At 34.6% G+C, this 57671-nt stretch carries 48 protein-coding genes and 1 pseudogene (2 of these 49 cut by a window edge); 9 read left to right on the forward strand and 40 right to left on the reverse strand.

Going from position 1 to position 57671, the window contains the following annotated elements:
• The 5 genes from bamA to murI all read left to right on the forward strand — a co-directional run.
• Positions 1 to 2371 carry the 3' portion of an outer membrane protein assembly factor BamA gene (bamA, locus tag H6X70_RS06780; protein WP_194766918.1) on the forward strand. 269 nt of this gene lie to the left of the window's left edge, so the window shows 2371 of its 2640 coding nt (coding positions 270-2640); its start codon lies beyond the left edge, outside the window; it ends in the stop codon at positions 2369 to 2371.
• 173 nt (positions 2372 to 2544) lie between these two features.
• The gene (locus H6X70_RS06785) at positions 2545 to 3627 is read left to right on the forward strand and encodes an OmpH family outer membrane protein (protein ID WP_228530291.1); all 1083 of its coding nucleotides are present in this window, start codon (positions 2545 to 2547) and stop codon (positions 3625 to 3627) included.
• A gap of 31 nt (positions 3628 to 3658) precedes the next feature.
• Positions 3659 to 4159, forward strand: a complete 501-nt coding sequence (locus H6X70_RS06790) for an OmpH family outer membrane protein (RefSeq protein WP_194766919.1) — start codon at positions 3659 to 3661, stop codon at positions 4157 to 4159.
• Between the two features lie 166 nt (positions 4160 to 4325).
• Positions 4326 to 4667, forward strand: a complete 342-nt coding sequence (locus tag H6X70_RS06795) for a hypothetical protein (protein ID WP_194766920.1) — start codon at positions 4326 to 4328, stop codon at positions 4665 to 4667.
• Between the two features lie 80 nt (positions 4668 to 4747).
• Positions 4748 to 5527, forward strand: a complete 780-nt coding sequence (gene murI / locus H6X70_RS06800; RefSeq protein WP_194767024.1) for a glutamate racemase — start codon at positions 4748 to 4750, stop codon at positions 5525 to 5527.
• Positions 5528 to 5724: 197 nt separating this feature from the next.
• Here murI and H6X70_RS06805 read toward each other — a convergent pair whose 3' ends face one another.
• The gene (locus tag H6X70_RS06805) at positions 5725 to 6240 is read right to left on the reverse strand and encodes a gamma carbonic anhydrase family protein (RefSeq protein ID WP_194766921.1); all 516 of its coding nucleotides are present in this window, start codon (positions 6238 to 6240) and stop codon (positions 5725 to 5727) included.
• A gap of 55 nt (positions 6241 to 6295) precedes the next feature.
• Positions 6296 to 7306, reverse strand: coding sequence for a type IX secretion system membrane protein PorP/SprF (locus tag H6X70_RS06810; protein ID WP_194766922.1), 1011 nt, complete (start codon positions 7304 to 7306; stop codon positions 6296 to 6298).
• A 178-nt stretch (positions 7307 to 7484) separates the two neighbouring features.
• On the opposite strand from H6X70_RS06810, the gene H6X70_RS06815 reads away from it, so the two are divergent.
• From H6X70_RS06815 to H6X70_RS06825, 3 genes are all read left to right on the forward strand, one after another.
• The gene (locus tag H6X70_RS06815; protein ID WP_194766923.1) at positions 7485 to 8387 is read left to right on the forward strand and encodes a NifU family protein; all 903 of its coding nucleotides are present in this window, start codon (positions 7485 to 7487) and stop codon (positions 8385 to 8387) included.
• Positions 8388 to 8436: 49 nt separating this feature from the next.
• On the forward strand, positions 8437 to 8637 hold the full coding sequence (locus H6X70_RS06820; RefSeq protein WP_194766924.1) for a dodecin family protein: 201 nt from the start codon (positions 8437 to 8439) through the stop codon (positions 8635 to 8637).
• Positions 8638 to 8834: 197 nt separating this feature from the next.
• Positions 8835 to 9650 (forward strand): mechanosensitive ion channel family protein, encoded by an 816-nt coding sequence (locus tag H6X70_RS06825; protein ID WP_194766925.1) that lies wholly within the window; start codon positions 8835 to 8837, stop codon positions 9648 to 9650.
• Here the strand turns inward: H6X70_RS06825 and tsaB are convergent.
• The 35 genes and pseudogenes from tsaB to H6X70_RS06995 form a co-directional block, all read right to left on the reverse strand.
• The gene (gene tsaB, locus H6X70_RS06830) at positions 9647 to 10324 is read right to left on the reverse strand and encodes a tRNA (adenosine(37)-N6)-threonylcarbamoyltransferase complex dimerization subunit type 1 TsaB (RefSeq protein WP_317171457.1); all 678 of its coding nucleotides are present in this window, start codon (positions 10322 to 10324) and stop codon (positions 9647 to 9649) included. The genes H6X70_RS06825 and tsaB overlap by 4 nt on opposite strands.
• Position 10325: 1 nt before the next feature.
• The gene (locus tag H6X70_RS06835) at positions 10326 to 11702 is read right to left on the reverse strand and encodes a TolC family protein (RefSeq protein ID WP_194766926.1); all 1377 of its coding nucleotides are present in this window, start codon (positions 11700 to 11702) and stop codon (positions 10326 to 10328) included.
• 5 nt (positions 11703 to 11707) lie between these two features.
• Positions 11708 to 12838, reverse strand: coding sequence for an efflux RND transporter periplasmic adaptor subunit (locus H6X70_RS06840; protein WP_194766927.1), 1131 nt, complete (start codon positions 12836 to 12838; stop codon positions 11708 to 11710).
• Between the two features lie 12 nt (positions 12839 to 12850).
• The gene (locus tag H6X70_RS06845; RefSeq protein ID WP_194766928.1) at positions 12851 to 14095 is read right to left on the reverse strand and encodes an ABC transporter permease; all 1245 of its coding nucleotides are present in this window, start codon (positions 14093 to 14095) and stop codon (positions 12851 to 12853) included.
• Between the two features lie 2 nt (positions 14096 to 14097).
• Positions 14098 to 15327 (reverse strand): ABC transporter permease, encoded by a 1230-nt coding sequence (locus tag H6X70_RS06850; protein WP_194766929.1) that lies wholly within the window; start codon positions 15325 to 15327, stop codon positions 14098 to 14100.
• Positions 15320 to 16021, reverse strand: a complete 702-nt coding sequence (locus H6X70_RS06855; protein ID WP_194766930.1) for an ABC transporter ATP-binding protein — start codon at positions 16019 to 16021, stop codon at positions 15320 to 15322. Before H6X70_RS06855 ends, H6X70_RS06850 begins: the two co-directional genes overlap by 8 nt.
• An 86-nt stretch (positions 16022 to 16107) precedes the next feature.
• A complete protein-coding gene (locus H6X70_RS06860) occupies positions 16108 to 16326 on the reverse strand; it encodes a hypothetical protein (RefSeq protein ID WP_194766931.1) in 219 nt (72 codons plus the stop codon).
• A gap of 10 nt (positions 16327 to 16336) precedes the next feature.
• A complete protein-coding gene (locus H6X70_RS06865) occupies positions 16337 to 16873 on the reverse strand; it encodes a DUF420 domain-containing protein (protein WP_194766932.1) in 537 nt (178 codons plus the stop codon).
• A 45-nt stretch (positions 16874 to 16918) separates the two neighbouring features.
• Positions 16919 to 17662: an SCO family protein gene (locus tag H6X70_RS06870; protein WP_194766933.1), complete on the reverse strand. Its 744-nt coding sequence runs from the start codon at positions 17660 to 17662 to the stop codon at positions 16919 to 16921.
• Complete coding sequence (locus H6X70_RS06875) at positions 17649 to 18371, reverse strand: hypothetical protein (RefSeq protein ID WP_194766934.1); 723 nt, start codon at positions 18369 to 18371, stop codon at positions 17649 to 17651. Before H6X70_RS06875 ends, H6X70_RS06870 begins: the two co-directional genes overlap by 14 nt.
• 98 nt (positions 18372 to 18469) lie before the next feature.
• The gene (locus H6X70_RS06880; RefSeq protein WP_194766935.1) at positions 18470 to 18850 is read right to left on the reverse strand and encodes a cytochrome C oxidase subunit IV family protein; all 381 of its coding nucleotides are present in this window, start codon (positions 18848 to 18850) and stop codon (positions 18470 to 18472) included.
• A 96-nt stretch (positions 18851 to 18946) separates the two neighbouring features.
• Entirely contained in the window at positions 18947 to 19930 is a 984-nt protein-coding gene (locus tag H6X70_RS06885; RefSeq protein WP_194766936.1) for a cytochrome c oxidase subunit 3, read from the reverse strand.
• A gap of 149 nt (positions 19931 to 20079) precedes the next feature.
• Positions 20080 to 20661, reverse strand: coding sequence for a heme-copper oxidase subunit III (locus tag H6X70_RS06890; RefSeq protein WP_194766937.1), 582 nt, complete (start codon positions 20659 to 20661; stop codon positions 20080 to 20082).
• Between the two features lie 2 nt (positions 20662 to 20663).
• Positions 20664 to 21557, reverse strand: a complete 894-nt coding sequence (cyoE, locus tag H6X70_RS06895; protein WP_194766938.1) for a heme o synthase — start codon at positions 21555 to 21557, stop codon at positions 20664 to 20666.
• 109 nt (positions 21558 to 21666) lie between these two features.
• Positions 21667 to 23766: a gliding motility protein RemB gene (locus H6X70_RS06900; protein WP_194766939.1), complete on the reverse strand. Its 2100-nt coding sequence runs from the start codon at positions 23764 to 23766 to the stop codon at positions 21667 to 21669.
• Positions 23767 to 23904: 138 nt separating this feature from the next.
• Positions 23905 to 24693, reverse strand: a complete 789-nt coding sequence (locus H6X70_RS06905) for an energy transducer TonB (RefSeq protein WP_194766940.1) — start codon at positions 24691 to 24693, stop codon at positions 23905 to 23907.
• 139 nt (positions 24694 to 24832) lie between these two features.
• Positions 24833 to 25552, reverse strand: coding sequence for an energy transducer TonB (locus tag H6X70_RS06910; protein ID WP_194766941.1), 720 nt, complete (start codon positions 25550 to 25552; stop codon positions 24833 to 24835).
• Between the two features lie 61 nt (positions 25553 to 25613).
• Positions 25614 to 25991, reverse strand: a complete 378-nt coding sequence (locus tag H6X70_RS06915) for a VanZ family protein (RefSeq protein WP_194766942.1) — start codon at positions 25989 to 25991, stop codon at positions 25614 to 25616.
• Positions 25984 to 26364, reverse strand: a complete 381-nt coding sequence (gene gcvH / locus H6X70_RS06920) for a glycine cleavage system protein GcvH (protein WP_194766943.1) — start codon at positions 26362 to 26364, stop codon at positions 25984 to 25986. The genes H6X70_RS06915 and gcvH overlap by 8 nt, the downstream gene beginning before the upstream one ends.
• Positions 26365 to 26434: 70 nt before the next feature.
• Complete coding sequence (sprA, locus tag H6X70_RS06925; protein WP_194766944.1) at positions 26435 to 33679, reverse strand: cell surface protein SprA; 7245 nt, start codon at positions 33677 to 33679, stop codon at positions 26435 to 26437.
• 6 nt (positions 33680 to 33685) lie between these two features.
• The gene (gene ruvA, locus H6X70_RS06930) at positions 33686 to 34267 is read right to left on the reverse strand and encodes a Holliday junction branch migration protein RuvA (RefSeq protein WP_194766945.1); all 582 of its coding nucleotides are present in this window, start codon (positions 34265 to 34267) and stop codon (positions 33686 to 33688) included.
• A gap of 53 nt (positions 34268 to 34320) precedes the next feature.
• Positions 34321 to 36618: an NADP-dependent malic enzyme gene (locus tag H6X70_RS06935; RefSeq protein WP_194766946.1), complete on the reverse strand. Its 2298-nt coding sequence runs from the start codon at positions 36616 to 36618 to the stop codon at positions 34321 to 34323.
• A gap of 54 nt (positions 36619 to 36672) precedes the next feature.
• Entirely contained in the window at positions 36673 to 37599 is a 927-nt protein-coding gene (queG, locus tag H6X70_RS06940) for a tRNA epoxyqueuosine(34) reductase QueG (protein ID WP_194766947.1), read from the reverse strand.
• A 301-nt stretch (positions 37600 to 37900) separates the two neighbouring features.
• A complete protein-coding gene (locus tag H6X70_RS06945; protein WP_194766948.1) occupies positions 37901 to 38236 on the reverse strand; it encodes a hypothetical protein in 336 nt (111 codons plus the stop codon).
• Between the two features lie 203 nt (positions 38237 to 38439).
• Positions 38440 to 38661: a hypothetical protein gene (locus H6X70_RS16870; RefSeq protein WP_228530292.1), complete on the reverse strand. Its 222-nt coding sequence runs from the start codon at positions 38659 to 38661 to the stop codon at positions 38440 to 38442.
• 261 nt (positions 38662 to 38922) lie between these two features.
• A complete protein-coding gene (locus H6X70_RS06950; RefSeq protein ID WP_194766949.1) occupies positions 38923 to 39459 on the reverse strand; it encodes a hypothetical protein in 537 nt (178 codons plus the stop codon).
• Positions 39460 to 39497: 38 nt separating this feature from the next.
• Positions 39498 to 40520, reverse strand: a complete 1023-nt coding sequence (ruvB, locus tag H6X70_RS06955; protein ID WP_194766950.1) for a Holliday junction branch migration DNA helicase RuvB — start codon at positions 40518 to 40520, stop codon at positions 39498 to 39500.
• Positions 40521 to 40743: 223 nt separating this feature from the next.
• Positions 40744 to 42537, reverse strand: a complete 1794-nt coding sequence (locus tag H6X70_RS06960; protein ID WP_194766951.1) for a cbb3-type cytochrome c oxidase subunit I — start codon at positions 42535 to 42537, stop codon at positions 40744 to 40746.
• Between the two features lie 31 nt (positions 42538 to 42568).
• Positions 42569 to 43636 (reverse strand): cytochrome c oxidase subunit II, encoded by a 1068-nt coding sequence (locus tag H6X70_RS06965; RefSeq protein WP_194766952.1) that lies wholly within the window; start codon positions 43634 to 43636, stop codon positions 42569 to 42571.
• Positions 43637 to 43669: 33 nt separating this feature from the next.
• Positions 43670 to 45031 carry a quinol:cytochrome C oxidoreductase gene (locus H6X70_RS06970; protein ID WP_194766953.1) on the reverse strand — a complete coding sequence of 454 codons (1362 nt, stop codon included), beginning with the start codon at positions 45029 to 45031 and terminating at the stop codon, positions 43670 to 43672.
• 22 nt (positions 45032 to 45053) lie between these two features.
• On the reverse strand, positions 45054 to 45605 hold the full coding sequence (locus tag H6X70_RS06975; protein ID WP_194766954.1) for a c-type cytochrome: 552 nt from the start codon (positions 45603 to 45605) through the stop codon (positions 45054 to 45056).
• Positions 45606 to 45613: 8 nt separating this feature from the next.
• Entirely contained in the window at positions 45614 to 46144 is a 531-nt protein-coding gene (locus H6X70_RS06980) for a DUF3341 domain-containing protein (RefSeq protein ID WP_194766955.1), read from the reverse strand.
• A 39-nt stretch (positions 46145 to 46183) separates the two neighbouring features.
• Positions 46184 to 47605: pseudogene (gene nrfD, locus H6X70_RS06985) on the reverse strand (NrfD/PsrC family molybdoenzyme membrane anchor subunit); the annotation flags it as partial.
• Between the two features lie 101 nt (positions 47606 to 47706).
• Entirely contained in the window at positions 47707 to 50802 is a 3096-nt protein-coding gene (locus H6X70_RS06990; protein WP_194766957.1) for a TAT-variant-translocated molybdopterin oxidoreductase, read from the reverse strand.
• Positions 50803 to 50873: 71 nt separating this feature from the next.
• Positions 50874 to 52166 carry a c-type cytochrome gene (locus tag H6X70_RS06995; RefSeq protein WP_194766958.1) on the reverse strand — a complete coding sequence of 431 codons (1293 nt, stop codon included), beginning with the start codon at positions 52164 to 52166 and terminating at the stop codon, positions 50874 to 50876.
• Between the two features lie 217 nt (positions 52167 to 52383).
• Between H6X70_RS06995 and H6X70_RS07000 the strand changes: the two genes are divergently transcribed.
• Positions 52384 to 52767: an SPOR domain-containing protein gene (locus H6X70_RS07000; RefSeq protein ID WP_102994939.1), complete on the forward strand. Its 384-nt coding sequence runs from the start codon at positions 52384 to 52386 to the stop codon at positions 52765 to 52767.
• A 362-nt stretch (positions 52768 to 53129) separates the two neighbouring features.
• Here the strand turns inward: H6X70_RS07000 and infB are convergent, their stop codons facing one another.
• The 3 genes from infB to rimP all read right to left on the reverse strand — a co-directional run.
• Positions 53130 to 55976, reverse strand: coding sequence for a translation initiation factor IF-2 (infB, locus tag H6X70_RS07005; protein ID WP_194766959.1), 2847 nt, complete (start codon positions 55974 to 55976; stop codon positions 53130 to 53132).
• 82 nt (positions 55977 to 56058) lie between these two features.
• Complete coding sequence (gene nusA, locus H6X70_RS07010; RefSeq protein WP_194766960.1) at positions 56059 to 57291, reverse strand: transcription termination factor NusA; 1233 nt, start codon at positions 57289 to 57291, stop codon at positions 56059 to 56061.
• A gap of 12 nt (positions 57292 to 57303) precedes the next feature.
• Positions 57304 to 57671: the 3' portion of a ribosome assembly cofactor RimP gene (gene rimP / locus H6X70_RS07015; protein WP_194766961.1), read on the reverse strand. Its footprint extends 94 nt past the window's final position; only the last 368 of its 462 coding nucleotides appear in the window; the start codon falls outside the window, past its right edge; the stop codon is at positions 57304 to 57306.

Here is a 57671-nt window from a genome sequence, read left to right on the forward strand (position 1 = left end):
AGCTATTAGTAACGCGATTAAAAAACTATGGAATTCTAAATTATTCGATAATATCGAAGTTTATGTCACCAATATTGAAGGTGATGTAGCAAGTCTTGAAATTAGATTATCCGATTTACCTCAAATAAACGACCTGAAAATTAATGGCGTTAAAAAGAGTAAACAAGACGAGATTATTAAAGATAACAACCTGAATAAAGGCGTAAAAGTTACCGAAAACCTTATTACTACAACAAAAAACTTTCTAACTAAAAAGTACAAGAAAGACGGTTATTACAACACCAAAGTGCATATAAATACCATTCCTGTTAAAGACTCTATAGAAACCTCTAGAGTTAATATGGTATTAAATATTGATAAAGGCGAAAAAGTTAAAGTTAAAGATATTACGTTTAGAGGCAATGATGTTTTGGACAGTAAAAAACTCCGAAGCAGCATGAAAAACACAAAAAAAATTAATCGCCTGCGTATTTGGAAACGTTCAAAATTTATAGATTCTGCATATCAAGCCGATTTAGGCCATGTTATTGATACTTATAAGAAAAACGGGTATAGAGATGCTCGAGTTGTTGCAGACTCTTTAATTGTAAATAATGATAAAACCATTTCGCTTATAATAGATGTAACGGAAGGTGAACAATATAAATTTGGTGATATTACATTTATAGGAAACTCGGCCTATTCTGATGAATACTTATCAAGGTTACTACGTATTAACAAAGGAGACACCTACAATAGCATTTTATTACAAGAACGTATTGCAGACCAGTCTAAACCAGATGCTTTCGATATTACCAACCAATATCAAAATAACGGGTATTTATTTTCAACCATCAACTCGGTTGAAGTTAATGTAGAAGACCACGTTATTGATACTGAAATTAGAATTTCGGAAGGAAAACCAGCTTATTTCAACAGTGTATCTGTTGTTGGAAACGACAAAACTAACGACCACGTTATTTACAGAGAAATTCGTACACGTCCTGGTCAATTATACAGTAAAGCAAATATTGTACGTACCGTTAGAGAACTTGGTCAACTTGGCTTTTTTGATGCTCAAGAAATCGTACCAAACTTTAACAACCCAAATCCCGTTGCAGGAACAATAGACATGGAATATTCGGTAAAAGAAACCGGATCAAGTCAAATAGAACTACAAGGTGGCTACGGTGGTGGTGGCTTTATTGGAACACTAGGGTTATCGTTCAATAACTTTTCGATAAAAAATATTTTCAATAAAAAAGCTTATAAACCGATCCCTATGGGAGATGGTCAAAAACTAGCTTTACGTTTACAAGCCAGTCAGTTTTACCAAACCTACAGTTTTTCATTCTCTGAACCTTGGATGGGTGGTAAACGTCCTATTCAGTTTTCGGCATCTTTATCGCATACCAAGCAGTTTTTATACGATTACCGAACTGGCAAAGCAGACCGCGATCAAAGTTTTAATATTACAGGAATTACTTTTGGCTTAGCTAAACGCCTTAAAGAACCAGACGATTATTTTATACTATCGCAAGCCGCTAGTTACCAACGTTACGATTTAAATAACTACAATACTGGGTTATTTACTTTTGGCGATGGTTTTTCAAACAACTTATCTTATACTATTGGTTTAAGTAGAAACAACACAAGTGTAGACCCTATTTATCCAACAGGTGGGTCTAGCTTCTCTGTTAGCGCGAAATTCTCGCCACCATGGTCTTTATTTAATAATACAGACTATAAAGCCCTAAAAGAAGAGCGTGAAGAAAACGTAGCAAAACAATTAAACGTTAACAGCTCGCCAGAAGAAAGAGCAGAAGCAGGCGCGAGAGTTTCAGAAATAGATCAAGAACGTTATAACTGGTTGGAGTTTTACAAGCTGAAGTTTAAAGGGGAATGGTATTTCCAACTTTTTAAAGATTTAGTAGTAAGACCTAGCACAGAATTCGGGTTCTTAGGTGCTTATAATAATGATAGAGGAGTTATTCCATTTGAGCGTTTCTTTCTTGGAGGCGATGGCTTAGGAAGTTACAGTCTAGATGGTAGAGAAGCGATTCAGTTACGTGGTTACCCAAATCAATCTTTATCAAGTCAAGATGGAGGAACGATATACAATAAATTTTCATTAGAGGTACGTTACCCAATAACATTAAAAGCGTCGGCTAAAATATTTGCGCTAACTTTTGCAGAAGCAGGAGCTTCTTACGACAACTTTAGAGCTTATAACCCTTTCGATTTGAAAAGATCGGCAGGTTTAGGACTTAGAATTTTTATGCCAGCATTTGGTTTATTAGGTATAGATTTCGGTTATGGTTTCGACCCATTACCTGGACAGACTGTAAGAAATGGGTGGGAAACACACTTTATTATCGGACAGCAATTTTAAACCACAATTAATTTTGGCATGATATTTTCTAATAACACTTTAATGTTTTTAATGGGAAATAAAATTTTTAAGATTATATTTCGTTAATTTTGAAGATTAAGTTTTAAAAATACGGCTTATTTAGTAGCAGAAATTAGAACTTATAAAACCATAAATTATAAAACATTAAACCAATGAAACGAGTATTGTTAAAAAAGTTAAACCTTGAAAAAAACAATAAATGCACGTTACATGTTACCAAGAATAGAAATATGTTGAAATACATTAAAACCAACGTTCTTTTTTTACTGATATTAGTATTTATCTCTTGCTTTTCATCGCATGCACAACGTGGTGTTAGAATAGGTTATATAGACACCGAATACATTTTAGAAAATGTTCCAGAATATCAAGAAGCTTCCATACAATTAAATCAGAAAGCTGAAAAATGGAAAAATGAAATTCACGAAAAATTAGCGGCTATTAACCAAAAGCGAAAAGATTTAAGCACCGAAAAAGTGCTTTTAACTGAAGAGCTTATTCATGAACGCGAAGAAGATATAGATTTTGAAGAAAGTGAAATTTTAGACTATCAACAAAAACGATTTGGACCAAATGGCGATTTGTTTATTCAAAAAAAACAGTTGATGCAGCCTATTCAAGATCAAATTTTTGCAGCAGTACAAGATATTGCTGAAGGAAAAAAATATGATTTTATTTTTGACAAATCATCAGATGCAACCATGTTGTTCTCGGCAAAACGTTATGATTTAAGCGAGCAAATATTAAGAAGTATTACAAGATCGTCTAAAAGAAATCAAGCACAAACAAAAGCAGAACGACGCGCTGCCGAACAAGAGGAATTAATTCCTGAAGTTAATGAAGAGCTTGATGCTAGAGAACAAGCTTTAGAAGAAAAGAAAGCGGCACGTGAAACTGCCGTTGAAAAACGAAGACAAGAAGCTTTAGCGGCTAGAGAAGCTAAGAAAAGAGAAGCTGCTGAAAGACGTGAACAAACATTAGCAGAAAGAGAAAAAGCAAAACAAGCTAAAATTGATGCTAGAAACGGTGTAACACCACAAGAGGAATCGAATAAAACAGAAACCGTAAAGGAAGGTGAAGCTGCTGAAACAAAAACTAGAGAGCAACTTATCGAAGAAAATAAACAAAAGAAGTTGGCTGAGCGTGAAGCCAGAAAAAAAGAATTAGAAGAGAGAAAACAAAGAATATTAGAAGAACGCCAGAAGGCAAAAGAAAGTGAAAACCAAAACAAATAATCAATTTATAACACAATTAATACTATTTAAAATGAAACAATTAAAAACACTCTTATTAGCAACTGCATTATGTATTGTATCTGTAAGTTTTACACAAGCACAAAGCAAAGTTGCCCATATAAATACTCAGGAGTTAATCGCAGCAATGCCTGAAGCTATTGCAGCTCAAAAAGAAATTGAAACTTTAGGTAAAACCTACCAAACAGATATTCAAGCATCTATTACAGAATATCAAAACACTGTAAAACAATACGAAAGTGAAGCAGCTACTAAAACTGATGAAGAAAATCAAAAAAGAGGTTTAGAGCTACAAGAAAAACAACAACGTATTCAACAATTTAGATCAGATGCACAACAAGACATCGCTAAAAAAGAAGCAGAATTGTTTAAACCAATTCAAGAAAAAGCGATGAAAGCAATTCAAGAGGTTGCAAAAGCAAAAGGTTTTCAATATGTTTTAGACAGAGCATCTTTAATTGTTGCCGATGGAACAGACATCTTAGCAGACGTAAAGAAAAAGTTAGGTATCTAATACAAACGCCCAACGATATAAAAAAAGCTACCTCTAAGAGGTGGCTTTTTTTATTTTAGTACTAATGAATCAAATAAATTTTAACATTATTTTAACACGTATAAACTTCGTTTCTAAAAGCATAAACTTACATTTAAAGCTTATTTAAATCCAAAACATGAAGTTTATGAAAAATTTTATTACCCTTCTCCTGTTAACTGTTTTATTATCTTGTAGTACTGATTCTGATGTATCACCCGATACAAACTACGAAAATTCAACTTATATTATAGATGGCAAAGCATACCAAATGAAAGTTGACGTTACAAATAATGAGAAGCCTGTTGTTATAAAAACAGAAGAATCAGAATATATCCAAACGCTTTTAGAAAAAAATACAACTATATTGTTTGAAGATTCAGAAACTGGATATATCTATCTATTTGAGGACACAAAATCATACGAATTATTTATAAGTGACAATAATTTATATGCTAAAAAGAGAGCTGTAAAAAGAACTGATGATTAAATAAGATCAACCTAGTAAAACATAATAATTCCCAAAAAAAGCTGTCGATTTAAAGACAGCTTTTTTTATTTTTGATAATGATGAACAAGCAACCTATTGGTATTTTCGATTCTGGTATTGGAGGCACTTCCATTTGGAAAGAAATACACGCCATTTTACCATACGAAAACATGATTTATTTGGCTGATAGTAAAAATGCACCTTACGGTCCGAAGGGAAAGGAGGCTATTATAGAGTTAAGCATTAAAAACACCGACTATTTAATAAAACAAAACTGTAAACTTATTGTTGTAGCCTGTAACACCGCTACTACAAATGCTATAGATTATCTTAGAGCAAACTATAAAATACCTTTTATTGGCATAGAACCAGCTATAAAACCAGCCGTTTTACATAGTAAAACCCATACCGTTGGTATTCTGGCAACCAAAGGCACTTTAAGTAGTGAATTGTTCCATAAAACTTCAAACCTGTTTGCAAGTCAAGCTGAAATTATTGAACAAAACGGCAATGGCATTGTAGAGCTTATTGAAGGAGGAAAACTTTATTCGGAAGAAATGAATGCCCTTTTAAAGCTGTATTTAAACCCGATGGTAGATGCCAATATAGATTATCTGGTTTTAGGCTGCACCCACTACCCTTACCTTTTACCTCAGCTTTTAAAAATTCTTCCAAAACATGTAAAAATTATTGATTCTGGTGAAGCCGTAGCACGACAAACCAAAGCCATTTTAGAAAAGCATGATTTATTAAATTCACAAACGAAATTAGCTGAAACGAAATTTTACACCAATGGAAATCCTGAAATTATGGCGTCTCTTTTAGCAGAGAACAACAAAGTGTCGTATCTAGATTTTTAATAGAAGCCGTGTATTGCGTTAGCGATTGAAACGGCATCCTTTTTTAAGAATAAGCACAAAGCACTTATATGAAGCAGAATTAAAAAAAAGGTAAAAAATAATGGCTAAAAAAAAACTTAAAAAAGATATAGTGGAAAGCGCGACCCTTGTGGTAACGCCAAAATTTAACACCGTATTTAAATTATCGAGAGTAAAATCTACTCTTTAAACCAACTGGAGTATTTTATATAATTATCGGCAATACGATTAATTTCTCCCGAGATTAATTCTTCACTAATGTCTTTCACTTTTTTAGCAGGAACACCAGCATAAATACTACCAGTTTCAACCCGTGTGTTTTTAGTTACTACGGCTCCTGCAGCAATAATACTATTGCTTTCAACAACACAGCCATCCATAACAATACTACCCATACCAATTAAAACATTATCGTTTATTGTACAACCGTGTACCAAGGCATTATGCCCGATAGACACATTATTACCAATGTTTGTGGGCGCAGTTAAATAAGTAGCGTGAATTACGGCACCATCTTGAATATTAACTTTATTGCCCATTTTAATGTAATTTACATCGCCACGAATTACGGCACTAAACCAAACACTACATTGTTTCCCCATGATAACATCGCCAACAATAGTAGCGTTTTCGGCTATAAAACAATCTTCTGGAATTTGTGGAGATTTTCCGTTTACAGGTTTGATTACAGGCATGATGGGTGTTTGGTTATTAGTTATTGGTTGTTGGTTATTGGCGCTTGACTCTTAATTAATTAACTGCTGGACAATAACATTCATAACGTTCGCGTGTGCAGTTAAAATTATAGCCTAGTGTTAACTGATGAAAACCTGAGTTGGTATAAACAACAGAATTTGTTTGATACGTATAATTATAAGCAAACAAGAAGTTTTTATAATTAACCCCAACAATTGGTGTAATTTGGTTTAATTTCTGACTATCAATGGCACCTGAATTTGTTAAATATTCAGCACCATCTAAACTGTGTCTGTAAGATAGTCCGCCCCAAATGGTACCAAAGGCCATATCTTTATAAACTTTTGCATTCACATCGATAATGCTTTCTTTGGTCGCTTCTTTGTACTGAAATAAAACAGATGGCTCATAAGACAATGAGCTGCCAAACTTATTGAACACGTAACCGGCAGAAAACAAATAACGTCTTAAGTTACTAGTAATTTGAAGGTCGTTATTAACGCCCGAATTTTCTAGGAGATTTTTAACTGTACCGTGCATATAAAAATCTAGGTAATGGTACGAAAATCCAAAATCCATATTAAAATTTATTTCACTTTGCACGATTCCTCCAATAATAGGATCGCGAACAGGAGTATCATTTAAAAAATCACTTTCATCTAATTGGTATTGAACAAATCCAGCACTTAGTCCAAAAGACAGCATATTTAAATCTGTTACACTTCTAGAAAACATTAAATGATGTGCATAGGTAACATAGGCTCCTTTTTGAGAGTGATAACCGTTTTTATCGGCATAAACAATACCACCAATTGCAGATTGAGACTCCCCTAACCTACTATTTACACTCATGGTTAAAAGTTTTGGAGCATCATCTTGCCCAAACCATTGCTGTCTTGCTGTTAGTCTAATTTTAGCACAATTAGCAGCACCAGCCATGGAAGGGTGTATTAAATAATAATTATCGACCAGATAATCGGAATAAACAGGCATACCTTCTTGTGCCCTAATAAATTGAGTGCAGAGCAGAGCAACCAGTAGTGTTAGTAAGAATTTAAAATTCATGTTTAGAGTAGGTTTAGTTTTAGTAGCTGTTGTATAAAAATAAAGGTAATCATCTAGTTCTCATACTAAAAACACCTCCTAAAAAAATAAGAGATGTCACTTTTAAAATCAACAACATAACTCAAATATATGGATATCTGTAGTTTTCTTTTAGTATTTTTGTCAAAAATTAGTTGAAATGAATACTTTCAAGGTTTCTGTGCAAGAAACATCCAATAATGCTATCGTAAAATTTGAAACCAATCATTTTATTACGCAGCACCAAAGTTTTGAATTTAATAATATTGATGAAGCCAAAGCATCGCCTTTAGCCCAACAATTATTCTATTTACCATTTGTTAAAAAGGTTTATATCTCGGGGAATTTTATCGCTGTGGAACGCTACGCCATTGTAGAATGGAATGACGTACAAGATGAAGTTGCCGAACAAATTGAAGCCTATCTAAACGATGGCGGTATTGCTGTTGAAGATACAGCGGCACCTAAAAAAGTTCCTGTAACGGTTTATGCCGAAAGCACACCAAATCCTTCGGTTATGAAGTTTGTGGCTAACAAAAAAATTGTTCGCGCCTTATTTGAATTCACGTCTATAGATGAAGCCAAATTATCACCTTTAGCAACCGAATTATTTCATTTTCCATTTGTGAAAAGTGTTTTTTTAGATGAAAACTATGTTTCGATAACAAAATATGACATTGCTGAATGGCAAGACATTACCGTTGAACTTCGTGAATTTATAAGAACCTATATTGAAAACGGAAAAGAAATTGTAGCACCAGAGGCTGCTGAAACGTTACAAAAATCGGAGACGCAATTAGATTCTAAATATGATGCTTTAGACGACACGTCGAAAGAAATCATCAATATTCTTGAGGAATACGTAAAACCTGCAGTGGCTAGTGATGGTGGAAACATACAATTCATCGCTTACGATGCCGACACAAAGAACGTAAGTGTACTATTACAGGGCGCTTGTAGCGGTTGCCCTTCGTCTACATACACATTAAAAAGTGGCATAGAAAACATGTTAAAAGAAATGATGCCTGGAAAAGTTGCTATGGTTGAGGCAATTAACGGATAATTGAATAATTTTTACTAACTTTAAGTTCACACTTAAATTAATAAAAATTATGGCAGTATTAAAAGTTATTGAAGTCTTAGCTAATTCGAGTAAAAGTTGGGAAGATGCAACAAAACAAGCAGTAAAACACGCCTCTAAAACGGTAAAAAACATTCGTTCTGTTTACGTTCAAGATCATAGTGCCAACGTAAAAGATGGTGAAATTACAGATTATAGAGTGAATGTAAAAATTACTTTTGAAGTCGATTAGATCACTTCAAAAGAAAAAAATCTTAAGATTAAAAAAAGCGTTCAATTATTGAGCGCTTTTTTATGCCTTTTATCCCCGTTTATTTGAAGTTTATCGATGCGCTTTAACAAATAGAAATAAGTTTCTTTTTTAAACCGTATTAATTCGATAAATCTTAAAATAATTTTAATTTTACAGGACAAATTAACTTATACATTATGGATTTCGAAAAAATTGAATTACAAAAGTGGCTAGATTTAGGCTTAGAATATGGCCTTAAACTTATTGGAGCAATTATTATATGGATTATTGGTTCTTGGGTGATTTCAAAACTATTAAAAGGCACCAAAAAAGTTATGGCTAAAGGTAATTATGAAGAAAGTCTTCAAAAATTTAGCATTAACCTTACTAGCTGGGCATTAAAAATTGTTTTAATTATTGTTGTTCTGGGTACCTTAGGCGTAGAAACAACATCGTTTGCTGCTATCTTAGCTGCTGCTGGTTTAGCTGTTGGTTTAGCATTACAAGGCTCGCTTTCTAATTTTGCTGGTGGTGTTTTAATTATGATTTTTAAACCTTTTAAAATTGGTGATTTAATTGAAGCTCAAGGTGAAATAGGTGTTGTAAAAGAAATTGAAATTTTTACAACAAAACTTACGGGGCTTTCTAACAAGGAAATTATTATTCCTAACGGTACACTATCAAACGGGAACATTGTTAACTATACCGTTGCTGGAACGCGTCGTGTAGATTTAACTTTTGGTGTAGATTATGCTTCAGATATTAAGAAAACTAAAGAAGTTTTAATGGCCGTTTTAACATCTCACCCTAAAGTATTAAAAGATCCTGCGCCTTCTGTAAATGTATCAGAATTAGCCGATAGCTCGATTAACTTCGCAGTGAGACCTTGGAGTACGGCTGCCGATTATTGGGACGTATATTTCGGTATTACCGAAGATGTAAAAGAAGCACTTGATAAGGCTGGAATTGAAATTCCTTACCCACACCAAGTTGAAATACATAAAGAAGTTTAAGCGTTTTTTGGCTTTAAGGCTACAAAATCTTTTAAATAATAAGGTTCAAAATAAGCGACATCTTCGGTGTCGCTTTTTTTATACTTGTAATCTGCTATGGCCCCCATCTCGTTTGCTGAAGGCAATTTACCTTCAATAAAAATAGCATTAGGATGGTTTATAAGTATTTTCGTTTTTTCAACACCATTACCTATAAAGTAAACTTTACCTTGTTCTAAATATTCACTAAAAGAGGTTTCGTCTAAAATTTGTGCTTGAGTGGCTCTTAGTTCTGTGCCATCAGGATTATAAATAGCAGAATACACTTCCATACGTCGCGCGTCTAACATCGCTACAATAATGCCATCATTTTCATTAACTTGTTGTGCTAGGGCTGCTAAAGTGGCTACAGAAATTAAAGGCTTTCCCAAAGCATAACACAAACCTTTTGCTGCCGAAACACCAATACGCAACCCTGTATAAGACCCTGGGCCTTTGCTTACAGAAATAGCATCCAAATCTTTAGCCTCAATTTGGCCTTGTTTTAAAACCTCATCGATATATACATGCAAACGTTCGGCATGCGAATAACTTTTGTCGTTATCTTCTTTTAAAACAATAGTTTCTCCATTTTTAGACAAGGCTACCGAGCAATTTGTGGTTGCTGTTTCTATATTAAGTATGTATGTGTTCACGTTAATCTGTTAAAGGTTTTCCCATGTAAAAATCTAAAACTTTTGTCTTAAAAACAAAATTGTATTTGGCATTTATAATGCTAGATTTAGAATTTACCAATCGGTTTCGAACCTGTTCAAAATCAAAAGAGTTCATAACGCCTAATTTATAACTTTCCTCGGCATTTTTAAAAGACTCTGTTTGAGCATCCAACGAGGCTTTTGAGGCTTGATATTGATTAAAAGCAGCCTTAGCATCGGCATAAGCTTGTTCTATATTTGTTCTTAAATCTTGCTTCTCTTGTTCTAATGAGTATTCTAATTTTTTAATGTTGATTTCAGCTTTATTAACATTGACTTTGGTTTGAAATCTATTGAAAATAGGAATATTCAAACTTAACCCGAAGTTATAACCTAAATTATCTTCTAATTGTTGTCCGAAACCATTATCTACAAATACAATATTATTTGGGTCTGAAGGATCTATAATGGGTCTTAAATCTTCTTGACCTTGAAAATGCTGATAAGACGTTCCTAATCCAGCGCCAAAACTTAAAGTTGGATAAAATCTACTTTTAGCAATATTAGCACCAAGTTCTGCATCTTCTATATTTAGTTCTGCAATCTTAATTTCTGGTCTGCTAGACAGTGCAAAATCATAAATATCAGCAGCACTCTTATGCTCTAAAACAACATAAGGCAAATCTATTTCCATGGTACTTACCTCAAAACCTTCACTTGAGATTTGTAACAACTGAGCTAATGCCAAATTGGCTAAATCTAAACTGTTTTCAGCATTAATTAATCGCTCTTGGTCGCTTGCCAATTGTGCAGTTACTTCATATAAATCGGCTTTAGGACGAACACCAGAATTTACAAGTTCTTGTATTTGATTAACTTGTTTCGTGGTAATATCCACTTGCTCATGAGCCACTTTTAAATTCTCGCGATTAAGCATAATATTTAAATACTGATTTACAACATTAAGCGAAATGTTATCTTTCAAAATAGACAACTGTAACTGGCTGGATTGAATACCAAGTTTTGCCTGTTTATAAATATTTGTATTTTGAAAACCGTTAAATATAGTAGTCCCTGAACTTAAACCAAAGCTATTCCCACGAGAATCTCTTGATACACGATTTCCATCTTGACCAATAAAAGACCCGAAATTATAATTTTGCGATGCAGACCCGCTTAAGTTTGGCAGAAAATTACCCTTTGCACTCACTAAATCTTGATCGGCAACTTTAGTGTCCAATTCTGCTTGCTTGACAGAAATATTATTTTCAAGGGCATAATCTACACATTCCTGTAGTGTCCATTTTTTTTCTTGTGCAAAAGAAATCGTAGCAACAAAAAGAAAACCTATTATAATTTTATTTTTAAATCCTTTCATAATTATTACTTTCTTCCACCTTTTTTAGCTTCGTCTTCATTGTCTAGAGAGGCTTTATTCCACACTTTAATTTTATCACCTTCTTTAACACCGTCTAAAATCTCAACGTTAATGCCATCTGAAAGTCCTAACTCTACATCTTTCTTTTCATATTTGTTTTCGCCAGTTAAAACTTCAACAAAAGGCTTTTCGGTAATGCGGTTATACTGAAGTAATGCTTCGCGAATAACTAGCACATCTTCTTTGTTATCAAGATCTATTTGTGCGTTAGCGCTATATCCTGCTCTAACATTTGTAGTAGAATCGATAGTTACATCGGCTTTTATGGTGAATTGTACCGCGCCATTTTCTTCAATGCCTTTAGGTGCGACAAAGGTTAATTTGGCTGGGAATTCTTTGTCTTTTATAGCGCCTAAAACCACCCTTATTTCTTTGCCTTCAACAATTTTTCCAACTTCGGCTTCATCAACTTTACCTTCAAAAATCATTTTGCTCATATCGGCAATGGTAGCAATTGTAGTTCCTTCATTAAAGTTATTACTTTGAATAACTTGATCACCTTCTCTAACAGGAATTTCTAAAACCGTTCCTTGAATTTGTGCAATAATATTCGTGTTTGCTGAACTTCCGCCAGAAACCGAACCTTGTTTTATTATTTGATAATCGTTTTGTGCTTGCGCCAATGCCTCTTTAGCCTGACGGAAAGACAACTCACTGTTTTCAAAATCTTGTTGTGAAATCACGCCTTTATCAAACAAAGTTTTATTCCTATCGTATAGTATTTTAGAGTTGTCGTATGATAATTTTGATGTATTTATTCTACTTTTTGCGCTTACCAAATTTTGCTCGTTTGGTACCACGCGAATCGTTGCAATTAAATCGCCTTTCTTTACAACATCGCCTTCTTCAACCGAAATTTTATCTACAATTCCTGTTATTTGAGGTTTCAGTTCAATTTCTTCTTCTGGATTTAACTTTCCTGTGGCAACAGCCTTTAAATTTATTGCCGTATAAAAAGGTTCTTCAACTTTAAAGTCTTCAATCGCTTTAGAGTTCGCATCTTTAAAATACTTTAATACGAATGCTAATAGTACAATGACTACTAATACTAAAATAATTTTTACAGTTTTATTCATGTTGTTGCTTATTTATTCTTCTCTTAATGCTTCTATTGGTTTTATGCTTGTGGCCTTAAATGCAGGAATAAGACCTATTAATGTGCCTAATATCACGAGGATGATTAAGGATATAAAAACAACCGCTATAGATACGGATGCGTTTACTAATGCAGCATCGTCGCCCTGACCAAATGCCGAATCTAAACCTATTAAAATCCAGCCGCCTGTTATAATACCAAATACGCCAGCTACTAGGGTTAAAAAAACTGCTTCGACCACAATTTGACGCTTAATTTCGTATGGTGTGGCGCCTAAAGCACGTCTTACGCCTATTTCTTTTGTTCGTTCTTTTACAGTAATTAGCAATATATTGCCAATGGCAAATACGCCTGCAATTAGGGTTGCAATACCTACAAACCAGGTTAAAAATTGCATGCCTATTAAAAAACCTGTGAGTTTGGCAAACTCTTTTCCTAAATTAAAACTTCCAAAAGCCCGTTGGTCTTCGGGATGAATATCGTTTAGGTTTTTTAGCAAGAGTTTAGTGTCCTCTTCAATTTGTTTGATATTAAATTCTGGTTTCCCTGTAATCATCATCCAACCAATACGATCTCCTTTATTGTAAATCTGTTGAAATGTGGTAAATGGAATATGAAGCGCTGAAGATGGCCCCATGTTCACATTGCCATTTTCAAAAACGCCTACTACTTTAAAATTAATAGCATTAATTTCGATATAGGTTCCTATGGCTTCTTCGTCTTTTTCATAAAGTTGCTTATAGGTGTCTTCAGAAATTACAGCTATTTTTTTGCGGTCGTCAATATCGTTTTGATTAATAAAGCGTCCGTGAATCAACTTTTTCTTTTGCAATTGATCTAATAGCGGATAATCGCCAGCCATTTGAAAGCTTCCCGATAAAAACCCATGATTAATGGTAACTGATTGCTGACTTCGAGGTAGTACAAACTCGATGCCTTCTACATTTTCTTCAATCTTTTTAGCATCAGTTAAAGTAAGATTTACACCGCGACCTTCTTGAAATCCTTTAAAAGGTTTGCTGGTGCTTTGTCCCCAAATAAAAACACTATTGGTGGCAAAACTGCCAAACATTCTATTAAAAGAATTCTCTAAACCCCGTGCCGAACCTAATAAAGCAATAAGCAATAAAATACCCCACCAAACACCTACCATAGTAAGAATAGAACGTAATTTATTCTTATTAAAGGAATCGAAAACCTCCTGCCACGTATCTCTATCTAATAAAAATCTTAGCATAATTAGTCGTTTCTTAGGGCTATAATAGGTTTAATTTGAGATGCTTTTTTTGCAGGTAAATACCCAGCTATGGCTCCAGCAATAATTAGAGTAAGTGTCGCGCCAAACACCAAACTATTATCTACGCCTGGGTTTGTAATAAAATAATCCTCTAAACTTGGCCCTGCTATTTCTATAACAACAACGCCAATTAATAAACCTACATAACCTGCTATGGCTGTAATAATCATAGATTCTATTAAAATAATAGAGACAATCGATCTTGGTGAGGCACCTAAAGCTTTTCGAATACCAATTTCTTTGGTACGTTCTTTCACAATAAAAATCATGATATTACTAATACCAACTATACCTGCAATTAATGTTCCTAGACCAATCACCAATATAATAACCGTTAAACTAGAGGTCATCACATCTATTTGTTTAGTACCTTCAGCAGTATTCCAAACACGAATAGCCCTTTGGTCGCTAACCGAAACCCCAAAACGATTTTTTAATTTGGTTGTTATGGAATTTCCTAATGCAATAGCTTGGTCGAAATTTAAGTCTTGGTTATAGGTTAAATTTATTTCATCGATATAATCGTTATTACCATAAAGGTATTGTGCAGTTGTAATAGGTATGTAGAGTCTACGTTCTTCATCATCGCCTCCATCATCGGCAAAAACACCTATTACTTTATAAGGGATACCACTAAGATTTATATATTTACCAATGGCTGTTGTTTTTGAAAACAAATCGGCTTCAACCAAACGACCAATTACAACCACTTTAGAATGATTTTGTAAATCGTTAAAATTAATGTACCGCCCTTCCTGAATGATTGTTTTTTCTAAATATTGATGATCGGGATGTACCGCTCTTAAATCGTAAGTATTTTGCTCACCCTGATAACTTGCATTAACATTTCTATATAATCGTGCCGTAATGTATTCTATGTCATTTTCAAATTCGTCTTTAACATAATTGAAATCTTCATTCTTAAACTGAATACGCCTTCCTGCTTGAAGTCCTTTACTCGCCTTAGTAGTTCGGCCTGTTCTAATAAAAATAGCATTATCGGCATCGTCTACAAAAGCTTGTTTAAAGGTGTTTTTTAAACCGTTTGCTATACCAAAGAGGATGGTAAACAAAAGAATTGCAAATGCTACAGTAAAACCAGACAAGAGGCTTCTTGTTCGGTTTTTATTGATACTCTGAAAAATTTCGCGCCAAAGGTCTAAATCAAACATATTGCTCTGCTCTCTCCTGAATTACTTTTTTATCTTCCATAATAACACCATCGCGAAGACGTACAATACGTTTACACATATTGGCGATATCTTCCTCGTGAGTAACCATTAAAATGGTTTTACCTTCATCATTTAAATGCTGAATAAACGCCATAATTTCGTGAGACGTTTTGGTATCTAAGGCGCCTGTAGGTTCATCGGCAAGTAGTAATTTGGGGTTTGCTGCTAAAGCTCGTGCTATAGCTACACGCTGTTTTTGACCTCCTGAAAGTTCTTTTGGTAAATGGTGTGCCCAATCTGAAAGACCTACTTTTTCTAAGTGAAACAAGGCTAACTCTTGACGTTCTTTACGCTTCATGCCTTGATAATACAGTGGAAGTGCCACATTTTCCAAAGCATTTTTATAATTGATTAAGTTGAAGGATTGAAAAATAAATCCTAAAAACTTATTTCTATAAACAGCTGCTTTTTTTTCGGTAAGATTCTTAATGGGTAAACCATCTAAAATATATTCGCCGGAATCGGCTTCATCTAGCATCCCAATAATATTAAGCAGTGTTGATTTTCCAGAGCCCGACGACCCCATAATGGCAACCATTTCACCTTCTTCTACCGCAAGGTCGATACCTTTTAATACATGTAAACTGGAATCGCCTATTTTATAGGACTTATGAAGCTGACTTATTTTCAACATACTTAATAGTTTTTTTTCGCGATGCACTTTCTAGTAAGACTAACTGAACAAAGAAATGTTACAATATGCTGAAAAAAAACTATTTATTATTTTTTTAACATATTGTATTTGCGATAAATAAAATAGCCTAACCCTGCAACTAATATATAAGGCACAGCCATAAGATAAACAATACCATCGTTTATACCTTGGGCCGTAGTTTGACCGTCTTCATTTTCTAAAACCGCGCGACACATAGCACATTGGGCATGGGTTTGCATAAAACTGCAAAATGAAAAAATCAGTAAAATGATGCGTGTTTTCATATTTATAAATTTACACATAATAAGGGGAAATCATGATATAAACTAAGACACCCGTTACGGCCACATACAACCACAATGGAAATGTAATTTTGGCAATTTTTTTATGCTTTACAATATTATTTGTTATTCCTCGAACATAGGTTATAAGTACAAAAGGAATCACAACAATGGACAAAACGATATGGGTTAATAAAATGAAATAGTAAAAATATTTAACCATGCCATCGCCGCCATATTTTGTAGAATCGCTAGTCATATGATACGCTACATACATGACTAAAAACAAAGCAGAAAGGATGATAGCGGTAGTCATTAATCGTTTATGTAATTTTATATTTCGCTTACGAATGGCTAAAAACGCTAAAACCAAAACCAATGCCGTAGTGGCATTAATAGAAGCATAAATAGGAGGCAAAAACGATAAAGGTTCAACATTAGGAATTTTAACGCCAAATAATATGGCCACCACAATAGGAACCAAAACAGATAAAACTATAATTAATTTATTGTACTTTTTTTCGTTTAAAACCGTGTTTTGTTCACTCATAATTATAACACTTTACTATTTCTAAAAATTAGATTGCTGAAAAACTTATTCGTTTAGCAACTTTTTTATATCTGTTTTTAAGGCACTTATTTCTTCGGTAACGCCATCTTCATCTACTTTCTCTTCTTCTGAAACTATGCCTCTATAATAGATAATTGGATTCCCAAATTCGTCTTTTCTAGAACGGATAAAACCGTTTTTATCAATTAAGGCAAAATTCCCTGAATGTTCAAAACCACCAATAGCATCAGGATCTTCAGCACTGTATAAATTAAATCCTGTGTTAGACAGGTTATAAATCGCATCTTTATCGCCCGTCATTAAATGCCAATTAGGGTTTGAAACACCATACTTATCAGCGTAAGCTTTAAGCACTTCTTGGGTATCGTAATCTGGATTTATAGTGAAAGACGCCACGCCAAAATCGTTAAAACCTTCAAAAGTATTTTGGATTTGAATAAGGTTGGCATTCATACGCGGACAAATAGTAGGGCAAGTTGTAAAAAAGAACTCTACCACATATACTTTGCCTCCATAATCTTTGTTGGTAATGGTTTTTCCATTTTGATCGGTAAATGAAAAATCGGGCACTTTTTTAGCCTCGCCATTAATTTCAATAAAAGCTAAATCGGAAACCTTGGCCTTTTTTTCTTTAGTAAAATCGCTTCGGCTTTCATTTCTAATAATGTCTTTATTTGTAATTCTATCTACAATTTTTGGAATAAAAATAATTCCAAAAACAAGAATAATAAAAGCAATACCTATGTATGAATAATTATTTTTCTTCATCTTGATTATTTAAATCGTTAGCGCGTCTGGTATCCGAATTAAATTCCCCTTTTCGTTTTTGTCTATACTCGGTAAACACAATACGCAAATCGTCGCTCATTTTATTTTTAATTTCGGCTACTTCAATACAGTTGTATGAATTCAAGCCGTGAACTGGCATATTCTTTTCTAGTTCTCTGTCGGTTCTATCATCTAATCTTCCACGTTGATTTAAATCTTTATCGATTAAGAAAATATATTCTGAAGACAAATCAGCTTCTAGGTTTTCAGTATTTTTCAAACTAAAAAAAACGCGTTTAATGTCGCTAGTCGTTCCAAACACAAAATGCCAAAACCTTAAATCTTCATACGAACTAATTTCTGTTTTAAGTGCTTTAACGGCTTCTTCTGTTCCGTAAGGCATTAGAATAACAATTTGAAAGCGTTTAAACCCCTTAAACTTATCGTAAACCAACTCTTTTAAGTTTGAGGCTGCAATATTTTTAGACATCGGATTTGTGCCTAAAAAACCAAGTACCGTAATGTGGTCGGTTAATAAAATGTCTTCATTGGAATCTGAAGTGAAGTTTTGTAAATCTAAAACAGATTCATTTACAATATCTAAGGGCTGATAATTGTGTGTTGCTGGATATAAAAACAATAAAAATGTAACCGGAAGAAAGAATAAAATCCCTAAAACTACATACCTACCAACCTTCTTATAATCCATTGAATAATAGTGTTTTTTGTTGCTAAAACTAGCGCTGCAAAAATAAAAAAAGGTGGTTAAAAAACCACCTTTATATCTCTATTTAACTTATTATGTTGTTAAAAGTCTGTTTTTATATACCCTTGGTCGTACACTCTAAAAACGTATCCACCTTCTTGTAATAAAATAAATACTAAATAAAGGATTAAGAAAATACCCGTCCAAACTACAGCACGTCTTAAACCTTTAGTTTCGTCGCGCATGTGCATGAAATCCCATGTAATATAGTATGCTTTTACAATGGTTAAAATAATGAAGATCCAGTTTAGAGCTTTCATCCCTAAAACATATCCCATTAAAAATTCTGGCTTAATAATACCTAATACAACTTCTATAATTGTAACGATGGTTAAGAAAATTAAAACACCCCAAATTTTTTGAGTATTCGATTTGAATTTTAAAAGCCCTCTAAATATTTCTAATTTATGTTCGTGTGCCATTTTATGTGTTTTAGATTCCCTTTTTCCTAGGGAATGACAATACTAATTTTTTAAAGATTTCCTCTTTCAAGGAAATGAAAACTAACCGTTTTTAGATTAAACTAAGTAGAAGAATGTAAATACAAACACCCAAACTAAATCTACAAAGTGCCAATACAATCCTACTTTTTCAACCATTTCATAACTTCTACGTCTTTCGTAAGTTCCTACCACAACGTTGAAGAAAATAATGATATTTAAGATTACTCCTGAAAATACGTGGAATCCGTGGAATCCAGTAATAAAAAAGAAGAAATCGGCAAATAATGGCGAACCGTATTCGTTTTCTTGAAGATTTGCGCCTTCAACAACTTTAAGTCCGTTTAATTTTATTTGATTAATTGATGCTTCTCTAGATAATACCGTTTTAGCACCTTCTTCAGTTAATGTTTGCGTTCTAACTAAAACATTATCATGAGCTTCTAAACCGTGTAAAACTTCTTCAATTGTATAGCTTGGTAAAGTTCCTTCAGAAACAAACCATAAACCGTTTTTTCTTTCTTGTTGCACACGTTCTGAATCCGGATTGGCAACTACAAAATCTTTAAGTGCTACACGATGGCCTTCAGTATCTACAAACTGTAAAATGTTTCCACCTTTTGTTTTAACAGCACCGTATTCCCCTTTAATAAACGTGTTCCATTCCCAAGCTTGAGACCCCACAAAGATTAAACCACCAATAATGGTTAAAAACATGTAAATAGTCACTTTGCTTTTATTTAAATGATGACCAGCATCAACAGCCAACACCATGGTTACAGACGACATAATAAGTACGAATGTCATGAATGCCACGTAATACATAGGCGCATCTACACCGTGTAAAAATGGAAAGTGGGTAAAAACTTCATCGGCAATTGGCCATGAATCGATAAACTTAAATCTTGAAAATCCGTAGGCTGCTAAAAACCCAGAGAAGGTTAATGCATCTGAAACGATGAAAAACCACATCATCATTTTACCATAACTTGCTTTAAGAGGCTCGTTACCACCAGCCCAAGTTTGGTTGTCTTGTCCAGCATTTACAACTGTAGTACTCATATATAATGGTTGTTATTTAAAAGTTGCACAAAAATAATCAATTTATTCATCTGACGAAATATACACCTTGAAATTTTAAACTATGATAAATGTCAGTTATTCTGAATATTATAGATGAATTTTAATAAAAATCTATCAAACGACATTTTTTACCTTACAAAATATAAGAATAAAAAGAGGTATACCCACAGAATATCAATAAAATGCCAGAATGTTGCGGCAAGCTCAAAACCTAACATGTGGCTTGCACTATACTTTTGTTTAAATTGATTATAAATTACCACTAGCAAGCAAATTAACCCAACAATCACGTGTAAAATATGCACAATGGCTATAAGGTAAATGTAAGACATGGTTACATTACTTGTAGGTCCTGTAAAATTATAACCCAAATCGATAATTTGCTGAAAGCCTAAAAATTGGTTGTAAATAAATACAATACCTAAAACAAGGGTGGTTAACAACCAAAGTAAAGTTGCTTTATGGTTTCCTGCTTTTAGTGTTTTTTTAGCTAAAATAAATGTGATACTACTTAAAATAATTACCGCAGTACTTATTAAAAAAGCATTGGGTAACTGAAAATCTTTTAACCAATCTGGCCTACTGCTACTAACTACAAAAGCACTGGTCCATCCTGCAAAAGACATCACCAATGAAATGATTCCAAACCAAAGCATCATTTTTTTTGCTCTGCCTATTTTTTCTTCTTTAGTACCCTGAGTTAAATCCATGGTTATCGTATAAATTTATCTAAAACATAAACAATCTGTATCAAAGTGATATAAGACACACTAGCCAACATTAATTGTCTTGCTGCTTTTTCGGTCATTTCTCTAAATAATCTAACGGCATAATGCAGCATAAACAGCCCTAATAAAAACACAATTACAGCTGCAACAATTGAAAGTTTTAATTCGCCTGTAAATCCGAAAACTGGAATTATAGATACCAAAATTGTCCAAATGGTGTACATAATGGTTTGTACTGCGGTACCACGATCTTGTTTTCCTGTAGGCAACATAAAAAAGCCTCCTTTTTTATAATCTTCAAATAAAAACCAGCCAATTGCCCAAAAATGAGGGAATTGCCAAAAAAACTGCAAAGCAAATAAGGTTCCTGGTTCTATACCAAAATTATCGGTAGCGGCAACCCATCCTAACATAAAAGGAATGGCGCCAGGAATAGCTCCTACAAATACCGAAATAGGCGTTTTTGTTTTTAAAGGCGTGTACACACAAGTGTATAAAAAGATAGAAATAGCACCAAACATAGCCGTTTGCTTATTGATGGTGTATAAAATAAATATGCCTAATAAAGTAAATATAGTGGCGATTACAAAGGCCGTATTAACCGACATGCGCCCCGCAGGAATGGGTCTGTTTTTAGTACGATCCATTAAGGCGTCTAAATCTTTTTCAATAATTTGATTGAAAGCATTTGAGGCACCAACCATAAAATACCCCCCTAAAGCGAGTAAGGTTAATATTTTAAAATCGATAACGTCTACGCCTAATAAATAACCTGCCAATGAAGAAAACACTACGCTTAAAGACAAGCGCATTTTAGTGATTTCTTTAAAATCTGAAATTATAGTAGGTTCTTTTATTGCTGATTTTGAGCTGCTCAATGTTATAGTTCCTTGACGGTTTTGATAATGCGAGTGCAAAGATACTCTATAAAAGCATTTTAGCAAGCCTAATAAAGTTAAAAAAGTAGGACCGAAAGCCTAACCTGTTTTAAAAATCGAAATACCAATTAAACAAATCTGTTCGTACGCCAAAAGTAAACCAAACGGTATCGTTTTTAAAAGTTGTTGCTGTTGTGGCATCGGGATTAAAATTACGAACGGTGACATCGGCAAATAGTTTCAAATTTGAAGCCGGATTTACTAAATATCCTGCTTGCAGGTTACCATTAAAAATTTGGGTTTTTATACCTTGTCCTACTTCCACGCCTGTATCATAAGGACGGTCGTTGTAATTTCTATAAATATCGCCGCCATAAGAATAATTATCTGTAGCATCATCAAAATCTAATCCGCGCATACCAAAAATTAACTTGGCATTAGCAAACCATCTTTTGTAATGATAACGTCCTATAATAATGGCTTCGCTAAAATTAGCCCCCCATAAATGCGCCATAGACTGGTTGCTATGCCCGTAATTAAGCACAATTGTATTATGCGAATAGGTATAAGGTCGCACTCTATTATATTCAAACTGTAGCAATAGATTATCAACTTTAAAAGCATTAAAATACTTCACCCCTAGTTGATATCCGTATTTATTTTTCCAACTTTTTTCGCCTCCTGTTATATCTGCTAGAGAAAATTCATCTAAAATAAACTGCCCGTATACATTAATATTATCGGTAAACTTATACTTTCCTGTAAGCCCTAATAGCGCATTTCCGGCGCCTTGTCCTGTTTCAAACTCTACTGCTCTATAAAATATAATCGGATTTAAATAATTAACATCGAATCCTCTTCCATTAGAATTATCCCAAACTACCGACTCGAAAAAACCTAAATTTAAACGTTTTGATACATTCCAACTTAAAAAATGATTGGCAATATATTTTCTTAAAAAAGCTTTGTCTTCAACCACATCTGGACGCACATCTGTTAACCACATCCAAGTATTGGTATATTTAATTTTCCAAAAAGTGGTATTTATTTTGAAAAAGGGATGCGGGCTTGCTACATCACTTAAAACCAGCGAACGGTAACCATCGCCAATAAAATTTTTACCATTACCAAACTGAAAATTAAAGTATTTTGATGGCGTGTACGACATATAAGCTTCGGCTACTGGATAATCGTAAGCATCTGTTTTAAATCGTTTTGCGATACCTCGACCTGGAATAATGGCTGGGTCTGGACCAAAACCTTTAATGCTTTCGGCATAGCGATTAAAATAATCTGCAAAACGTCCCTGACTTTCATAAATTGAGGTGTAGAAATTAAATTTTTTACCAAAACCACCTTGAATAACAATCCCTCTAGTATTATTATAGGTCGATTTAAAATCGGCATAAGTATCTTTTCCTATTTGCAAATCGAAAATAGGATCGATAGTAAACCAATAATTATCGGTTTGTAATTGCACTAAATTTTCGTTCCAAAGTTTTCTTCCAACCCAAGTTTCCCTTGCTTCTAATAATTTTTCGTTTTCGGCTTCAAAATCATAATATCGAGCCACTTCCGAATAAATAAAAGGTTTAGCACTGGTATGACTATTAGCACCAATAACATTCATTTGCCTGCCAAACTTCGCATAATCACTTTGAACAAAAGGTATGTTTAATTGACTTGTGTAATTAGGCTTGTCGAAAACGCGGTTTCTTTTGGTAACGCTATCCAGTTCGTATTTTGCTTGTTGTTCTTTTTCAGATAAAGCATTGACTTTTGCCAAATCCTGAGATGAAACAGATTGTTTTACCAAAGGAATTTGAATTGGAAACGAATATTGTTTGAAGGTTTTTCTAGCATTATAAGTTGCCGGTTTTATGGTTGGGAATTCCGAAAACACCCTTAGCGTTTCTTGTTTCAGTTCGTTATCATAGGCGTCGGTATAGATAACACGAAAACGCCCTAATGTATCCACTTCAAAAAGTACAACAACCTTGCCTTTATAATTTTCATCATAAACACGTTGTGGCACCTTAAAATTATTATATATATGATTGAAAACTGCATTATCGAAACACTGTTGTAACGAATCAACAACTACACCTTCACATTCGGGAAAGACAGGAGGTTTTTCATTTAAAGTAGAATGCTGCGAATACCCATTAAATTGAATTATAAGCAAGAGCAGTAAAATGAATGGCCTCATATTAATATCGTCGAATTGTTTCAGGGGCGAAAGATACTATATTTTTTAATTTCGCCTTTTAGTGCACCCCATTGAAACTACAACATAACTAATAAAAGCCGTAACCATGAATTAGCTACGGCTTTGTTTTAAATAATATTATTGCACTTGAAACAATATGGGCAGATTATAAATAACCCCAACATTTTTATCATGCTGTCTTCCTGGAATCATTTCAGGAATAATTTTAATAACGCGTTCTGCTTCCTCTTCAAGTTCGGGAATTGCAGCACGTGTTTTAATATTGGTAACATGCCCCGTTTTGTCGATGGTGAACTGGACATTTATTTTTTGTCTACCTTTTAAACCGTAATCGGAGGCAATCTCACCACCATCAAATTTATTCTGAATGAGTTTCGTAATTTTCTCAGACATGCATTTTTTTCGGGCTTCATTTCCTTTTGCCCTCTCACATCCTGGATAAATGGGCACATTTTGAATAGAAATAAAATCTACGGGCTCTTCTTCTACAGGTTTTTCAACCAAAGCTGTTAAAGCATCAGGGTTTAATGGCGGGGTTTCAACATGTTTTTCAGTAACAACTTCAATAGGGTTTTCTGGAGTTTCATCAGGAACAACATCGAAAGTTAAAGGCTCAAGTTTTCGTTTTTGTTCCACAGAAGCTACAGGCTCTGGAACCACTGTTTTAATAAAGGGCACATCCACAAGTTCTGTTACATCTGTAGGGGGCAAACCACTGCTGTACTCAGGGATAACAGTTTCAAACTTCATTTCTAGCAAGCCTAATGTGACTAGCAAACATACAATGAGGCCTATTTGAAAATAAAGCGTTGTGTTTTTTTGTAAATTTGCATCATGCTTTTGAGGTTTTTTCACGACTTTCTCATTTTGCCGAATGAGTTCGTGAGTTTTCTTTTGATTACTCATAATATTGTTGTTTTTATGTTAATATTATGATAAAATCACAATAAGCATACCAAAAAAGAAATCCCGTAACATTTCTGTAACGGGATTTTATATTTAACACTTAGAAAAAATCTAAGACTCTTTATATGTAGTATTCTACTTAATCTTGAACTTGGAATACAATAGGTAAAGAATATGGTACATTTACTGGTTTTCCACGTTGCTTACCTGGTTTCATTTTAGGTAACAATCCAATAACACGAGTCGCTTCTTTTTCTAAACCTGGGTGTGGTGCTCTTGCACGAATTCCAGTAACGGCTCCTGTTTTATCAATTTTGAAGATTACATTAATACGTTGTCTTCCTGTTAACCCTAATTCACTTGCTAATTCAGTATTGAATTTTTTTCCAACAAACTGTTGAATTTTTTTAGACATACAATCTCTTTTCTCACTGTTGTTTCCTTTTTCACAACCAGGGAAAATTGGCACATTTTCAATTACTGAAAACGGTACATCAATATCTTCTTCTACTTCTTCTACTTCTACTTCTTCTACTTCAACGATTTCAGTTTCCTGATCAACCTCTGTAGATTCAATTACTGTTTCTTCTATTTCTACCTCATCCTCTACAATCTCGATCACTTCTGGCGCAGCTGGCGGTGGTGGTGGAGGTGGAGGTGTTAAATTTTGTTCTGTTAATGGAATTTCCTCTTCCAACTCCTCATCCATATTTACGATACCAACATCTATATCAGATTTATCGTAAGTTTTGTAGTTTATTGCAAAATTTGTTAGAAATAGCATTACTGCTAGACCAATAGCAAAATAAAAAGAACTGTTACGTCCAACATTTGCTTTAGGATTTTTTTTCGATTCCATAATTTAATTCATTTATCAAGATTGCTAAAATAACTATTTATTTTACAAAATAACAAGTGTTTCAAAAGTTTTTAACCTGTATTTTGTTTTTAAGCATTAGTACTAAAGATGCTAATATGGCTCCAATTGTATTTGCTACCATATCATAAACATCTAAAGATCTAGTGACGGTCAATGTACCTTGTAATACCTCAATAACTATACCGAAAATTACAGCTAAAATAAATGCAAATTTTAAAGCTTGGTTCCTTTTAAAATTAAAAGTTAACACAAATGTAGTATACCACAAGATGGTTAATAGGCCGTAGGCCAGAAAATGAAACACTTTATCTGCGAATGAAATTCCAACATCAGGCAGGTCGTTTAAAGTTATTAAACAAACTGTTGCCAATAAAATGGAATAGCCTATAGCTGCAACAAAGGCAAGTTTTTTAAGCACCTATAAGTGTTTTATAATCGTCGGCAGACATTAATCCATCTATTTGAGACAAATCTGAACACTTTACTTTAATCATCCATCCATCTCCATAAGGATCAGAATTTACTTTTTCAGGTTCGTCTTCTAAAGCTTCATTAAACTCAATAATTTCGCCAGATACAGGCAAAAATAAATCAGACACTGTTTTTACAGCTTCAACCGTTCCAAAAATTTCGTCGGCTTCTAAAGTTTCATCTAGAGTTTCAACCTCCACGTATACAATATCTCCTAATTCACTTTGTGCAAAATCTGTAATACCAATAGTTGCGATATCGTCAGCTATTTTAACCCATTCGTGATCTTTAGTGTACTTTAATTCTGAAGGAATGTTCATGTCTAATATTTTAAGTTTATATATTTAACAAATGTATTTATTCAAATGTTAAATTCAAATAGCATAACTGTTAATTCCCAAAATTATATCTAATTGTAAACCCAGATCGTACTGTTGTTTGCGGAAATGCCGTTGAAATCACATAATCGGAGAAGGTATAATCTAAATAAAAGATGCCTGTTAAATTTTTACTGAAGGCATAATCGGCCGTATATTTTAAACTCCAAATGGTTTGCCCCGATGTAATTTGGTTATTTTCCAAATCTAAATACCTTACAATCGTCTCATTATTTCTTACCGAAACATCAGCTTTCATATTTAAATCGCTAATAATTCGTTTCTGTGGCCCTGCCAGTTTAGACCTAATACGCAAATCTTTAATACGATATCCTAAACCTAAAATATATTCATTACCATGAACTTCGGTCATTAAATTGTTATCAAAACTCAAAGATAACAATCGGTCCTTCTTAATTTCGGCAAGAATTTTAACCGAATTTTTCATCTCCATATCAATACGAACTAACGGACTAAACATTTCAGTTAAATTAATATTACTGTATAACGTTTCGTTTTTGTAGTTCCCAGATTGATCTAAAGCCTCTTGTGGTTGGTTTGCATAAGGCACGCCTGGAATAGGCTGCTCGTTTGCTGCAGGATCTAAATTAAGATTTAAATTGGTTGAAAATTGATTAATGGTATAAGTTGAACGGTATCCATGTGTTAATGAAAAACGCTTGAAATTCTTTTTAAACCAAGAAAATTTCATAAAGCCCGTATACTTTAAATCCCAATTCGGAATTGGCACATCTCTAACCGCACTCGTGGTAATACTTTCAGCATCTTTACCTTGATAAGCCGCCAAGAAAGATGGTAATAAAACTTTTTGATTATTCTTACCAAAACCTAAAGGGTAGCCTTCGGCGTCTCTTGCATAGCTTGTGTTTCCGTAAAATTCTTGTGCTAAGCGCTCGGCAACCTTCAATCTGTTTGACCTAAAATCGGTAAATGCTGCTGAAGTCGTTTCGTCACTTTCTTCAAAAGCCGTTTTAATCATTAGAGATGATATGCTAAAGTTACCAAAGGTATTAGGGGTTAGCGAATAATACTGATTATTTTCAACTTTATAATTTTCAGCATAATTTTCATAATAAGCCCTATTCCCAACAATATCAATTTGTAAATCTCTAACCGGTTGAATGCTTGCAGAAATATCTAACTGCTGAGTTTTTGTGGTTGTATATTGCTGATTAAATTCAGGAAAAACAGTAAGCCATCCTTTTTTTGCAGCATCAAAACGCACATCTGCCTGCCCACCAAAAGTAAAGCCTAGACTTGGTTTTAATGTTCCTATAAAACCAGGGGTTTGTAAATACCCAGGTAAAAAGGTTCCGTTGTTTTCAGAATAATTAATTTGAATTCGCTTTACACTTGTTAAAATATCTATTCCCGCATTTAGTAATTTTGTTCCTGCTTGGCTCTTTGCCTTTTTAGGTGGTCCCTGATCTTGATTTGCATTAGGTGGCGCTCCAGGCGTGCTTCTACTTCTTACCCTTGATATTGGTTTTTTGGTCAAGCCGATATATTTGTACAAACGATTCATGTCCATGGAAGTATTCAGATTATGAACGTTTGAGTTTTGAACCGTATTTCCTAAATCGTATTGTTGCCCATTTAACTCAATATCACCGTATAAATCGGAGCCTTTTTGCCATTGAAAACTACCCGTATATTGGTAGGTCATGTCTAAGAAACTAAAGGTTGGTATTTTATTAAAAGGCAATTGGTAGGTAATTCCTAAATTTTGAGTTTGCCTATTCGGGTCGCCAAAATCCAACATACCATCCCAGATAGTAAGCGAATCATCTTGATCTCCTGCTATAAAATCGTCGTTTTTAAAATAATTTCTAACAATATTATTATTTGCAGCCGTAAAATTAAGTTGCAACGATCGTGTGATATTATAATTAATGGTATACTGAAAATCGAACAAATAGTTTCTTCTATATAATTCTTCAATCGCAATATTGTTACCTGTAAGATCGACTTCTCTAAATTTCTGTCTGTTATATTGACGATTTAAATCTGTATTTACAGCAAAACTAGTTGGCAGTAAATTAAGGTTGAAGTCTTTTAAAATTTTCCAATACTTCCCTGTGAAAATCGAATCATTTTCCTTGAAAGGTTCAACAGTTAGCGGATTAAAATTATGCGCATAGTTTGCTCCTAAACGCAGGGTTTTATTTTGAGAGCTTTCAATTTCAAAATCTCGATGGTCTATTTTATTATAGGAATAATTAAAAGTGAAATTTTCTACATCGTAAAAACGTGGTTTAGCATCGGTTGTTCTTGTTTTTCTAACGCCAATAAAATTGATGCTTTGTCGTCTGGTATAATCTTGAGATTGTTCTAATATTTGATCTTCTTCAGCTTTTGAATTTGCAGCTTCCAACCTAGATTCTAAAGTTAAATCCTTGTAAAACTGATCGTATTTCGGAGTAATAAGCTCTTCGCCTTGTCCATAATTAAAGGGTAATTGCACGCCCCAATTTTTAGGCAAAAGCTGCCCAAGATTAATATTGGTAACAAAATCATATTGCTGTACTTCTTCCAAATTACGTTGGCTAGGCCCTTGCTCTAAAGCTCCAAAACCAGAAGTGCTTTGTCTTCCTGTAGCGCTAATGCTTGCAAAATCGGCAATATTAGAATCCATGCTTACAATGGCCGCCCAACCACCTTGGTTATCTAAATCGGATAAACGCAATTCGTTAAACCAAGTCTCTGCACAAACATCGCCAGATTTTACATTTTTAACCCCAAGCATTAAGGTTCTTATATCGCCATAATTAGGATTTCCTTTAATAGCCACACGGTGTTGCCCTGTAACATATCCTGCATTGGGATTGCTTACCGGAACAATTTCGTTATTAATAACATCGTAAAACGTAGGATCATCATTAGTCAGCGTCATATCTGAAATCCCTTGTGCTTTAATTTGACCAAGAATTTCAATAGGTAAATCAATCTCGTTTACATCTGGCCACATCTCATCTAGACTATTGCCTGTAGAAACTCTTAGCGGGATTTCAATTTGATAATAATTATCAATCAAATCATTTCCAAGACGAATAAACCCTACTAAATCGTTATCATTAAGATTATTAACGCCTTTATCTAGGTTTTCGGTATGAATAAACATTCGTATTTTCTTATACTGACGCATATCCAAATCGATGTTTTTAAACACCCCTCTAGAATCTTCCGATTCTAATTCACATACTTTCACGACTAAAGATTGCTCATTCTGACGTACAACGGTGTTGTTGTTAAAGAGTTTCTCTGGCTCGATTCCTGGAGGACTTTGGTACCTCACCTCGTTTTCTAGAGTTCCTATAACCCCTACAGAAAAATCTGTTTGTGGATCGTCTGGATCTGGATCATTTTTATCTAGAGGCAATGTATAACGTCTCCAATCGCTTCTTACTAAATCTAGACTTCCAAAACGAAATACGGTTGGTTCGCTAAATTCTTTTAAAAATATCCTTGAAAAACGCACCGATCTTAAATCGGTAATCCCTCCTACTGCTGTAGCTTTAGGATCTGTAACTGGAATTCTAAATTGATACCATCTTACAAGGGTTGAATTTCCATTAGGTAATTCACGCGGACGTTCTTTATAATCTCTTAAATAACTTTTTAATGGATTTGAATCTGGAATGTTATCAAATTCCAATTGTGAAACTGGTAAATTTTGAGGCGTGATATCTAACTCGTATTCAAAATAACTATCAATCGTATTCATGGTATTATCACGATTGATATCTTCGACATCAGGCTGCGTATTTGATCCTCTATCTGTATTTGAAAAAGTTTCTGGCGTGTTCCCTTCAACCCCATTATATTTTTTATAACGGTCAAAAATATTACCATCTGTATTTAAAAAATAAGTATAATTATCGTTTGAAGGATCGTCTCCAAATTGTGCTCCAAAAACTCTAATTTCATCAGCATCACCATAACCATCATAACCAACATCTTGATTAGTACGTTCTGATCCTGTACTATCAAAAGCATAAACTAACGATTGATTTTGTGGAGTTACAGTTCCCCATGGTGTAGGTTGTAAAGTGGAAACATCACCATTTTTAGGCAAACCATTTTCATATAACTTTTTACCATCTTTAATAATGTCTTCTGAAATATTACCTAAGTTAAAAACCAATTTCCCTCCTGGATTATTCGGGTTTTCTTGATACGGATCTTGCACCCAAAAATCGATATACTCTACGTTTTGTTGCTCAAAATCGGTAGATGATATTTGGCGTGTTATACCCGCCCAACTTTCTAGAGGATTATTTAAAGTGCCACCTGATGCATTAGGGTCGAAATTATACGGCCCTCTTTCATCTGGATAATAGGCTAAATCTAAGGTGTACAAAACAGTATTTTGACCTTGAACTAAATCTTTTTCTGGAAAAAGCTCGCTTATAAAAACCCTACTGGTGTATAAATCTGAAAGATCATCATCAGTGATATCGCTAGGTCGTTGGCTGCTATAAAAAATAGGATCGATGGTGTACCAGTTTAACATGGCTCTTTGATAACCATTTTGAATGCCATTTCCATCTGGATTTGGATTGCTTGGAACGCTTAATCCTAATGGTCTGCTCGATAAAAACCACGATTGTTGTGATTTTAAATCGATACCATTTTGCGAACCTTCAAAATCGTCAATATACGAAGTTACTTCACCATTTAAATCGGTTCCTTTTGGAGCACCTGCTGCGAGATAAGCAAACTCGCCTCGAAGAGATAAATTAGATTCTACATCGGTATCAATGTTAGGTAACTTATTCGCTAAACGAGTTAAAAACGGCACTTTCGTGGCGTAATTTCCATTAAAACCAAAAATTGAGTTGTTGGTTGACTCGGTTCCGTAATTTGCTTTTTGTGTTACAGGACGTTCATTAAGATTTAAAAAAGTTCCAGCTAAAACAAAATTTTCATTGAAAACATGCTCGACATTTAAGCCTGTAAAACGTCTAGTTTGCTGACCAAATACAGCATTATTTTCGGTAGAAACTTCAATAGGGGTGTTTGATGCTTTTAAAGCTTCATCTAAAATTTGAACACGACCTAATTGATAGTTTACGGTATAATCAATCCCTTCAACCAGCATACGTCCGCCTGCTGTAACCCTTACAGAACCTCGAGGCACATTAAAAGAACCAATTGGAATACCATCGCCTCCCGAAGATTTATAACGCCCTTTTAATTTGAATTTATTTTTTTCAACAGCCTCTAAAGCTGCCGTTTTTGTACTTTTATAAAGCACATCGTAAACATATTTCTTTTGGTCATCATTATAAGAGTTACTATTACTATAATCACCACCACCTAATTTATTAAAGAGGTATTTACCAAAAGGTTCTGCACTTGTAAAAACAAGTTTTCCGTTTTGTGGAATCACCGTTATTCCTGAAACAAAATCAAAGAAACCATCTCCTTTTGATTGCGGATCATTATTAAAATTCAACTTATCTAAATTGAAAACCCGTAGCAACGGTACATTTTGAAGTAAATCCTCCTCGGGTGTATTTGTAGTAACCGAATTTCCATTAATATCTAAGGCAAAATTTGCGCCCACTGGTGTTATAAAGTTTAACGGCGAAGCTTCATTATAAAAGATGTTCATTTTGAAATCATCCTGACTTAAATTATACGCCCCAGTGTCGTAAATATTTTTCATCATTAAATCCCAAACAGGCAAGTTCACATTAGTTAAACTACTTTTCAACATTTTAAGAATTAATGCCGAATTAACAACATTGGTAACGTTTCCATTGTTATCGGTATCCACATCGGTAGCATCGACCCCATCATTAGCAAACTCACCCACTTGATACACTTTTCCTCCTAAGGTATATTGAAAGGCAACGGCTAAAACTTCATCATTATTCAAACGCTGATTTAAGGAAATGTACCCCAATTCAGTATTTAGAATATACTCTTGTCCGCTAGTTAATTTTCTAGCATTTTCCAATTTTGCATAATCGGATCCTTCACTCACATTTGGCACCAAAATCCCTGATTGCACGGTAGCTATATCTCTAACCGCTTCGGTAAGATCGGAACCAGGACCACCAATATTCGTTGGGTCAAAATTGTTGTTTTTATTATCAGGATAAGCACCAGGACCAACATTAACAAAATCGCTAGGTGGTGTTAGTAAACCTATTCTATCCGATTCACCTAAATCCTGCATGGCTACAATATTTCTAACATTTTCTGTGCGATTGCTTCTATTAGTAACCCAAACCTCTAAACGTTGAATTTGTAATCCCTTGTTATTTATAAACGGATAATTGCTTAAAGCAGCATCATAAGTATCTCTAAAATATTGTGCTAAAAAGTAGTGTCTGTTTTCATCATAATCTCTAATAAAAACATCAAATTCTTCAAGGGTTCCTCCGCCTTGAGCAACAACCGTATTAGACTGCGATTTTTGTTCTGAAAACACCCCAGTAACGGTAGTTTTACCAAACTGAAGTTGCGCTTTTACACCAAATAAACTTTGTGCGCCCGTAATTAGCGAGCTGTTTAAAGGCATACTAACATTACCGACTTCTATTTTTTGAATGATATCATCTTCGGTTGGTGTGTATTCTAATTTTATTAAATTCTGAAAATCGAAGGTAGATTGTGTATCGTAATTGGCATTAATTTGTAAACGCTCACCCACTTTACCAACCAAACTTAAACTGATACGTTGATCGAAATCAAAAGTAAAATTACTTCGGTTTCTTGGCGAAAAAGCGGGGTTATCTTGTCTTGAAAATAACACACCTAAATCCATTTCTACAGATCCCTGCGGAATAATTTCGATAGTATTTCCTCCAAAAATAGTTTCAAATAAGCCCGATCTTATATAAAATTCTGGCAATAAGTTTCTTCGACCATCTTCCGAGCCTTCTTTTTTGCCATCAAACGCGTCAATTTTCTCTTTATAATAAGCCCTTAAATTTTCTCTCGCCACTAAAGCATAATATTCCTTTGGAGTCAGGATTATGGGAAATTTAATATTGTAGTCGCCAATTTTTTCGGTGTAGATATACCGATTTGTAACGGGGTCATAGGTATATTTAGACTCAATACTATCAGGGTTTGGCGTGCTTAGTTTGCCAACACTATATCCTGTTTGTAGTGAATCTTGGGGCGTTTCTTGGGTCCACGCACTTAATGAAAAACAAAGTGCGAAAATTAAAAAAAAACACGGTTTAATAGATTTATAAAATTGAAGGTTAGTTATTTTCAAAATGAATTATAAATTTTTTAAAGCCTGCTTAATAATGGTTTCAACATTAGCATCTGGTTGGGCTATCATAATTTTATCGACTACACGTTCGGCTTGTTTTTTAACAAAACCAAGCACTTCTAAAGCAGATAACGCTTCATCTTTGTTGGTATTGCCTTGTGAAACAGAAACTTCATCAATATCATAAATCTTTAAGATTTTATCCTTCAACTCAATAATAACACGTTGGGCTGTTTTGGCTCCAATCCCTTTAATAGATTGAATTAATGCGACATCGCCTGTTCCAATGCCTTCTCTAACCTGTTTAGGTGTTAATGAAGACAACATGGTTCGTGCTATACTAGCTCCAATACCGCTTACCGAAATTAACATTCTAAAAATTTCCCGTTCTGCAAGACTTGAAAAGCCATATAATGTATGAGAATCTTCTTTAACCTGAAGATGTGTAAATAACTTTAGATGTTCGCCATCGGGAATTTGAGAATAGGTATGTAATGAAATATTTAGCATATAGCCAACGCCATTACAATCAATTACAACATGAGTTGGATTTTTTTCGGTAAGTTTTCCTTGAATATGGGTTATCATCTATGTCTGTTGGTTATCGACCAAATGTAATAAAATTATTTTCATTGAAAACACTATGATTCCGCCTTTTCTGCTTCCAAGCGTTCTTTATGTTGAGCATCAATAACAGCAATAGCCGTCATATTAACAATTTCATCGACGCTAGCACCTAATTGAAGGATATGCACTGGTTTACGCATGCCCATCATAATAGGCCCTATCGACTCGGCTTCATTCAATTCTTTAATTAGTTTATAGGTAATATTCGCTGAATCTAGATTAGGAAAAATTAAAGTATTTACCTTCTTTCCTACTAATTTAGAGAATGGAAATCTTTCTTTTAGCATCTCGTCGTTAAGCGCGAAATCGGTTTGTAATTCCCCATCAACAATCATATCCGGATATAAACGGTGTAAATTAGCTACAGCATCGCGTACCTTTGAAGCTTTCGGACTAGGCGAAGATCCAAAATTTGAATATGAAGTCATGGCAATAACAGGAGTCATACCAAACATTTTAACAACTTGAGACGTCATTTGAGCAATTTTAGTTAACTCCTTAGCATCTGGATCAATATTAATAGAGGTATCACCTAAAAATAACGGCCCACGTTTAGTCATCATCACATTTGTAGTAGCTACACGGTTTACCCCTTTTGCCATACCAATAACTTCTAACATAGGTTTAACAACGCTTGGATAATTACGCGAGTAACCTGAAATTAAAGCATCGGCATCACCTTCATTAACCATCATTGCTGCAAAATAATTACGCTCTCGCATTAAACGTTGCGCAGCGTATAAAGTAACGCCCTTACGTTTGCGTTGCTCCCAATACACTTTAGCATATTTATTTTTTCGGTCGTCTTCTTCGTCTGTTTTCGGATCTATGATTAGAACATCTTCTGCATCAAATTCAATTTCTGCCATTAAAGTTTTAATCGTGTCTGTTCTTCCTAATAAAATAGGAACAGCCACACCTTCTTCATGTACAATTTGCGCTGCCTTAACCACTGCTAATTGATCTGCTTCAGCAAAAACAACACGTTTCGGGTTTAGTTTCGCGCGGTTTAACAATAAACGAACCAATTTATTATCGGAACCAAGACGTTCTCTTAATTTATCTTTGTATCCTTCCCAATCTGTAATAGGTTCTTTTGCCACACCACTGTCCATAGCTGCTTGAGCTACTGCAGGCGGTACTTCAGCAATTAATCGTGGGTCGAATGGTTTTGGTATGATGTAATCTTTTCCAAAAGTTAAACGGGTTTCTCCATAAGCTACATTAACCTGTTCTGGAACTGGTTCCTTTGCCAATTGTGCTAAAGATTTTACAGCAGCCATTTTCATGGCCTCATTAATTTTTGTTGCACGAACGTCTAAAGCCCCTCTAAATATAAATGGAAAACCAAGTACATTATTCACTTGGTTAGGATGATCGCTTCTACCAGTTGCCATGATGATATCTTTACGTGTAGCGATGGCTAAATCGTATTGAATCTCAGGATCTGGGTTTGCCATAGCAAAAACGATTGGTTTTTTTGCCATTGAAAGTAACATTTCTGGCGATACAATATTGGCCATTGATAAACCAATAAACACATCGGCATCAACCATGGCTTCATCAAGGGTATCTATTTTTCTATGGGTAGCAAATTCGGCTTTTTCTGAAGATAAATCCGCTCTATCATCACGAATAACACCTTTGCTATCCAGCATCACCATATTTTCACGTTTCGCTCCAAATGCTTGATATAAACGAGAACATGAAATGGCTGCTGCGCCAGCACCACTAATTACTATTTTTACTTCTTCAATTTTTTTCTTAGCAATTTCTAAGGCATTAATTAAAGCTGCCGCTGAAATAATTGCCGTACCATGTTGATCGTCGTGCATCACGGGAATATCCAACTCTGCTTTTAAACGACGTTCTATTTCAAAAGCACCAGGTGCTTTAATATCTTCTAAATTAATACCTCCAAAAGTTGGAGCGATTTTTTTCACGGTTTGAATAAATTCTTCAACATCTTCAGTATCTACTTCAATATCAAAAACATCGATGTCGGCGAAAATCTTAAAAAGTAAACCCTTACCTTCCATCACTGGTTTTGAAGCTTCAGGACCAATGTTTCCAAGTCCTAAAACGGCTGTACCGTTTGAAATAACAGCAACTAAGTTTCCTTTAGCGGTGTATTTATAAGCGTTTTCTTTATCTTTTTCAATCTCTAAACAAGGAACAGCAACCCCAGGTGAATAGGCTAAAGATAAATCTCTTTGTGTTGCATATTTTTTGGTAGGAACAACGGCTATTTTTCCAGGAGTAGGTTTTGCGTGGTATACAAGGGCTTCTCTACGTTTACTTTCTTCGCTCATTTTGGATGCTAATTAATTTGAAAAACAAATATAGCAATCCTAAAAAAGAAACACTCATTCTTTCAAGAAATTGATGTTTCTTTTTAAGCCTGAAAATTTAGTGCGTTTTACCGCCGATTTTTTAAATACTTTTTGAAAAGTTTCTTCGGTGATTTCTTCCCAATCTTTTTTGGTCATGGAAAGTAATTCTGGGTGCGGGTTGAATAAAGGTTCGTTATGTGGTTTTGAAAAGCGATTCCACGGACACACATCTTGGCATACATCGCAGCCAAACATCCAATCGTCGAACTTGCCATGAAAGGCATTGGGGAGATTTTCTTTTAATTCAATAGTAAAATACGAAATACACTTACTGCCATCAACCACATAGGGTGCTGTTATGGCTTCGGTGGGACAAGCATCAATACAGGCTGTACAAGTCCCACAATGGTCGGTTACACGGGCATCATAATCTAATTCCAAATCGATAATCAATTCGGCTATAAAATAAAAAGAACCTACTTGTTGGGTAATTAAATTTGAATGTTTTCCAATCCAACCTAATCCCGATTTCGCAGCCCAAGCTTTATCGAGAACCGGGGCAGAATCTACAAAAGCACGGCCATCAACTTCGCCTATTTCATCCTGAATAAAATGTAAAAGCGATTTTAATTTATCTTTTATGATGAAATGATAATCGGTGCCATACGCATATTTTGAAAGCTTAAAACTATTATCGATTTGCTTCTCTTCGGGATAATAATTTAACAATAAAGACACCACACTTTTTGAACCTTCAACCAGCTTTGTAGGATCCAAACGCTTATCAAAATGATTTTCCATGTATCGCATCTCGCCATTCATGTTATTATTTAACCATTTTTCCAAACGTGGTGCTTCCTCTTCTAAGAACTCGGCTCTACTAATACCGCAAGACAAAAAACCGAGGCGCTTGGCTTCGGTTTTGATAAGTGCTGTGTATTTGGATTTATTTTCAATCATAAAAAAAAAAATGAGCCTAGTAATAAATGGTACTGCGTAAAGCTATGAAATAATAAAAATTATTGCGCATTGATAATGTTTCAATACCAGTCTCGTGTATGATTAGTGGCTTAATTTAGCACGGAAGTTAACAAATAAAAACCGAATAGAAAGTCTGGGAGGATTTCGTAGTTAGGCTTGAACTAGCTATTAATAATACATAGTTTTGTAAGTAGTTTTTTTAGCTTTAAATAATATTCAAAATCATTTAACTCTGATTTTATGGTATTGTTTTTTCAGAATTGATATTGGGACTAATAATTTATTTTTTAGTTAAAAGCAGTCTTTTACATAACTTATTAAATTTCATATTTTGTAATACAAATGCTACAGACAAACCTATTTGAGCTAAACCAAATAAAAGTGCTATAGTACCTGAAATGATTCCCAAAGTAATTAATATTAATCCTAAAATAAAAAAGACAAAAATCTTTACGTTAAATATTTTTTTATCAGCATTTTCTTGGTAAAAAATCATAACCATTGTTTCAGAAACTCTAAACTTTTTTATTATTTCCTCAGTAAATTTATCTTCTTTAATCCCTATAGCTTCAAGAGATTTAGTGTATTTAATTATTTCTTTCCTGTTGAATTCCATTTTTTAATAACTATTTTTAATTAATTCAATTTCACATGATTTTAATACAATTACTTACAATCTCTCGTGTATGATTTATGGCATGCTTCAGCACCAAATTTAATAAATAAAAACTGAACGTAAAATCTTCTAGGGTTTCGTAAGGAAATTAGAACTAGTCATAAATTACAGTCGTTTTTGCGTTGTAGTTTTTGTTATCCATTCTAATTTTCATTTTGAAATTTTTCTCTATCTGTTGTTTGAATCCCGAAAATTGTAATTCCACTTTCAAAGATTTGAACTTCAAAATCACGTTTTATTTTATATTGGTCGTCTAAATCGTTTGACAAGTATATAAATCCTAAAAATAAAATTCCAAATCCTATCCAAAATATTTTAGAAATCAGTTTAGGAATGTTGATATTTATAAATCGGCTTACAGTCAAAGTTATTATTAGGCAAAAGAGAAAATAATTTAAAAAATTAACCGTCATTTCGACCAGGAAATATTGTGTTGAAAGAGAACTATGAAATCCTCTACATTTATAGATTAGCGGAAATCCGTAAAAGAATTCATCTGGTCCATCAATTACAATTCCATAACTCCATTTCGTAATAATGATGAAACTAAAGTGAGAGGTAAAGTCACTCGATATATGAGTTTTTCATCTATCAGATTTGAGAGAGGAAATGCATGACAACATGTTTTATAAACCAAGTATTTTAGCATCCACGAAAAACTCCGATCTTACATTAATATGATGGTCGGCCGTAATAAGTTCATCGGTAACCGTTGCTAAACGTAACGTAAAATTATCTTTTTTAAGATAGTTTTTTAAATCGTCACTAGAGGTATCTAATTCTAAAACACGACTTCCGTTAGCTTCAATATTTTCTTTCCATGATATTTTAACTTCAGGCTCATCTTCAGCAGATATGTAAACATCGATAGTATTTAAGAAATCGAAATTACCATGATCTGGGCCATCAATCTCTAATGTCATTTTTTTAAGCTCTATATATTCAATTAAGTTTTTACCTGTATTATTATTTTCAAAAGTAGATTCAGAATTTGAACTTATTTCAGGCGTAAAGGCATTAAATGGCAAATCTACAACAGCGTTAGATTTAATAACTACTTGCTCGTTATAAACCATATTAAACTGTGTTAATTCGTCGATTTTATCACATCCAAAAACGATGGTTAACAAAATAAATACTGTGGTTAATTTTAAATGTTTCATAAATAATTTGGGGTATAATAAACTGAATATAATTTAATCTAAAACAAGCCTCCTTGGGTAGGTCCTTTTACCTTTCCTAAATGTTTATAGGCTTGTTCGGTAACTTCACGACCACGTGGGGTTCGCATAATAAAACCCTGTTGAATTAAAAACGGCTCGTAAACTTCTTCAATGGTTTCGGGGCTTTCACTAACAGCCGTAGCAATAGTGGTAATGCCAACGGGGCCTCCCTTAAATTTATCGATGATGGTGGTTAAAATTTTATTATCCATTTCATCCAAACCATGCGCATCTACATTTAAGGCTTCTAAGGCGTATTTGGCAATTTTAATATCGATAGTACCATTCCCTTTAATTTGAGCAAAATCACGCACGCGACGTAGTAATGCGTTCGCAATTCTAGGCGTTCCACGACTTCGGCCGGCAATCTCAATAGCAGCTTCCATGGAAATTGGGACGCCTAAAATACCAGCACTTCTTTCGATTATGGTGGTTAATAAATCAGTTTTATAATATTGTAAACGACTTTGAATACCAAAACGTGCACGCATTGGCGAAGTTAATAAACCCGACCGTGTAGTAGCGCCTACTAAGGTAAACGGATTTAAATTCAATTGAACGGTTCTTGCATTAGGGCCAGACTCTATCATGATATCGATTTTAAAGTCTTCCATGGCTGAATACAAATATTCTTCTACAATAGGACTTAACCGATGGATTTCATCAATAAACAACACGTCGCGCTCTTCTAAATTAGTAAGCAAGCCAGCTAAATCTCCTGGTTTATCTAGAACAGGGCCAGAAGTTACTTTAATACCAACATTCAATTCATTAGCTAAAATGTTAGCTAAAGTTGTTTTTCCTAAGCCAGGAGGGCCATGAAACAAAGTGTGATCTAAGGCTTCATTACGCATATTTGCAGCTTGAACAAATATTTGAAGATTTTCTAAAACCTGATCTTGCCCCGTAAAATCATCAAAAGCTAAGGGTCTTAACTTTTTTTCTACATCAAACTCTTCCGAAGAAAAATGTTCATTGGTGGGATCTAGGTTTTCGTTCATTTGTAAAATCTTGAAAATACTTCAAGGTAACCTTTAATTAATAATTTCTCCAGAACCTATTTGAACAGTTCTGGCATCAGGCAAATATAAAGAAAAAGAGTTTTGTATGGGATACTACAAAAAAAGCCTTTTACATACATCAAAGTTTTTCTGTTGTAAATAGCTATAAACAACAAAAGCACAACTAGTAGTTGCGCTTTTGTTTATATGGTTTCTAATTTAATTAGTGTTGAAGTTCTTCTTCACCGTCCTTTAAAGGTATATTCTGAGGAACGAAATCAACGTCATGTCCTGGTTTGCTATAGTCGTAAGCCCAACGGTATACGTGAGGAATAGCGCCTGGCCAGTTTCCGTGAATATGTTCAACTGGAGTTGTCCATTCTAAAGTCGTTGCTTTCCAAGGATTTTGTGTTGCTTTCTTTCCGTAGAAAATACTAATAAAGAAGTTGTATAAATATACTATTTGAGCCACACCACCAATTAAAGCAAATATGGTAATAATTACGTTTACATTTGCTAAATCATCAAATAATGGGAAGTTACTGTTTGTATAGTATCTACGTGGTAATCCAGCCATTCCAATAAAGTGCATTGGGAAGAAAACACCATAAGCACAAACTGCAGTAATCCAGAAGTGAATGTAACCTAAGTTTTTATTCAACATACGACCAAACATTTTTGGATACCAGTGGTAAATCCCAGCAAACATACCGTATAATGCTGAAATACCCATTACTAAGTGGAAGTGAGCTACAACGAAATATGTATCATGAACGTTAATATCTAAAGCACTATCTCCAAGAATAATTCCTGTTAAACCACCTGTGATGAAAGTTGAAACAAAACCGATTGAAAATAACATCGCAGGATTCATTTGTAAATTACCTTTCCATAAAGTTGTAATCCAGTTGAAGGCTTTTACTGCTGAAGGAATTGCAATCAATAAGGTAGTAAATGTAAATACAGATCCTAAAAATGGATTCATTCCAGAGATAAACATATGGTGACCCCATACAATTGTAGATAAGAATGCAATGGCTAAGATTGAAGCAATCATCGCACGGTAACCAAAAATTGGTTTACGTGAATTAGATGCCATAATTTCTGAAACCAGACCCATTGCTGGTAAGATTACAATATATACTTCAGGATGCCCTAAGAACCAAAATAAGTGCTCGAATAAAACAGGAGATCCACCTTGGTAATGTAAAACTTCACCTTGAATAAATATATCTGATAAGAAGAATGATGTTCCAAAACTTCTATCCATAATTAGTAACAATGCTGCCGATAATAAAACAGGGAATGAAATAACACCAATAATAGCTGTTACAAAAAACGCCCAAATTGTTAAAGGTAATCTTGTCATAGACATCCCTTTAGTACGTAAGTTTAAAACGGTAACTACATAATTAAGCGATCCTAATAAAGATGAGGCAATGAAAATAGCCATAGAAACTAACCATAAAGTCATTCCCATTCCTGAACCGCCTTGTGCCATGGGTAAGGCACTTAAAGGAGGGTAGATAGTCCATCCTGCTGCAGCTGGTCCAGCTTCAACAAATAATGAAATAACCATGATGATACTTGATAGAAAGAATAACCAATATGAAACCATGTTTAAGAAACCTGATGCCATATCTCGTGCACCAATTTGCAATGGAATTAATAAGTTACTAAACGTACCACTAAGCCCTGCAGTTAATACAAAGAATACCATAATGGTACCGTGTATGGTTACTAATGCTAAATAAATATCGGCATCCATAACACCATCTGGAGCCCATTTCCCTAATAATGCTTCAAATAACACATTAGGCTCTTCTGGCCATGCAATTTGCATACGAAACATCATAGACATTAAAACCCCAATAACCCCCATAATAGTACCTGTAATAAGGTACTGCTTAGCAATCATTTTATGGTCTTGACTAAATATATATTTAGTTATAAACGTTTCTTTATGATGATGTCCGTGGTCGTCTTCGTGAGCGTGAGTATCTGCGTGTGCTGACATAATCTTATATTCGGTTAGGTTTCTTGTTTAATTAGTTAATTAGAGAATTCTTAAATTCCTTTTGAGTTGCAATCCAAGCATCGTATTCTTCTTGAGTTTCAACTACAATTTTCATTTGCATGTTGTAGTGAGATTTACCACAAATTTTATTACATAATAAAAGGTAATCGAACTCATAACGTTCTAAGGCATCTTCACCTTTAGCAACTAATTCTTTACTGTTTTCAACTCTAATTTCATTAATTCTTGTAACTTTTTCTTGCATTGCTTGAGTTTGACGCATATCTGCAGTAGTTACTGTAGGCGTAAAACCAAATTGAGTAATCATACCAGGAACACAGTTCATTTGCGCTCTAAAGTGAGGCATATAAGCCGAGTGTAATACGTCTTGAGAACGCATTTTAAATAATACTGGTTTTCCTACTGGTAAGTGTAATTCTGTAGTGATGATATCATCTTGTGCATTAGGATCAGCTTCATCTAAACCTAAAATGTTAGCACGATCGATATCGATTAAACGTACGTTAGCTTTTCCTAAAGTATTATCTGCTCCAGCATATCTAGCTTTCCAGTTAAATTGTTGTGCGTATAATTCAACAACTAAAGGATCGTCACTTTCATCAACACCCATAATATTGATCCAAGTATTTAATCCGTAGATAATTAAACCTGCTAATACTATTACTGGAATGATTGTCCAAATGGCTTCTAACTTGTTGTTATCAGCAAAAAACAAAGCTTTCTTACCTTTTTCACCTTTGTATTTAAAAGCAAAATAGTGTAATAAGAATTGTGTTAGTGTTTGTACAAAAAAGATGATAACGAATGAGATAATCATCAAATTATCAATAGTAGCGCCATGTTCTGAAGCTGCGTTTGATAACAATGGTAAATCACCCCATTTAACAACACAAACAATAGTTATTGCATAAATGAAGACTAAAAAGCCCATCATTAAATAACCATTTAAGGCATTGTCTTTATCGGTAGCTACTTGAGAGTTTTCCATTTTAGCTTGTGCTAAATCGAAAATCTTCACCATTTGCCAGATGGCGATTAAAATAAATACTAAAACTATAATCGTTAATAAAGTAGTCATGGTGGTTCTTCTTTCTTCTTTATTTAAATCTTATTAATAATGGAAATCTTCACTCTCTTTCATAAGTGGATATCCTTTTGCTAGCAATGGTGCTTTTGTTAAAGCTGTAAATACTACAAATATGAATAATCCTGCAAATAATAAAATTGAGCTTATTTCTGGAATTCCTATAAACCATCTATCACCAACGGTTGCAGGCATAATCATATTGAATATATCAAGATAATGACCAGCAAGAATTACAATACCTGCCATAACTACAAACCAAGGAATACGTTTGTAATTTGCATTCATTAAAATTAATAATGGGAACACAAAGTTCATAACAACCATACCAAAGAAAGGTAAGTTATAATCGTTAATTCTAGTGATGAAGTAAGTTACCTCTTCTGGAATATTAGAATACCAAATTAACATGAACTGAGAGAACCATAAGTAAGTCCAGAAAATACTAATACCAAACATAAATTTAGCAACATCATGGATGTGATTTTCATTTACAAAAGGTAAATACCCTCTAGATTTTAAATAGATTGCCATTAATGCAATTACAGTAATACCACTTACAAACATACTTGCAAAAACATACCATCCAAATAAGGTAGAAAACCAGTGTGGATCTACACTCATTACCCAATCCCAAGACATAATAGATTCTGAATAAATAAAGAAAACTAAAAATGCTGCTGCGATACGGAATGATTTTTTGAAGTTGCTGATATCATCAGCAGAATCTTGAGCAATTGAAAATTTACGTGCAAAATGACGGTAAGCCGCCCAACCTGCGATAAAAACAAGTCCTCTTACAGCAAACCAACCTATGTTTAACCAACCTGCTTTACCTTGGATAAGTTTATCATGGGCAACAACATCTGGATCCATCCATACAAATAAATTGTAATGACCAATTGTTCCTGAAGCTACAGCAATTGCTAAAACGATTAGGGCACCAGGTAATAAATACGCTGAAATCCCTTCCATAACTCTAAAAAGTACTGGCGACCATCCTGCTTGAGAAGCAATTTGAATCGCGTAAAAAGCTAAAACACCAAGCGCAATCATCATAAAGAAAAATGCGGCAACATATAATGCTGACCATGGTCTGTTAGCAATTTGATGCTGTACATGAGTAACGTGTTTCGAATGTGCATCAACTTCGGTATGTGCTTCTTCAGCGTGATGACCTTCAGCTACGGCATGTGTATCATGACTTGGAGCGGCGTGATGTGCTGCGGCTTCACCATGACCACCACCGTGATGTGATTCTTCTGCAAGTAAGTGTTCAACCTCCTCAAAAGATTTATGAGATGTCATAAAACCATATCCTACACCTAATGCTCCTAAAATCATTAGAATAAAGGAAAATGTCTTTAATTTATTTGAAAATGTATACATATCTATAATAATCTTATCAATCTTACTTTTCTAAATCTGCCTTTAATTTTAACACATACGAAACTACTTGCCAACGCTCTTCTTCGTTAATCTGGTTAGCATAAGAACCCATTGCGTTTTTTCCGTAATAAATCGTGTGATAAATACTTCCTTCGGTAATCGCTCTTCCAGCATCATCATAACTAGGAATACCAAGAATTTTTTCACGTTTTACTAAGTTACCTTTTCCGTCTCCTTTACCGCCATGGCAAATTCCACAGTAGATATCATATAATTCCTTACCTCTATTTAAATCAACTTGAGTAGAATCTAATGGACTCATTAAAGTTGCTTTTGCTAATTCATAACCTTCAGTAGAATTCTCTATATCAAAAGGAATAAATCCTCGCGCTACAGAGCCTTGAGCTGGTAATTGTGCCTCCACTCCGTTAGGAAATGCAGCTTCACCGTAAGTTTCATATCCAGCAGATTCATACATATTTGGCATGAATTGGTAATTTGGGGCTGTTCTTTTATTACAAGATACAGCGACAAAAACAACTGCTATTACTAATATTTTAATTAAGCTTTTCATATTTTTTATTAATGGGCTTTATCAACTAAATTAATTTCTACTGCTCCAGTACCTTGAAGTAAATTTTCTAATTCACTAGCATTTCCATTTACAGCGATTTCCATTAAAAAATGATCATCGGTTGTTCTTGGATCTGGGTTTTCAGCCTTTTTAAATGGCCACATTTTACTACGTAAGTAAAACGTAATTACCATTAAGTGGGCTGAGAAAAATACCGTAAGTTCGAACATAATAGGTACGAAAGCAGGCATATTTTCTAAGTAACTGAAACTTGGTTTTCCACCAATGTTTTGTGGCCAATCTTCAATCATAATGAAATTCATCATTAAAGTGGCAACTGTTAATCCAATTAATCCATAAATAAATGCAGCAATGGCAATACGTGTTGGCGCAAGTTCCATGGCGCGATCTAGTCCGTGAACTGGAAATGGTGTATATATTTCTTCTATATGATATCTTTCAGCTTTTACTTTCTTAACAGCCGACATTAAAACATCATCATCCGTATAAATAGCGTGAATTACTTTTGAAGCTTCCATATGCTACTTTTAGTTTTTTGGTTCTTTATTAGTATCTCCTGAAGTTCTAGGATCTGCACCAGTTCCTACTAAACTTTCTCCTCTTTCTCTTATGTTTTTATAACGCTCTCCTGAAGATTTTAAAATGGTTTTAACCTCCGCTTGTGCGATTACAGGGAATGTTCTAGAATACAATAAGAATAATACAAAGAAGAATCCTATAGTTCCAATGAAAATTCCAATATCAACAAATGTTGGTGAGAACATGGTCCATGATGATGGTAAGTAATCACGGTGTAACGACGTTACAATAATTACAAAACGTTCAAACCACATCCCTACGTTTACTACAATTGAGATAAAGAATGAGAACATAATACTTGTTCTTAGTTTCTTAAACCACATAAACTGTGGAGAGAAAACGTTACAAGACATCATCATCCAGTACGCCCACCAGTAAGGTCCTGTTGCTCTGTTTAAGAATGCATATTGCTCATATTCTACTCCAGAATACCAAGCGATAAACAACTCAGTAATATAAGCCACACCTACGATAGAACCTGTAATCATGATTACAATGTTCATTAATTCGATATGTTGTACCGTAATATAATCTTCAAGGTTACATACTTTTCTCATAATGATAAGCAGGGTGTTTACCATAGCAAATCCAGAGAATACCGCTCCTGCAACAAAGTAAGGTGGGAAAATTGTGGTATGCCAACCTGGAATTACAGAAGTTGCGAAGTCAAACGATACAATAGTATGTACAGAAAGTACTAAAGGGGTTGCTAAACCAGCAAGTACTAAAGATACTTCTTCAAAACGTTGCCAATCTTTAGCACGACCAGACCAACCGAAGCTTAATAAAGCGTATATTTTCTTTTGGAAAGGTTTAATAGCACGGTCTCTTAACATGGCAAAATCAGGTAATAAACCAGTCCACCAGAAAACTAAAGACACTGATAAATACGTTGAAATTGCGAATACATCCCAAAGTAATGGGGAGTTAAAGTTGACCCATAAAGATCCAAATTGATTTGGAATAGGTAGTACCCAATATCCTAACCATGGACGACCCATGTGAATAACTGGAAATAAACCTGCTTGAACAACCGAGAAAATAGTCATTGCTTCCGCAGAACGGTTAATTGCCATTCTCCATTTTTGACGGAATAATAAAAGTACTGCAGAAATTAAGGTTCCTGCGTGACCAATACCTACCCACCAAACAAAGTTGGTAATATCCCAGGCCCAACCTACTGTCTTGTTCAGACCCCAGACACCAATTCCGGTAGATATGGTATAAATAATACATCCAATTCCCCAAAGGAAAGCGACTAGTGAGATACCAAAAACTATCCACCATTGTTTATTTGCTTTTCCTTCTACAGGTTTAGCCACATCCACAGTAACGTCGTGGTAGGACTTCTCTCCTGTAACTAGAGGTCTTCTAATAGGTGCTTCGTAATGAGACGCCATTTTTTATTGTTTATTTGTTTATTGGTTTAAAAGTTTACTTGTTTTATGTGTTGAAATACTAACGCATTTCAGTCCTAAAACAATGCCACTTTATACTTTCTCTATGCTTCAGTTGTATTTCTCACTTTTGTATGATATTGCACATTAGGTTTTGTTCCTACATGCTCTAACAAGTGATACATACGATTATCTTCCTTAAGTTTTGCAACTTTACTGTCTTTATCATTGATATCTCCAAATACCATCGCACCAGAGCTACAAGCTGCAGAACACGCTGTTTGGAATTCACCATCTTTGATTACTCGTCCGTCACGTTTAGCGTCAAGAACTGTTTTTTGTGTCATTTGAATACACATAGAACATTTTTCCATAACACCACGAGAACGCACAACCACATCTGGATTTAATACCATACGTCCTAAATCATCATTCATATGATAATCGAACTCATCATTTCCATTGTATAAGAACCAGTTGAAACGACGTACTTTATACGGACAGTTGTTTGCACAATATCTTGTACCTACACAACGGTTATATGCCATATGGTTCTGACCTTGACGACCGTGAGAAGTTGCTGCCACAGGACATACAGTTTCACAAGGTGCGTGGTTACAGTGTTGACACATTACTGGTTGGAAAGCCACTTCTGGGTTTTCTGAAGCATGCTCCATTTCACCAAATTCACTTAATGAACTTCCTAAACCAGAAATATTATCTTTCTTTTCATTATCACCTGCAAAAGATTCTTCAGATGAATAGTATCTATCAATACGTAACCAGTGCATATCACGGCTACGACGTACTTCAGATTTACCTACAACAGGCACGTTGTTTTCAGCATGACAAGCAATCACACAAGCTCCACAACCTGTACAAGCATTTAAATCGATAGATAAGTTGAAGTGGTGTCCGATAGAACGATCAAATTCATCCCATAAATCAACTTCTGGAGATGTTACTGGAGTTTCTTCATGATTTAAAGATACTACAGGAACAGCATTCCAATGTTTCTTGTCTTTGGTGTTGAAAATCTCTAAAGTTGTTTCTTTAATGATATCACCACGTCCCATTAATGTATTATGAAGCTGAACAGAAGCAAATTCATGCTCACCTGAAGCAGGCTCAATCGTTACATTTTGAACGTTATTGAAGTTGTGGTATAATGCATAAGCATTAACCCCTGTTTGCATTTCTTCTTTTAAACCAGCAGTTCTACCATAACCAAATGATAAACCTACAGAGCCGTTAGCCTGTCCTGGCTGAATAATTACTGGAGCAGTTATAGTAACACCGTTTACAGTAACATTTGCATAACTACCATTTAACGCACCGTTTGCAACGTGTCTGTTAATTAAACCAATCTCAGCAGCATCTGCTTTTGAAACCGTTAAATAGTTATCCCAAGATGTTCTTGTAATTGGATCTGGAAACTCTTGTAACCATGGGTTGTTGGCTTGTTGTCCATCACCCATTCCAGTTTTAGTATATAAACTTAACTCTAATCCTTGTGCTTTCGCAGAAGCTACTAAGGCTTGAGCAGCATTTGAAGCAGGAGCTTCAGTAGCTTCTTCAGCATCACTAGATTCTACTACTTCTTCAGCTATAACATTTACAAAGAAACCATCATGTAAGGCTTTGTTATATGAACCGCCTGCAAGAATGTTAGTATTCCATGTCGATTTAATATAGTCGCTATACGTTGTATCGTTATTAGTCCACTTTAATAAAGCATCTTGAAACTGTCTTGTATCAAATAACGGACGAATAGTTGGTTGCGTTAAACTGTAGTGACCCGTTTTAATTTCAACATCACCCCAAGACTCTAAATAGTGAGGCGCCGCTGCTAAATATTGGGTTTGTGAAGACGTTTCATCTTCTTTCATAGAAAACGCAATAGACAATTGAGTTTTCTTTAAGCCTTCAGCAAAATCTGCTGCATTTGGCAAAGTATATAAAGGGTTAACACCACTCATAATGATAGCTCCAACCTTACCTGCTTTCATATCAGCAACTAATTGTGCAACATCTTTATCGTTACCCTCTTTTGTTTTTATAACCACTTTACTGTTAAACGCTTTACTTGCTAAATATTCATTTAACTCTAAAGCAACAGTTTGTGCATTTACATCTTGAATTCCTGTTACAACAACACCGTTGCTACCAGCCTTTTTAAGTTGAACAGCAGCGCTTTTTACTGCAGCTTCAACATGCTCAGGTAAACCTTTAACAGAAACATTATTTCCTGTAACCAAACTGTATAATTTAGCTAAAGCTAATTTTTGTTGGTTTGGAGTTACAGGCACACGTTTATCGGCGTTAGCACCAGTAAGAGACATGTTTGACTCAAACTGAATGTGACGTGACATTTTTCCATGATCTGGAATTCTATTTTTAGAATACCCAGCATCGAAACCACCACCTTGCCAATCTCCTAAGAAATCTGCACCAACAGAAACGATAGTCATCGCTTTAGAAAAATCGTAATCAGCTAAACCTCTTGTGTTGTATTTATTTTGAAAAGCTTCAACAGCAGCAAATTCAGAAATGGCATCATAAACGACATGATTTACATTTCCGTATGCTTCTTTGAATTCTGCAATTAAGTTTTTTGTTGAAGGGCTGGCATAACTTTGTGTTAGCAACACAATAGATTTTCCAGAACCTTTTACGTTATTTAATGCTTTTGTTGTTTCAGCATCAAAATTACTCCAAGAAATCGCAGCGCCTTCTTTTTTAGGACCTTGAACTCTTAAGCTGTCATACAAACCTAAAACTGATGCATTTACTCTAGCATTAGCACTACCATTGGTAGCAGCTAAAGTATTGTTTTCAATTTTTATTGGACGACCTTCACGCGTTTTAACCAAAACACTAGCAAAATCAAAACCATCTGCAATTGTAGTTGCATAGTAGTTCGCTACACCAGGAATAATTTCTGTTGGTTGAACTACGTAAGGAATCGATTTTTTAACAGGACCTTCACAAGCAGCTAAAGAAGCTGCTGCAGTACTAAAACCAACATATTTTAAGAAATCACGACGTGTAGTAGAAGTTGCTTCTAACGTGTCTTTGTCTCCTAAAAATTCATCAGTAGGAATTTCTGTTACAAACTCGTTTTGTTTTAGCGTCTCAACAATAGAGCTATTTTCGTTTAGCTCTTCAACACTTTTCCAGTATTTCTTGTTTGATGACATATTATATAATTGAATTACTTCTTAATTAATTTTTATAGTTTTTCGCTTCCGCAGAAAAGAAAACTAGCTTTTTAATAGTGGCATTTACCACATTCTAAACCACCCATTTGAGCAGCTGTTAAATTTTCTACACCGTACTTCTTAGATAATTCAGCATGAATTTTCTCGTAGTATGCGTTGTCTTTAACATTAACATCGGTATCTCTGTGACAGTTAATACACCATCCCATGGTTAACGGCGCATATTGGTAAACCTCTTCCATTTCTTGAACTGGACCGTGACAAGTTTGACACTCTACACCAGCAACAGTTACGTGTTGAGAGTGGTTGAAATATGCGAAATCTGGCAGGTTATGAATACGCACCCATTTAACTGGTTGAGATTCGCCTGTATATTTTTGATCTTCATCGCTCCATCCTGCTGCTTTGTATAATTTCTTAATCTCACCATCGTAAAACTCTTTAGAATATTCTGGAGTTGTTTCACCATTGTATTCGTAAATAGATTTATGACAGTTCATACAAACATTTAATGAAGGAATTCCTGAAGTTTTACTAACTCTTGCTGAAGAGTGACAGTACTTACAATCAATACCATTATCGCCAGCGTGTATTTTGTGTGAGAAATGAATAGGTTGTACTGGCTGATACCCTTGATCAACGCCAACTTGCATCATAAATCCGAAAGCGAAATACGCACTAGTTAACAAAAAGAAAATCGCTACAACAATCATTAAAAATTGATTTTGAACGAATGCTTTCCATAGTGGTGTTCTACCGGTTTCAGTTTCTAACTCTAAATTTTGAGCTGCAGCAAAACGACGTAATGTTTTATTAACTAAGTACAAACCTAAAGCCAATAAAATAAACAGTATTGCTAATGCTCCTAAAATAAGCTCGTTTGAAATGCCATCAGAAGATGAAGCAGCCTGAACAGGAGCAGCACCCGCAGCCGGAGCTGGAGCAGCTTTCTTCTCTTCAGCCGTATAAGCTAGAATGTTATTTAAATCATCATCAGACAACTGAGGAAATGCCGTCATGGCAGCACCACCAAACTCGTTGTACACTTTATTTGCATAAGCGTCTCCAGACTTAATTAGTCCAGAACTATTACGCACCCATGCATAAATCCAATCACGATCCAATCCTTCCTCGTCAGATAAACGAGTTTCGATATGGCGTAATGCCGGACCTGTCATCTTTTTATCTAATTGATGACATGCAGCACAATTGGCATTAAATAAAGACTTCCCTTTTGCTGGATCGCCTTCCTGAGCTGAAAGCGAGCTTGTAAACGCTAGTAATACAATTAAGCCTAAACGAAGAAAGTTTTTGCTTAATTTACGGTGAATCACCTTTCTCATATTGTTGGTTAAATTAACTTCTTAACTTTTGGTATGACTTTTGTCATTTATTAAACGAAAAAAGTATAGCTATAAAATCTCTGGCAAAAGTAATATTTAAAGTCGATTACCAAAATACTAAAGAAAGGTTAACAGTTAATTTAGAGAGATTCTAAATAATATTTTTACTCAGTTTTAAGTTTAATACTTTTACATTTGCATAAACACAATTATAAATATGATTTTCGACAAAGTTAAAATTACAATCTGCGCTTTTGTATGTTTTACATTAACAACGACTTACGTTTCGGCTCAAGAAGGAACAGTAACAATTAATCAAGATGAAAACATTTCAAAGCTCATAGAGCTGAAGAAAAACATGAATAATGAGGACGCCGATCGTTATAAAATTCAAATTTATAATGGCAATCGACAAGATGCATATGCGGCTCAAAACGAATTTAAATCATCCTTTTCGGACTGGAACCCCTCCATACATTTTGAACAGCCTAATTTTAAGATTTGGGTGGGTAATTTTAGAACGCGTTTAGAAGCCGATCGTGCTTTAAAAAGAATAAAACAAAAGTTTTCTAGTGCTTTTATTTTTAAGCCTAAAAAGTAAATTTAAATACTGAATTAAAAACGGTGACTTTGAATTTCATTTGAAGTCACCGTTTTTTGTTTTAACCTATTTTATCAAGGATAATTGACTTCATAATGGATAGATAATTAAAACATTCGGACACAGGAGAACGACAATATAGGCACAGGTTTTATGTTAAAATGTAATCTTAAAACCAGAATTGATAGGCACAGATTTTAAACTAGCTATAAGTCTATTTCGATAAAATCGAAAATTCCCTCCCTTCAAAACGAAAGAGCAAGAGCAAGCTTTATTAATATTTTAAAAAGACCTCATAATTAGGCATAAAAAAAGCACCTATTGAAAAATAGATGCTTTTTTTAAATTATAGAAATTAAGTTTTATTTCAACTTCTTTTTAACCTCAACTTCATGGAACGCTTCAATAACATCGCCTTCCTTAATGTCGTTATAGTTTTTAATTTGCATACCACAATCGTAACCTTTTGTTACTTCTTTAGCGTCATCTTTAAAACGTTTTAATGAGCTTAGTTCACCTGTGTAAACTACAACACCATCACGAATTAAACGAATACCTGAACTTCTAAGAATTTTACCATTAGTTACCATACATCCAGCAATACTTCCAATTTTAGATACTTTGAAGATTTCTCTAATTTCAGCAGTACCTGTAATCTCTTCTTTAAGCTCTGGAGACAACATGCCTTCCATAGCATCTTTAAGATCGTTGATGGCATCGTAAATGATAGAATACGTTCTGATATCGATTTCTTCTTTATCAGCAATCATTCTTGCATTTCCAACAGGACGCACATTAAATCCTACGATAATAGCATCGGAAGCCGAAGCTAATAACACATCACTTTCGGTAATGGCACCTACACCTTTATGTAAAATATTGACTTGAATTTCTTCAGTAGATAATTTCTGGAATGAATCGGTTAAAGCTTCCACAGAACCATCCACATCACCTTTAAGGATGATATTTAATTCTTGGAAATCACCTAAAGCAATACGACGACCAATTTCATCTAAAGTAATATGACGTTGTGTTCTAACAGATTGCTCACGTTGTAATTGCGCACGTTTTGAAGCGATTTGTTTCGCTTCACGCTCATCTGCAAAGACATTAAATTTATCCCCTGCTTGTGGCGCACCATCTAATCCTAAAATTGATACTGGCGTTGAAGGTCCTGCAGAAGCAACATCATGACCTCTTTCGTCATGCATAGCTTTTACTTTTCCACTGTGTCTACCAGCTAATACGTAATCGCCAATTTTAAGAGTTCCTGCCTGTACTAATACAGTTGATACATAACCACGTCCTTTATCTAAGTACGCCTCTACCACTGTACCCACAGCTGGTTTATCCGGATTGGCTTTAAGCTCTAATAACTCAGCTTCAAGCAATACTTTTTCTAATAATTCTTTAACCCCTGTTCCTACTTTTGCTGAAATATCATGAGATTGTATTTTACCACCCCAATCTTCAACTAAAAGATTCATTTGAGCTAATCCATCTTTAATTTTCTCTGGATTGGCATCAGATTTATCAATTTTATTAATCGCAAAAACAATAGGCACTCCTGCAGCTTGCGCATGCGAAATAGCCTCTTTTGTTTGTGGCATAATATCATCATCGGCCGCTGCAACAACAATAGCAATATCGGTTACTTGAGCTCCACGAGCACGCATGGCTGTAAAGGCCTCGTGACCTGGTGTATCTAAAAACGCGATTTTTTGTCCGTTTTCTAATTCTACACCATAAGCACCAATATGCTGTGTAATACCACCTGACTCTCCTGCAATTACATTTTCCTTACGGATGTAATCTAGAAGCGAAGTTTTACCGTGATCAACGTGACCCATTACGGTTACGATTGGCGCACGTGGTTTTAAATCTTCTGGCTTATCTTCAAATTCGTCTATAGACTCTTCGATATCGGCAGTCACAAATTCTACTTGGAAACCAAATTCATCAGCAACAATAGATAAAGTTTCAGCATCTAAACGTTGGTTCATGGTAACCATCATACCAAGTGACATACACGCTGATATAATTTGAGTTACACTAACATCCATCATAGTTGCCATTTCACTAGCAGTAACAAACTCGGTTACTTTAATGATTTTGCTTTCTGCAGCTTCGATTTGTTGATCAATTTCAGATTGTTCTCTGTGCTGATCTCTTTTATCTCTTCTGTATTTAGCGCCTTTACCTTTGCTAGATTTCCCTTGAAGTTTTTCAAGCGTTTCTCTAACTTGTTTCTTTACATCTTCCTCTGAAGGCTCTTCTTTAACAATGTTACGTCGGCCTGCACCTGGACCACCTGGTTTTCCTTTAAAACGATCGTTTCCTCCAGGTCTTCCACCACCACCTGGTCTGTTAGGACCTCCTGTGTTTGGCGCACCAGCTTTACTAATACGGCGACGCTTTTTCTTTGCAGCATCTCCTGGTTTAGCATCTGGTTTTTTATCTTCCTTCTTCTTTTTAGGCTTATTAAACTGAGATAAATCAATTTTATCGCCAGCAATTTTTGGTCCTGTAAGTTTCTGATATTGTGTTTTAACTTTTTCCTCGCTAATTGGATTCCCTTCAGAATCTACAGCTCCAGTAGTCGTGGTTTCTTTAGCTTTAGGCGCTTCCTTTTCAGGAGTTGCTTCTTTAGCTGGAGTTTCCTTCACCGGAGTTTTAGCTGGAGCTTCTTTTTTAGGTTCAAGCTCTACCTTTTGATTGGCAACGGGCTTGACTTCAATTTTTGGAGCTTTAGCCTTTACAACCTCAGGTTCCTTAACAGGTTCTGGTGCTGAAACAGGCTCCTCTTTTTTCTCGACAACCGGTTTTTCTTCAACTTTCTTTTTTGGTTCTAAATCAATTTTTCCAACTTGTTTAGGTCCTGAAAGGGTGTTTGAAGCTTTAACAACCTCTTGCTGTCTGGCTTTCTCTATGGCTTCTTGAGCTTTCTGCTTAGCATCCAATTCTTGCTCACGTTTTATACGTAAGTCGTCCTTTTCCTTTTGCTTTGCTTCACTAACTTCTTGCGACTTCACTTTCTTATTAGCGTCTGTTTCAAACTCATCTGAAAGAATCTTATAGGTTTCTTCAGAAATTTTGGTAGTTGGACGCTTCTCTATATCTACGCCTTTAGAATCTAAAAATTCTACGGCACGATCTAGAGAGATGTTAAGCTCGCGTAATACTTTATTTAATCTAATTGTTTCAGCCATAAATCGCCTTTAAAATACTCAAATATATGCATTATACCTCTGAAGGCATAACAAACGTGCAAATCTGCACTTGGTTTTACTACTATTCTTCGAATTCTTCTCTTAGAATTCTAATGACATCTTTAATTGTCTCTTCTTCTAAATCTGTTCTTTTAACAAGATCGTTAATATCTTGTTCAAGGATACTTTTAGCGGTGTCTAATCCTGCTTTGCTGAATTCTTCAATAATCCATCCTTCGATTTCATCTGTAAATTCACTTAATTCAACATCTTCTTCAGCACCTTCTCTAAACACATCAATTTCGTAACCTGTTAATTGACCTGCTAAACGGATGTTATGACCGCCACGACCAATAGCTTTACTAACCTCTTCTGGTTTTAAAATAACCTCGGCACGTTTAGCTTCTTCGTCAAGTTTTATTGAAGTGACTCTTGCTGGGCTTAATGCTCTAGTAATGAATAATGGTAAATTACTTGTGTAATTAATAACATCGATATTCTCATTACCTAATTCGCGAACAATACCGTGAATTCTAGAACCTTTCATACCAACACAAGCTCCTACAGGATCAATTCTATCATCATAAGAATCTACAGCTACTTTTGCTTTTTCGCCTGGAATTCTTACTACATTTTTAATGGTAATTAAGCCATCAAAAACTTCTGGAATTTCTTGTTCAAATAATTTCTCTAAAAACACAGGAGAACTTCTTGACATAATGATAGTTGGTTTTGCACCTTTAAGCTCTACACTATCAATTACCCCTCTTACGTTATCTCCTTTTCTAAAGAAATCTGAAGGAATTTGTTTGTCTTTTGGTAGCACAATTTCATTGCCTTCATCATCTAAAAGAATGACTGCTCTATGACGAATATGGTGCACTTCTGCAGTATAAATTTCGCCTACTAAATCTTTAAAATGCTTATAAATTATAGTGTTATCGTGCTCGTGGATTTTAGAAATTAAATTTTGACGTAATGCTAAAATAGCACGTCTTCCTAAATCGATAAGCTTTACTTCTTCAGATACATCTTCACCAACCTCGAAATCTGGCTCAATTTTACGTGCTTCAGTAAGAGTTATTTCTTGATTTGGTTCTTCAACTTCACCATCAGCAACAACAACTCTGTTTCTCCAAATCTCTAAATCACCTTTATCTGGATTTACAATAATATCAAAATTATCATCATCACCAAACTTCTTTTTCAAGGCGCTTCTAAACACATCTTCTAAAATCGCCATTAACGTTACTCTGTCAATTAGCTTATCGTCTTTGAATTCTGAAAAAGATTCAATTAACGCGATATTTTCCATAACTCTTTTAAATTAAAATTTAATCATAACTTTTGCTTCTACAATATCTTCATAAGGAATATGTGCTTCCTTTTTAACAGTTACTTTGCCTTTCCCAACAGGTTTTGGCTCTCTAACTTTCCACTCTAGTGTAATATGTTCTGGGGTCGCCTCGGTAAGTACTGCTTCAATTTCTTCAGTATTTGTTCTTACTTTAAGCGTTCTGTTTACATTTTTCTTATACTGGCGGTTATGCGTTAAAGGTGCTGCTGCTCCTGCCGACATAACTTCCAGTGAGAAATCTTCCTCTTCGCGATCTAAATTATGCTCGATAGCACGACTTATAAACATGCAGTCTTCTACTAAAACGCCGCTGTCGCCATCAATAATCACTTTAATGT

The organism is Tamlana sp. I1 (assembly GCF_015355625.1).
GTDB lineage: Bacteria > Bacteroidota > Bacteroidia > Flavobacteriales > Flavobacteriaceae > Pseudotamlana.

Coding starts and splice junctions, on each gene's coding strand:
- H6X70_RS06785 (WP_228530291.1), top strand. CDS start 2,545: ATGAAACGAGTATTGTTAAAAAAGTTAAACCTTGAAAAAAACAATAAA.
- H6X70_RS06790 (WP_194766919.1), top strand. CDS start 3,659: ATGAAACAATTAAAAACACTCTTATTAGCAACTGCATTATGTATTGTA.
- H6X70_RS06795 (WP_194766920.1), top strand. CDS start 4,326: ATGAAAAATTTTATTACCCTTCTCCTGTTAACTGTTTTATTATCTTGT.
- murI (WP_194767024.1), top strand. CDS start 4,748: ATGAACAAGCAACCTATTGGTATTTTCGATTCTGGTATTGGAGGCACT.
- H6X70_RS06805 (WP_194766921.1), bottom strand. CDS start 6,240: ATGCCTGTAATCAAACCTGTAAACGGAAAATCTCCACAAATTCCAGAA.
- H6X70_RS06810 (WP_194766922.1), bottom strand. CDS start 7,306: ATGAATTTTAAATTCTTACTAACACTACTGGTTGCTCTGCTCTGCACT.
- H6X70_RS06815 (WP_194766923.1), top strand. CDS start 7,485: ATGAATACTTTCAAGGTTTCTGTGCAAGAAACATCCAATAATGCTATC.
- H6X70_RS06820 (WP_194766924.1), top strand. CDS start 8,437: ATGGCAGTATTAAAAGTTATTGAAGTCTTAGCTAATTCGAGTAAAAGT.
- H6X70_RS06825 (WP_194766925.1), top strand. CDS start 8,835: ATGGATTTCGAAAAAATTGAATTACAAAAGTGGCTAGATTTAGGCTTA.
- H6X70_RS06835 (WP_194766926.1), bottom strand. CDS start 11,702: ATGAAAGGATTTAAAAATAAAATTATAATAGGTTTTCTTTTTGTTGCT.
- H6X70_RS06840 (WP_194766927.1), bottom strand. CDS start 12,838: ATGAATAAAACTGTAAAAATTATTTTAGTATTAGTAGTCATTGTACTA.
- H6X70_RS06845 (WP_194766928.1), bottom strand. CDS start 14,095: ATGCTAAGATTTTTATTAGATAGAGATACGTGGCAGGAGGTTTTCGAT.
- H6X70_RS06850 (WP_194766929.1), bottom strand. CDS start 15,327: ATGTTTGATTTAGACCTTTGGCGCGAAATTTTTCAGAGTATCAATAAA.
- H6X70_RS06855 (WP_194766930.1), bottom strand. CDS start 16,021: ATGTTGAAAATAAGTCAGCTTCATAAGTCCTATAAAATAGGCGATTCC.
- H6X70_RS06860 (WP_194766931.1), bottom strand. CDS start 16,326: ATGAAAACACGCATCATTTTACTGATTTTTTCATTTTGCAGTTTTATG.
- H6X70_RS06865 (WP_194766932.1), bottom strand. CDS start 16,873: ATGAGTGAACAAAACACGGTTTTAAACGAAAAAAAGTACAATAAATTA.
- H6X70_RS06870 (WP_194766933.1), bottom strand. CDS start 17,662: ATGAAGAAAAATAATTATTCATACATAGGTATTGCTTTTATTATTCTT.
- H6X70_RS06875 (WP_194766934.1), bottom strand. CDS start 18,371: ATGGATTATAAGAAGGTTGGTAGGTATGTAGTTTTAGGGATTTTATTC.
- H6X70_RS06880 (WP_194766935.1), bottom strand. CDS start 18,850: ATGGCACACGAACATAAATTAGAAATATTTAGAGGGCTTTTAAAATTC.
- H6X70_RS06885 (WP_194766936.1), bottom strand. CDS start 19,930: ATGAGTACTACAGTTGTAAATGCTGGACAAGACAACCAAACTTGGGCT.
- H6X70_RS06890 (WP_194766937.1), bottom strand. CDS start 20,661: ATGGATTTAACTCAGGGTACTAAAGAAGAAAAAATAGGCAGAGCAAAA.
- H6X70_RS06900 (WP_194766939.1), bottom strand. CDS start 23,766: ATGAGGCCATTCATTTTACTGCTCTTGCTTATAATTCAATTTAATGGG.
- H6X70_RS06905 (WP_194766940.1), bottom strand. CDS start 24,693: ATGAGTAATCAAAAGAAAACTCACGAACTCATTCGGCAAAATGAGAAA.
- H6X70_RS06910 (WP_194766941.1), bottom strand. CDS start 25,552: ATGGAATCGAAAAAAAATCCTAAAGCAAATGTTGGACGTAACAGTTCT.
- gcvH (WP_194766943.1), bottom strand. CDS start 26,364: ATGAACATTCCTTCAGAATTAAAGTACACTAAAGATCACGAATGGGTT.
- ruvA (WP_194766945.1), bottom strand. CDS start 34,267: ATGATAACCCATATTCAAGGAAAACTTACCGAAAAAAATCCAACTCAT.
- H6X70_RS06935 (WP_194766946.1), bottom strand. CDS start 36,618: ATGAGCGAAGAAAGTAAACGTAGAGAAGCCCTTGTATACCACGCAAAA.
- queG (WP_194766947.1), bottom strand. CDS start 37,599: ATGATTGAAAATAAATCCAAATACACAGCACTTATCAAAACCGAAGCC.
- H6X70_RS06945 (WP_194766948.1), bottom strand. CDS start 38,236: ATGGAATTCAACAGGAAAGAAATAATTAAATACACTAAATCTCTTGAA.
- H6X70_RS06950 (WP_194766949.1), bottom strand. CDS start 39,459: ATGAAACATTTAAAATTAACCACAGTATTTATTTTGTTAACCATCGTT.
- ruvB (WP_194766950.1), bottom strand. CDS start 40,520: ATGAACGAAAACCTAGATCCCACCAATGAACATTTTTCTTCGGAAGAG.
- H6X70_RS06960 (WP_194766951.1), bottom strand. CDS start 42,537: ATGTCAGCACACGCAGATACTCACGCTCACGAAGACGACCACGGACAT.
- H6X70_RS06965 (WP_194766952.1), bottom strand. CDS start 43,636: ATGACTACTTTATTAACGATTATAGTTTTAGTATTTATTTTAATCGCC.
- H6X70_RS06970 (WP_194766953.1), bottom strand. CDS start 45,031: ATGTATACATTTTCAAATAAATTAAAGACATTTTCCTTTATTCTAATG.
- H6X70_RS06975 (WP_194766954.1), bottom strand. CDS start 45,605: ATGAAAAGCTTAATTAAAATATTAGTAATAGCAGTTGTTTTTGTCGCT.
- H6X70_RS06980 (WP_194766955.1), bottom strand. CDS start 46,144: ATGGAAGCTTCAAAAGTAATTCACGCTATTTATACGGATGATGATGTT.
- H6X70_RS06990 (WP_194766957.1), bottom strand. CDS start 50,802: ATGTCATCAAACAAGAAATACTGGAAAAGTGTTGAAGAGCTAAACGAA.
- H6X70_RS06995 (WP_194766958.1), bottom strand. CDS start 52,166: ATGAGAAAGGTGATTCACCGTAAATTAAGCAAAAACTTTCTTCGTTTA.
- H6X70_RS07000 (WP_102994939.1), top strand. CDS start 52,384: ATGATTTTCGACAAAGTTAAAATTACAATCTGCGCTTTTGTATGTTTT.
- infB (WP_194766959.1), bottom strand. CDS start 55,976: ATGGCTGAAACAATTAGATTAAATAAAGTATTACGCGAGCTTAACATC.
- nusA (WP_194766960.1), bottom strand. CDS start 57,291: ATGGAAAATATCGCGTTAATTGAATCTTTTTCAGAATTCAAAGACGAT.